The sequence below is a fragment of the Algoriphagus sp. 4150 genome (assembly GCF_031457395.1).
GTDB lineage: Bacteria > Bacteroidota > Bacteroidia > Cytophagales > Cyclobacteriaceae > Algoriphagus.
In genome coordinates this window covers 1-57,671 of the sequence record NZ_JAVDWS010000020.1, presented here as the reverse complement: position 1 = coordinate 57,671, position 57,671 = coordinate 1, and the positions used below count along the sequence as shown (strand labels likewise).

The window sequence follows — 57,671 nt, the reverse complement described above, 5'->3', positions numbered from 1 at the left end:
TAATATTTGACTTTTACGTCATATCCATCAAAAGAGGCTGTAACAACTTGCTTTATGGACAGCAAAAATACGATTTTGATGAAGGTCTGATGGCATTTATGTCACCCGGACAGGTATTGCGGGGTGAAGAAGGGGGGAGGCCGGACGGTCTCAGGGGTTGGATGCTTTTCGTCCATCCGGATTTATTGTGGAATACTCCTCTGGCTAAAAAAATCAAACAATACGATTTCTTTGGCTACACATCAAATGAGGCGCTTTTCCTTTCCGAAAAAGAGGAACTCATCATCAATGATATCATCGGAAATATCAAACAGGAATATGACTCAAATATTGACGGATTCAGTCAGGGGATCATCGTAGCACATCTGGAAACCTTGTTGAGCTATGCCGAGCGTTTTTACAACCGGCAGTTTATTACCAGAAAAAAAGCCAGCCATCAGCTACTTGACGAAATGGAGGCGTTGCTGATCAATTATTTCGATGGGGATGATCTGGTCTCGCAAGGGCTTCCTTCGGTACAATTCCTCGCTGAAAAGCTGAATGTATCGTCCAGTTATTTAAGCAGTTTGCTGAAATCTCTGACTGGACAGACAGCCCAGCAGCATATCCATGAGAAGCTGATCGAAAAAGCCAAAGAGAAACTGTCAACTTCCACTTTGACAGTCAGTGAAATAGCTTATGACCTGGGGTTTGAGCACCCCCAGTCGTTCAGCAAACTTTTCAAAGCGAAGACCAAGGTTTCCCCACTGGAATTCAGGCAGTCGTTCAACTGATATCAGATTTCCCAATCCCTTCCTTTTTACCACTCCTTCTAATTAGCAAAAGGCATGGCAAGGTCTCTAAATATTTCCACTGTAGAAGTTCTTCCGGCCTCTGGCGCAGCGAGATTTAGTTCAATGGCTCAATTCCTACGAAGACTTAAATATGGATCAGATATTTACTAAATGGGCTTATCTTCGAATTGGAGTATGTTCTTCGGGTCGAAGCTGAAAATGAAATGGACATAGAATCAACTATACCTATCCATCTGATTCATAATCTTATTCAAATTTCGGATTAGATAGCAAGAAGCTAAAGCAAAGTACATTCTGCTTGGCTATACGCCAAGGGAATTAAAGGAGAGAATTGCTTAGCTATAATATGCAAATGAAGGCTCTTTACTATTTCCTTGGAATTCCATTACTTCTACTATTAATTTCAAACTGTCAAATGAAGTTAAAAACTCACAACAGCGAATTAAAATTTGTAAAACCGGATTGGACGGGCAATAAATTGACCGGTGATGGCTTATACACAAATATATATGGAGATGACATCAAAAGTGTTGGTGAAGCCTTGCGTTGGATGAGTAGTGATAATCCACTTGCCAAACTCAAAAAAAACCAACAAACCCCACTTACATTTCAGCTTATAGAAAATATTTCAGACAAAAGCAGTAATGCGATCATCCCACTTGGCCATGCGTCATTTATTGTGGATATGAATGGAAAGCGCCTGTTGATTGACCCTGTGGTATCCTCAAACATGTTTTTGAAACGCTACACACAAGTTCCATTTGACTTATCGGAACTCACCAATGTGGATTACCTATTGCTTTCTCACAATCACCGTGACCACATAGATAAAAACAGCGTAAAGCAACTTACGAAACTTAATCCTGATGCTGTAATACTAACCGGATTGGAAATCGGAAAAATACTGAAGAGCTGGGGTATAAAGAATCAAGTTCAGGAAGCAGGTTGGTATCAACAATACAATACATCCGAAGCGCTGGCAATTGACTATTTACCTTCCCGGCATTGGTCTAGAAGATGGCTCAACGATACCAATATCCAACTTTGGGGCTCATTTATGATTCAGGACAAATCGACCGGCAAAACCATCTACTTTGCCGGTGACAGTGGCTATGGACAGCATTTTACGGATATAGGATCTGATTATGAAATAGATATTGCCATGATAGGAATAGGTGCCTACGAACCACAGTGGTTTATGCATCCGGCGCATACCGGTCCTACAGATGCTATTAAAGCATTTCACGACCTAAAGGCAAAACAATGGATTCCTATGCATTACGGTACTTTTGACCTGAGCGATGAGCCCATATTCTACCCCGAACAGATTTTGAGGGAACAGCACCAAGAAGCTTTAGAGCAAATTGTCTGGATGAATATTGGAAAGAGAATTGCATTTTAAAAAAAGCATCATCGATATTTTCAGTAAGAATGGCCAATGGTATTTTTCCAACTGGCAAATACCCTGAAAAATTAAACAAGTACCTTAACTCAATGAAAGAATTGATAAACTACCTATTGCAGTTTGGTGACCTGAACAAACAACAAGTAGATCTGCTTTCAAAAAAAGCCAAGGAATTTGAGCTTCGCAAAGGCGAATATTTTTCGGAAGCAGGAAAAATTGCCCAACAGGTCGGTTTCCTATTAGAAGGGGTTATCCGCTTTTGTTACTACAACAACAAGGGAGAGGAAATCACCAGCTACTTCATGGATGAGAACAATTTTTTTGTGGATTTAAACAGTTTCGACAACAAAATTCCATCGTCAGGATACGTTCAGACTGTTACGGACTGCAAGCTCATTGTATTTTCTCAACAGGACTGGCAAGAACTTTCAAACACCATTGATGGCTGGGATAAAATCGTTCAAAAAATCATCTCAAAAGCAATGCTCGAAAAGATTGATAAAATAAATCCTTTAATCTCAGAGGACGCTACAACCCGATATCTAACATTCCTAAAAAAGTACCCAACCCTTGCCAATCGTATTCCTCTGGCTTATCTGGCTTCCTACTTAGGTATTACGCAGCAATCATTGAGTAGAATACGGAAAAATATCCGCTAAATCGCTTTTTTACCAAATGGTAAATGATTTCATTTTTTATGCCGGCAACTTTGTGGCATACCATAAAAAATATGTATAAACTGAACATTGTAATGACCGGAGGCACCTCCGGTTTTGGAGCGGCCACTTCAACCGACTTAATTAATACGTTGGGGACAAACGTAATTTTAGGAAATAGAAACAGTCAAATAAAAGGGGCAAAGCACATTCCACTTAATTTAGAAAGTTTGGATAATGTTCGTCAGTTTGCTTCTGAAGTGGTTAAAAATATCAGAGACGAAAAAATTCAGGTGCTTATTTGCAATGCAGGTATGAACCACCCTGATATTAATTCAAGAACTGTTGATGGTTTTGAAACGACTTTCGCTGTAAATCATTTGGCACATTTTTACTTGTTAAGACTGTTGATTCCCTATTTGGATGCCAATGCCAAGATAATAATGACCACAAGTGGCACGCACGACCCAGAGGAAAATGCATTGTCTGCTCCGCCAAAACACGCCAATGCAATTTGGTTGGCATATCCCGAGCAAGACAAAACCTTGGACGAAAAGATGGCCATCAATGCACAAAGAGCTTACTCTTCTTCTAAATTGTGTACTATTCTTACCGTAAGGTACCTTGCTGCAACTGCTATGGCAGACCAAAACAATTGGCAATGTATTGCTTATGACCCGGGGGCAACGCCCGGAACCGGTTTACTTCAAAAAGGGACATTAGTTATGCGCTTGGCCTGGCAGGTTTTTACGATACCGTTTTTGAGAAAGCGAATACTTCCGAAATCAAATAGTATTAAAGACGCAGGTATAACATTAGCCCATTTAGTATGGGGGAAGGTAAAAGTACCCGCGGACAAGGTTTATGTGGCATTGCGGGCGGGCAAAATAACCTTTCCATCACCTTCTACATTGGCACAAAATAACATGTTGATGAAAGACCTTTGGGAGCAAAGTGAACAGCTTCTAAATGATGCCAAATTTAAATTGGTATAAGCCATCACTTTAATCCGTTGCAATAAATTACATCAAAGGTAAGCTTAACCTGGATTTTGAGGGAAGACGCATCCATTTATGACCCTTTCAACATATAACATTGGACTTTTCAACAAAGTACCTTTCTTGAATACGGGCGAACTTTGTATTTCAAGAAATGGATACAAATATGAAATCGAGCATGTCGAAGGCGACACACAATGGGATGATTAATCGCCTGGCGAGATTCTCCCGATCCGCCGCGGCGGACGGGACAGGCTATCCCGTTTCCTTCGTCACGGGACAGGTTATGACCATTAAAAATCAAAATGTAAACAGATGAAATCGAGCATGTTGAAGGAGACACACAACTTGTCCCGAACTTGCTTCGGGAGAGGGATGATTATAAACCCAGCGAGATTCCATCTGTCTTTTAAAAATCAAATTATAATCAGATGAAAAGAACAGTTTTGGTTACGGGTGCTTCCGCAGGAATTGGCAGGGCTACTGCCATTCTATTGGCAGAAAAAGGATATAATGTTTACGGTGCGGCACGTAGGTTGGAAAGAATGGATGATTTAAAAACATTCGGCATCAAACCTTTGGTTCTGGATCTTGCCGATGATGAAAGTATGGTGTCTGCAGTCAATCACATTATTAAAGAAGCAGGGAGTATAAGTATATTGATAAACAATGCCGGCTTTGGTTCCTATGGTGCTATTGAGGATGTAAATATGAATACCGCCCGGTATCAATTGGATGTCAATGTTATGGGGGCTATGCGTATGGCTCAGTTGGTTCTGCCCAAAATGAGGGAGCTCGGCCAGGGTAAAATCATCAATATTTCATCTGTAGGTGGCAAGGTAGCATTGCCTATGGGAGGATGGTATCATGCGAGTAAGTTTGCCCTGGAAGCCCTTAGTGATTGTATGCGGATGGAGGTAAAATCCTTTGGAATAGATGTTATTGTTGTGGAACCCGGTGCGACGAAATCGGAATGGGGCAATATTGCGTTTGAAAGTCTGATGAAAGTTTCGGGCAATACCCCCTACAAAGATCTGGCTTCCAAAGTGTATAATTCTTTCGAAAAAGTAGCAAAGAATGTTTCCGACCCTGAAACCATTGCGCAACTGATTCTAAAAGCCATTGCATCAAAACGACCCGATGCACGATATGTGGGTGGAAAATGGGATGCAAAATTACTGTTAGCTTTAAAAACGATTTTAACAGACAAAATGATGGATAAATTGATTATGGGTCAGGCAAAATAAAAGCTTATGGAAAGTCATCAAATTATACAACACAATATTTTGTACTCCTGTTCTTATCAAAAAGAGCAAAGTTCGGAGCAATTTTTACCGGAACATAGTCTGGGAATTACCTTATCCGGGGAAGCCGAGTATTTTACGAATGAAGGTTCCTATATAGTGAAACCGGGCACAATAGGCTTGATGCGCAGAAATCAACTGGTCAAAAAATACAAAAAACCTTCCCTTGGCGGGGAGCCATTTAAAATGATTGGGGTATTTTTTGACCAGAAAACACTGCGACAATACGCTGCTGAAAATGATATTGATGAACAACAACCTTATCAGGGAAGATCAGTTATCCAACTCACAGGAAACCCGGTAATCAAGGGTTTTTTTGATTCGCTAATCCCTTATGAAAGCCATCCGGAGAAGCTCTCTCTCAAAATGTGCGGACTAAAAACACGTGAAGCCCTTGAGCTTTTGTTGCAAATCGATCATTCCTTCAAAAACTTCTTGTTTGACTTCAGGGAACCCTATAAAATGGACCTGGAAAATTTTATGCAGCGGAATTATCAATACAATGTATCGATAGGCACTTTTGCCAAACTAACGGGGCGGAGCCTTTCCACATTCAAAAGGGAATTTGCAAAGATTTTTGATGCTACCCCGGAAAAATGGGTACAAAGGAAACGCTTGGAGATGGCCCATTATCTCATTGCACAAAAGAAAAAACGACCTATCGAAGTCTACCTGGAAGTCGGTTTTGAAAATCTTTCGCATTTTTCATTTGCTTTCAAAAAGCATTATGGTTTCGCCCCAAGTGAGGTGGGCGGTTGATTAAGTGCAAGTAGCCAATCCCATGCTCTGCGGTTTTCTCCTGCCGCCGTGAGTGTCGCCACTCACGGCGGCACTCACCCTTTTTTCCTCGTTGTACTGCTTCTCCGGAAGCCGGACTTTTATACCTTCATCATCATTCTGTAATAGGCAACTTCGATATTCATTATTCGATGTTCGATATTTTCCAACTTCCCAACTCAGTTTGGCGCAAGTCTTTCGACTTGTGCCTATGGTGTCTTCAGACTTGCCTGCCGTTAGGTAGGCTGCTTGGTATTAAATTCTTTTTCGTTGTCCTGCTTCTCCAGAAGCTGGACTGTCCCACTTCTTCATCATTCGATATTCGGTCTTACTCATTTTCTGCTCCTCCTCGGCATGGACTTCTATTTCCTCCCCATACCCCTGCGCCGAGGTAAATTAAATTTTCATCATCAAATCCGGGGGTTAACCCCCCGGCAATAACATCGTCCATGCCTATGGCATTTTTCAGTTCCTCTTCATTTGGGGCTCATTTACGATTCAGGACAAATCTACCGACAAAACCATCTACTTTGCCCGTGACAGCGGCTATGGACAGCATTTTACGGATATAGGATCCGATTATGAAATCACCCAACCCGCCAATTGAATACAAACAACCGACTTTTGGACACTTTCTGGTAGATAGACTGCCGCAACTTTGCACTATCAATTTAAATAGAGCAAAAAAATGAAAGTAAGCTTAATAACCGGTGCATCGGGTGGAATAGGGGAAGCCATTGCGCACAAATTTGCGGAAAGAAAACACAACCTTTTGCTGGTGGCCCGTAATGCGGATAAGCTAGGCACTCTTTGCAAACAGATGACTGAAAAGTATGGCATCAATGCCCAATTTATTGCTGCGGATTTGGCGAAATCAGGAACTGCTGAAAAGGTTTTTGCAGAAACGAAGCGTCGCGGGCTGGAAGTAGAAATGCTCATCAACAATGCGGGAATCGGTTCCGGGGGCGAATTCTCAGAATTGGCTCTGGAGCCGGAAATGGAGATGTTGCAGCTTAATATTTCATCCTTGGTGGCATTGACACATATGTTCCTGGGAGAGATGAAAAAACGTAACAACGGGACAATCATCAACGTGGCTTCTATGGCATCATTTATACCGATACCCTATATGGCCACCTATTCAGCCAGCAAGGTTTTTGTCCGCCACTTTACCCAGGCACTCACCCAGGAATGTAAACCATACAAGGTGCACGTGATGTTGCTTTGTCCCGGATTGACCAAAACCAATTTTAATCATGCAGCCGGAATGGATGGTGAAGTGGGACGAAGACTGAATGCGGAATATAGCAGTTCTACGCCTCTGCAAACCCCCGAACAAGTAGCTGAAGAGCTATTGACCGCATTGGATAAAAGAAAGCATTATATTGTATCAGGAAAAATGAACCGTATGGCAAGCCGCTTATCTGCGTTGTTTCCAAATGCTTTCTTAGCAAAAAGCTTTGCCAAGTCATACAGGAAAAAATAGCAGATACTTAAATAACTGTAGAAAAGTGAATTCAACGACCTCAACCATTCATCTCAAATCCATTGCTGATATGCACAAGATGGTGGGTATTTCCAAGCCGAAGCATCCACTGTTCAGCATTCTTCGTTTTGAGCATTTTCCGCAACCGGAACTAACCCAACGTACCAAATTGATCAGTGATTTTTACCAAATCGCCTTAAAGACAGAATGTCCCTGTAAAATGCAATATGGACAAACACCTTTTGATTTTGATGAAGGTATCATTTCCTGTTTCGCCCCCAAGCAAGTGAGCATTGTGGATAAAGATTTTGCATTTGCAAAAGCGGGTTGGATCATAAGTATACACCCAGATTTTTTGAGAGGCTATCCCTTAAGCAGTAAAATGAAAAGCTTTGGCTTTTTTGATTACGATGTCAATGAAGCTTTGATCCTTTCGGAAGATGAGCAACAATCCATAGAAATTATTTTTGGGCAAATTGAAAAGGAATATTTGTTGCCCATAGACAGGTTTAGTCAGGATGTAATTATTTCTGCACTGGATTTGTTGTTTACCCATTTTAGCCGCTATTATAACAGGCAGTTTGTAACCAGACAACCCCAAGGTAGTGAGCTATTGAACAGGGTAGAAAATATACTGAACGCCAGTTTCAGCGATGCTGGGGAACAAAAGTTGCCAACTCCTGCATATTTGGCTTCCCGGTTAAGTTTATCGCCCAAGTACCTGAGTGATTGCCTGAAGCAACTCACGGGGCAAACCACCCAGCAGATTATTCATGAAAAGCTGATAGAAAAAGCCAAAGAGATCCTGACAACCACAGAAATTTCTGTTAGTGAAATAGCCTATCAATTAGGCTTTGAGTATCCACAGAGTTTCAGCAAGTTGTTCAAGGCTAAAACTAAACAATCGCCATTGGAGTTTAGGGCTTCGTTTAACTAGTTACCTCCTTAAATCTGTGTGCATTAAATGGTGTAGCTTTGGGTATTCTTACCTGGAATTTCGGTGGGAGCATGACCATACATTTTTTTAAATGAGGTGGAGAAATGTGATAAACTCTCAAAGCCCAAATCAAGGTAAAAATCAGATGGCTTTTGATTTTTTTTATTCAGTAAAAGGTAAGCTTCCCGCAGCCTCATTTGCACCAGCCAATGACTTGGAGTGTTATCAAATATAGTTTTGAAATCTCTTTTGAAAGAAGATAAGCTACGTCCGGTAAGATAGGCAAAACGGGAAATACTTACATTAAACTTGAAATTTAGATTCATAAATTCTTCCAAATCTATTTTTCCGGGCTTTCTAAAATCAAATAAAATCCCGGCGAGTTCCGGCTGGATTTTAAGAAGGATGAGTAAAATTTCTTCATATTTTACCTCCTCGAACAATTCATCCAATTGCATCATACCTTTATAATAAGGCTTGATGGATTGAATGAAACTCTCTATCAACACTGATTTTGGGATCTGTATAAAAGCGTCTTTTGATAAAAAATGGGTTTGTTTAAACCGGTCTTTCTTCAAGAATTTTTGTAAAAAAAGTTCGTCAAAGCAAAAAAGGATTGGTTCAAATCCTTCTGTGCTATCCAGTAACTCATACTTTGCCAACCTGTTTTTTCTGGCAAGGCAGGCATCTCCTGCTCTGTACGTATAACTTTTGTTTCCATCAAAAACCCGAAAGCCACCTTTGGCAACATAGATAAACACATGGTCAGGAATAAACTGCTCTTTTAGAATATTTACGCTGGAATCTCCGGTTATTGCTCTCATATGATTGTTCTATTTTCAAATCCCATTTTTGAAGGGATGTCCTAAGTAAATTAACGCTAAAGGCATCAAAAGGAATGGAATTTCTATTAATGCAAATTTATAATTTCCAGCTTTCAAGGCTAATGACATCATTACTATCAGTAGCTCTGCCCGTAGAACATTTCCGATAAAGAATGTTGTGGGAAACAGGATTAAAACTGCAGCAAGTATAGAACAGACTCCCAACATAGTGCGAATGGTATCGGTAATTCCTAACGCAGTCATCATCTCAATATATTCCGCCGAAGGTTTCTGAAATACACGGGAACCGTGACTCACTCCAATGTAAAAGCTTACCAAAATCAATAAACCGCTGATTATTCTTGCTGCCATTTTATTGGTCTTTATGTATGAGGTTAAACTTTACCATTGAATCTACCGAGGACAAGATGGCATCTTCTTGAGACGAAACAGGTTTCCAGCCTAAGACGTTTTTGGCTTTGGCATTGCTTACATTTCGGTTCATTTTGGTCAAAAATAAACCTTCCTTTGCCTGTTCATTGAGTACGGCTGCGATGTTCAAAACCCAGTTGGGCAGTGTTCTTTTGGTGACTTTTTGTGCTACTTTGGGTCTTTCACTTCTCAACAATTCCGCAATCTTAGGTAACGAAATTTGTCCGTCAGCCGAAGCGATAAACCGTTGGCCATTGGCATTTGGGTTCTCCATGGCACGGATATGTAAATCGGCTACGTCTCTTACATCCACCACATTCAGTGGGATGTTGGGAATTGCTTTCAATGTGCCATTCAATAAATTTTCAAGCAGATGAAAACTTCCCGAAATATGAGCATCTAATGATGGACCTAAAATTGCAACCGGATTGATGGTGGCAAATTCAAGATTCCCCCCCTTGCTTTTGATGAAGTCCCAGGCCGCCATCTCTGCTAACGTTTTGGATTTTTCATAAACCGAAAGTCCTATGGCGTCGGGTTTTGTCCAGTCTTCTTCCGTGGTTTCCCTGCTTTTGTCCGTTTGGGTAAACCCTACCGCTCCAAAATTGGAGGTCATGACTACCCGCTTTACACCTGCCTCTTTTGCAAATTTTAGGATACGCAAAATACCTTCTACCGCAGGACGAATAGCTTCTTCTTCCTTTTTCGGTTTATCAAAAAACACCGGTGAAGCCACACTTAACACATAGCTGCAACCTTCCATAGCCCTGGCCCAATTCGTATCTTCTGTCAATTCTGCTTCCTCGTACGAAAGGCGTTCAAACGAAGCAATGTTATTGGTGCTTAAAGCTGATTTAACCTTAGCTATACTTTTTCGATTGCGAATGGTAGTCCTTACTTGATAGCCCCTTTCCAACAATTGCAAAATAATTCTCATGCCCACGAAGCCGGTTCCACCGGTAACTAATACTGTCCCTTTATTTTCCATCATTTGAAATTTTTAATTTTATTTCAGATACAAATTTCAGGGTTTTCAGGCAGGGTCAGTTTAGTGATAAGTCCAATTTTACTTTATTGAGAGGTCCAAAAAATAAAGGATACAAGGAGAGGGTAACAACGCTTGACTATGAAACGTTGGACCTGCCACATTTTGCCAAAGTGTAAATCATTATCCAAGATCCACCCTAAATAAACAGCCTGTCCCACCAATAACTATTTTTTTTGACTACGACAAGCTAAGTTTTGGCTAAATCTATCTTTTGATGTTGCTGCAACTTTGCATCAACAAAAAAACAGAAAAAATGCAAAACGAAATGAAAAATTGGACAGCAAATAATATTCCCCAAAGAAACGGGGGCTTGGCTGTAATTACAGGAAGTACAGAAGGTATTGGGTATGAAGATGCATTGGCATTATCATCAGCGGGATGGAATGTGATCATGATGGGACGCACCCCTCAAAAAGGGGCCGAGTCAATTGTCAGGATACATCAGATTAACCCCAAGGCAAAGGTGATGTTTGAAAAAATAGACCTTGCAGACCTGTCTTCAATCAAAGCCTTTGCTTTGGGAATGATTTCAAAAGGGCAAGCAATCAATCTTCTGATAAATAACGCCTGTGTAATGACTCCTCCAAAAAGGATCGAAACTGCTGATGGTTTTGAGTTACAGTTTGGCACAAACCATATCGGTCACTTTTCCTTGACAGCACAACTTCTTCCATTATTACGGAAAGCTCCTGATGCTCGTGTTGTTATTGTTCAAGCGTAGCGAATCGGGAGGGTAATGTAAATTATATCATCATTATACCATCGAGTCTTTTTTGCAACCCTACAATCAGGTTTTTTGTAGCTACTGTTCCAATGGGCAAACGTAAGGGAGGATTTTTTAATGTACTACATTCAATGACAGCCTTTGCAACATCAGCCACATCATCTAGCTCACCAAATCCGGCGTCTATAAATCTTCGAATTTCATTAACAGAGGTTTTTTGATAAGCTTCCATAGGTTCAGCAATACTTAGGTTGTTTCCAAATTGAGTATTGGTAGGGCCGGGTTCTGCAATGGTAAACCTGATATTGAATGCTGCTACATCTTGAGCTGTAGCTTCCACAAAACCTTCGATCCCCCACTTGGAAGCATGATAAAGGCTGAATCCCGGATAGGTAATCTGTCCGCCTTCGGAAGATACCTGAATAATATGTCCACCATCAGGTTGTTTTCTTAAAAAGGGGATTAAGGATTTTATCAGCATAATGGAACCCAATAAATTTACCTCTAGCTGTTTTCTGATAGTCGAACTGTCCAATTCCTCCACTGCTCCAAAAACACCAATACCTGCATTGCTTACTACAATATCAATTTGTCCTAATTTTTCATCAGCATCAGCGACAGCTTTTTCGATACTAGTCAGATCCGTTAATTCCAAATAACCCACATAAAGCCTTCCGGGGTAATTTTCAGCTAATTCATTTAACAGTTCCGGCTTTCTAAGTGTGGCAAAAACTGTATGTCCCGCCTCTAGAAGTTGCTCTGTTAAATTACGCCCGATACCGCTTGATGCTCCGGTAATAAACCATTTTTTATTCATAGTAGTTTGTGTTTATAGGGCAAATTTCGAACTAATGGTCTATTGGTAGTTAACGAAATAAAAAACAATGGTTATAAAAATCAAACTTTTCTGTACATGGATGGAGACATACCTTCGTGCTTTTTGAAAAAGCCGGAAAAGTGGGTAAGCTCCCGAAAACCTAAAAGATGGGAAATTTCCGAAATATCAAGATCGCTATGCTTTAAGAGTAGCCTCGCTTCCTGTAAAAATCGCTCTTGGATAAGCTGCTTTGTTGAGCTTCCCATGTTCCCCTTCAGAATACGGTTAAGATAGTTCGGATGTACAGACAATGCCTCCGCAAAATCAGAAGCTCTATTTAAAACGCGACCACGTGAGTTTATTGTCGTATTAAACTGCTGTTCAAGTAAATCCAGAAATGATTTGACAATACGTGTCGAAGTTTTATTATGTCTGTCTACATTCGTTTTTTGGGAAGATAACTTCGAAGCAAAATGAAGCAGTTCATATATTTTACTCCTGATCAGATCATACTTGTGCTCATCATTGCTATCACATGTATCTTCCATCTCATTAAAAATGCCATCTAAACGAAAAAACTGTTCTTCTTCCAATTCAAACACCTTTAATCCATCTTGTTGGAAAACGGAGTAGGCGTCCAAAGAACCGAAATTATGGAAGAAGTCAGTATTAAAAATACAGTAAACTCCGCTGTGTTCCCCATCATTAGGTATCCAGTTATATGGGCTCAAAGGATTAGCAAAAAAAATTGCATTTTTCCTGACTTTATAGGTTTCTTCAGCAAAATGAATGGTATAGGAGCCCCTGAGTAAATTGATCTTATAAAACGACCTTCGATTGTAAGGTATAGGTTGTAAGGCACAGGGATCTTTTTCTGTGATCCGTTCAATAGTAAAGTTGCCTAGACTTGATTTACTTTTAATTTCCGGTTTATCTAAAAAGTCATTTATACTAATAGTCTGCATTGCCTAAAATTAGATAAAAAACATATTGAACAGTTCTTATTGTCAATCTTTTTCTCGATTAATTGAAAACAAGATAAAAATTCCTTGTTCGATGTGATTGATGAAATTTATACTCCTTCCGAATATCCGGCTGACATTACAGACTATAACCTTGTTGTTTTTTCCAGACGGGATTGGGAAGATATTTCCGGGACTATTATTGGATGGGATGACATGATTCAAAAGATCATCACAAAACATCATAACGAAAAAATAACCAGAAGAAGTGAGCTTGTTTCGCAGGATGGAACTACCCGATACCTTGATTTCATTGAGAAATTTCCCGGTTTAATGAACCGGATACCGTTGTCATACATTGCTTCCTATTTGGGAATTACACAGAGTACCTTAAGCAGAATCAGAAACAACATCCGCTAATGTGCTTTTGCCTTAAGGCAAATGATTCCATTTTTCAATAAGCAAACTTTGGATTATTGATAATCTAAACGACGAAAAATGAATTCGAAGAATCACGAATACCCAAAGGACAGTAGTAATGCTGTGAGTAAATCAAGAAAACTAGGAAACAGGGGGTTGGAAGTATCTGCATTGGGCTATGGTTGTATGGGATTAAGCTTTCCTGGAGCACCTGAAAAAAGCGAATCGATTAAAATAATCCGATCAGCATACGAAAAAGGAATTACCTTTTTTGATTAAGCACCTAACACAAGAATTCCCTCATTTTGACTTCGTCAACAATAGCATTGAGGCCACTTCGGTAATCCGATCGGGTGGGCAAAGATAGGGCTATTGGTATCATTGCGGATAAGCAAAAGATTAAATATTACTGATTGCTATCGACATGCTTAACCGAACAACAGTGGATGCATTAAAGTCGCTTCAAATTTTTGACTACAACAACATGCGTTTTGGCTAAATCTATCTTTTGATGTTGCTGCAACTTTGCATCAACAAAAAAACAGAAAAAATGCAAAACGAAATGAAAAATTGGACAGCAAATAATATTCCCCAAAGAAACGGGGGCTTGGCTGTAATTACAGGAAGTACGGAAGGTATTGGGTATGAAGATGCATTGGCATTATCATCAGCGGGATGGAATGTGATCATGATGGGACGTAACCCTCAAAAAGGGGCCGAGTCAATCGCCAAGATATATCGGATTAACCCCAAGGCAAAAGTGATGTTTGAAAAAATAGACCTGGCAGATCTAGCTTCTATCAAAGCCTTTGCTTCGAAAATGATTTCGAAAGGGCAAGCCATCAATCTTCTGATAAATAACGCCGGAGTAATGACACCGCCAAAACGGCTCGAAACCGCCGATGGCTTTGAGTTGCAGTTTGGCACAAACCATATCGGTCACTTTGCCTTGACAGCACAACTTCTTCCATTATTACGGAAAGCCCCTGATGCTCGTGTGGTTACCGTTTCAAGTGTAGCGAATCGTGCAGGTAAAATCAATTTTGATGACCTTCAGTCAGTATCGACGTATTCTCCAATGAAAGCGTACGGTCAGGCAAAACTTGCGAATCTGATGTTTGCTTTAGAACTACAGCGACAGAGTGAAAAGCACGGTTGGGAAATAAGAAGTATGGCTGCCCATCCGGGCGTTTCGCGGACAAATCTGCTTATTACCGGTGCAGGGCGTTGGAGTGGACCGGGAATAGCGAGAACTTTTCTTCCGTTTTTGTTCCAACTACCTGCACAAGGAGCCTTGCCGACATTATATGCAGCCACATCTCCGGAGGCTAAGGGAGGTGCCTATTATGGACCAAACAAAATGAGCGAAACCCGCGGATTTCCTTCAATCGCAAAAATACCAACACAAGCGGAGGATATTGATGTTTCTTTAAAATTATGGGAGATATCTAAAAAGTTGGCAAAAGTTGAGTTTTAGTTTTACTGGTTTAGGCTCTGGCCGAAAGTAAACGAACATTTTCAAATGCCAATTTCTATAGTTGTATTAATGAAAAACAAAATAAAATTGATAAGTACTTTATCCATTGTTGTGGTTTTGCTTTCTTCCTGTAGTGCTGGTAAAACGGTGTACATCAGCAACAAAACTGGCAATACCATCACATTGCTGATAGATAGCTCTTACATAAACACAAACGCTGTTGCTTTTACTGACTCTTTGAATAGATTAAGAAAAGAGGATAAAAAAGTATTCGATTACGGCAAGGGCAAATGGACAAAGGATGAAAAAAGTAAGCTGGAGGAAGTATTTGAACATTCTAAATTTATAGATGGAGATACAAAACAATCATCATCTCACAAAAAAGGCCATGGTGGATGCCACTTCACCAACGCCATCAATTGAGAAGATTAAATAAACAAGTTCTTGTCTTCACGCTGAATCTCCGAGCTAACTCCGGTTTGGATACAACTTACAGTATTTTGGCAACAGCGAGCGGCTAAATTCTGCAGACCTTTGTTTTGTCACACTTAAAGTATAGAATAATGGCAAAAACAATTTTTATTACAGGAGCTTCTTCCGGTTTGGGTAAAGCAACGGCTCACGTATTTCAATCCAAAGGCTGGCATGTGATTGCTACGATGCGGAATCCTGAACAGGAACAAGAGCTATCTCAATTGCAAAACATCACCTTGTTGCCCCTGGATGTAACCAATGTGGAACAGATCAATAGCACAGTAGCCCAAGCTATTGCATTACATCGAATAGATGTGGTGTTCAATAATGCTGGCTATGGGTTGATGGGAGCGATGGAAGCCTTAACGGAAGAACAGATTGAACGGCAGATCAACACCAACCTGATGGGGGTACTCTGGGTGACCAAAGCCTTTATTCCCTATTTCAGAGAAAAGCAAGGAGGTTTGTTTATCAGTACTACTTCTATGGGTGGATTGCTGACCTTTCCACTGCATTCGATATACCATGCTGCCAAATTTGCTATAGAAGGCTGGTCGGAAAGTATGTCATTTGAATTAGGGCTGCATAACATCGGAATAAAAACCATTGCACCCGGAGCCATCGCTACTGATTTTACCGGAAGATCGCTGGCCAAAGCGAACCACCCAGAATACCAATCGCTGGAAGATAGGCTATTTTCCAATGTGGAGGCTATGATGGCCCAGGCTGCTAGCGCTGAACATATAGCAGGATTGGTTTATGAAGCTGCCACCGATGGTAAGGATCAGGTAAGGTATGTGGCAGGCCCAGACGCAAACGCCATCTACAATAGACGTCTGGCAATAGGGTCAGAAGCTTTTAGAAAAGAAATCAGAGACCAGTTTAAACAATAATGACTGTTGCGGTTCTTTGAAGAAAACCTTTGATCCACGAAGAATACAAATGGCAGCATAAAAGTATTTGAAATCAAAAATGAAGGTGATTGTTCATAACAGGCAGTTTACTTTATGATGAATATGCTACTAAAAATATCAGGCGTTATTTTGCTTATGGCGGGCTTAATCCTGGCGTATAAACCCGGGTTATTAAGTACCTATCCCTTACCAACAGATCCATATCAGGTGATAGAAAAGAGGGTCAGATGGGGATTTATGATTGGATTGGGACTGTTATTACTGTTCCATCACCCATGGACTCCCTGGGGATTGACAGTATCTGCTTTGCTGATCGCTTTAACCACCGGCATTATCATAGCCAGATTACTTGGAATGCTGTGGGATGGATTCTTTGCAAAGCAGATGTTATGGTTAGCCGTTGAATTAGGTGCTTTACTTATCTTCGGTTTTTTGTATTGGAAACTGAAACCGTAGAAAAAATATTGGGTATGCAAATAATAAACTCCATATCGCAGTTTCATCAATTATTATCGCTACCGGATCCGGTGCATCCGTTGTTGAGCGTTATTCATATTGAAAATGTTCAGTTTACCGATGCTCATGTCTGGAAACAGTTTTTTGTGGATTTTTACACGGTTTCCTTGAAAAGGGATGTGAAAGCGAAGATGAAATACGGCCAGCAATACTACGACTTTGATAGGGGAGTCATGAGTTTTACTGCCCCAAAGCAAATGCAGTCGCTGGAAGTGATCGATGCTCCTTCCAAAGAGCAGGTTTTCGGTAAGGGGTATGCCTTGTTATTTCACCGGGATTTACTAGGTACTCATCCTATCGTTTCCACTATCAAAAAGTACGGGTTCTTTTCCTATGGTATTAATGAGGCATTGCACTTGTCAGGAAAAGAGGAGGAAGACATTATCGACATTTTCAAAAGAATAGAGCAGGAATCCCAGAGAATAGACCAGCACACACAAAACATTATTCTTGCCCAAATAGACCTATTGCTCAACTATTGCAATCGCTACTACGGGAGACAATTTATGACCCGGAAAGCAGTCAATGATGATTTGCTGATGAAAATGGAGGAACTGTTAGCGGGTTACTTTGAAAACGGGGAAAGCTTACAAAAGGGGCTACCCACCGTCGAGTATCTGGCCAAAAAACTAAATCTGTCTCCCCATTACCTGAGCGATATGCTACGGTCGCTCACCGGGCAGAGTGCCCAGCAGCATATCCATGAAAAACTGATTGAAAAAGCGAAAGAATACCTAGCGACAACCGGTTTATCCGTGGCTGAAATTGCCTATCAATTGGGGTTTGAATACCCGCAATCATTTAATAAGCTATTCAAAGCCAAAACGGATTCCACACCACTGGAGTATAGAAAGACTTTCCATTAAGCACTGAAATTATGAAACTTGCTTATTGGACGAATTCTTTCCCTGATTTGGCTACAAATGCTCGGGATTAGGCTACGAATGCTAGGCAGGGTTGGCCGAACTTTGATTCATCAATTTTAACTAAAGAAATTATGCAATCACAAGAAAAAGGAACCCATGATTCATCATCTCCTGAAAGAAAACTCGTTGCCTTGGTCACCGGAGCCAACAAAGGGATAGGATTTCAGATCGCCAAAGCTCTTGCCGAAAAGGGATATATCGTGTATGTGGGTTCACGTAACCCGCAAAACGGACTGGAAGCAGTTAAAGAAATAGGGGCTGAAGCAAAGGAGATGCAGCTGGACGTGACCGACAAAAGAAGCATAACAGCGGCTGTGTCTAAAATCCAGGGAGACTTTGGCAGGCTTGATCTTTTGGTGAATAATGCCGCAATATCCAATACGGAACTCAGGGGGCGAAACCTTCTGGAGGCTCTTGCAGATCAACGGGCCAGTGTAGCTTCCCTTGATGAAGTTCGTGCCGTTTGGGAAACAAATGTTTTTGGAGTGCTTGCTGTTTCACAAGCATTTCTTCCTCTATTGAAATGTTCTGCCTCAGCCCGTATTGTAAATGTCTCGAGCGCATTGGGCTCACTTACGCTGAATATGGATACCTCTAACCCTCATCGCTATATGTTTGACATGGTTTATGGGGCATCCAAAACCGCACTCAATGCATTGACTGTGTCATTTGCTATTGAACTAGAGAACTTGGGCATAAAAGTAAATGCTGTCAGTCCAGGCTTCGCATCTACAGCGCTCAACAATTTTGAGGGAACTGTAAGCGTTGAAGAAGGCTCAAGTGAACCCATACGTGTAGCACTTGAGGAGGATGGGCCTTCAGGTATTTTCACGGGTCCAGACGGAGTTATTGTTCCCTGGTAAATAGGCATAAAAACCAATAGGGTTTCATCAACCTTATTGGTTTCATTAAACCCGGACTATGCATTAGGTTTCGTTATGAGGATAGTAAGTGCAATAAAATCAGGCTGTTTTCGACTTCACCATAGCACCGCTATGGTGAAGTCGAAAACAGAAACATAGTGACTGATTTTGAAGTAATTACTGGCCGTAATAGAATTGCTAATGCATATTTCGGGTTAAAATTCATAACATGAATAGGAAGAAGAAAGGTACTGTTTTCAAGTTTAGATCTATCTCCGAAATGCATCTGGCATTTGGCTTGCCAAAGCCGCTGCATCCATTGCTGAGTCTGACGCATTTTGATCATAATAATCCTTTCAATCCTGATAAGGTGGTCCTGTATGATGTCTTGGATTTTTATAAAATTGCTTTTGTAGAGCAGCAGGGAGGAAGACTTAGGTATGGAAGAAACTATTATGATTTCGAGGAAGGCAGCATGATGTTTTTGGCTCCTAATCAGTTGGTTGGAACTGCGGAATACCATGTTGAAACCTATTCCTATATACTACTGATTCATCCAGACTTTTTTCTAGGTTATCCTTTGGCAAAAAAAATAAAGCAATACGGCTATTTTTCTTATTCGGTAAGCGAAGCTTTGCATTTGTCGGATAAAGAAAAAGAAACCATTCTTGCTGTTTTTCGAATAATTGAGGATGAACTGAACAGTAGGATCGATGAGTTGAGTCAGGAAGTGGTGATCGCCCAGCTTGAGCTGCTGCTGAGTTATGCCAACCGTTTTTATAAGCGGCAATTTCTTACCCGAAAGGCCGTAAACAATGATCTGCTTCAAAAAACTGAAGCCATTCTGGATGATTATTTCAATACGCAGCAATCATTGCATCAGGGAATTCCCTCCGTACATTTTCTTTCCGGGGAGTTAAATATTTCAGCGGATTACCTAAGCGATTTGTTACGTTCGCTGATTGGGAAAAATGCCCAGCAGTTCATTCATTTTAAACTGATTGAAAAAGCAAAAGAGCGACTTTCTACCACCAGTTTCACGATCAGCGAAATCGCCTATGAGTTAGGTTTTGAACACCCGCAATCCTTTAGTAAACTTTTTAAGGCAAAGACCAAGATTTCACCTCTGGAATTTAGAAAATCGTTTGGCTGATTTCCTCCTAGCTATTCAGTACGTAGCTTGTTTACAGTAGAAAGCCAGGCTCTTTACTGGGCTAAGAACCAGCAACTTATTTTTGGCTAAATCAAAAGTCGTTTGCTTTAACGCAATCGTTCTGTAAGTTATTCATTCAAAAAACCAACTTGTCACCTTTGGAGTTTAGACAGTCATATAATTGAAAAGTAAAGTTGGTTGAACAATAGTTGTAAAGCATTGTATTCCAACTCCGGTAAATTTTGCCAAATGGCAAATGATGACCTAGTGACGATTTCTAATTTTATAAAATGGAAGAATTTATTGAATACTTATTACAATTTGGTAACCTGAACCAGCAACAAATAGGACTGATAAAAAAAAATGCGCAAGTCATCGAACTTCAAAAAGACCACTACTTCTGGGAAGCTGGCAAAAAGATCGACTTCGTTGGATTCACTACAAAAGGGATTTTGAGAGTTTACTATTACAATAATCAGGGTGAAGAAATTACCCGCTATTTTATTGAGGAACATCTTTTGATCCTTTATGGGCAGGATATTGACTCAACCTATGTTCCTTCAGAATACTTGCAAGCCATTGAAAAATCCGAACTGGTGACTTTCTCAAAAAAGCACTGGAAGGAAATTTCGGACACAATTATCGGATGGGATACTATAATTCAAAAGATTGTTGCCAGACAACATAGGGAGAAATTGGATAGAAGAAGCCAACTGGTTTCGCAGGATGCTACCACGCGTTACCTTGAGTTTATGGAAAAATTTCCAGACTTAGTGAACCGTATTCCCTTGTCCTATATTGCTTCCTACTTGGGAATTACACAGAGTACTTTAAGCAGAATCAGAAACAACATCCGCTGAGGCGCTTTTTGCCTTAAGGCAAATGATTCCATTTTTTGATGAACAACCTTTGTTTTATCATCATTTAAACATTAAGAAATGGAATCAAGAAAATTAGGAACGAAAGGATTAGAAGTGTCCACAATAGGTTATGGGTGTATGGGATTGAGCTTTCCCGGAGCACCTGAAAAAAGTGAATCAATCAAAGTGATTCGAGCGGCCTACGAAAATGGCATTACTTTTTTTGATACGGCACAATCTTACGGAGACAATGAAATATTGGTAGGTGAAGCACTTGAACCATTCCGTAAACAAGTTATTGTTGCTACTAAATTTGGGTTCAGAGAAGGAAATCCAAGGTTGGGATCAGACAGTCGGCCGGAGTCAATAAGGGCTGCTGCTGAAGCATCACTTAAGCGATTAAAAACAGATTACATAGATTTATTCTATCAACATAGAATGGATCCCAACGTACCGATGGAAGAGGTTGCGGGTACAGTGAAAGACTTGATCCAAGAAGGAAAAGTACACCACCTTGGGCTCTGTGAAGCCAATCCGGAGTCTATCCGACAAGCAAATACCGTTTTGCCTATTACGGCGCTACAGAGTGAATATTCTATGTTTTATCGGGAACCTGAAAAAGAAATTATTGCCACGTTGGAAGGACTGGGCATCGGCTTTGTGACTTTTAGTCCATTGGGCAAAGGCTTTTTAACGGGAGCAATAACGGCTGACACTAAATTCGATGAGACAGATGGTCGGAATTTCTCTCCTCGTTTTTCTGAAGAAAGCAGGAGAGCCAATCAGGTGTTGGTAGACTTGATTGTTTCTGTGGCACAGGATAAAGAAGTTACTCCGGCACAGGTTGCATTGGCTTGGCTTCTGGCCCATAAACCGTTTATTGTTCCTATTCCGGGAACGTCTAAAATCCATCGGTTGCAGGAGAATATTGCCGGTGCACAAATTTCTCTGTCAACTGATGAACTCATCAAGATAAATACAGCATTGGAAACAATCAAAATTGTAGGAGAGCGCTATCCAAAAGAGATTCAAAACAAAATCGGGAAATAATAAGTGACGAGAGCGTTAGGGAACCCCGGAAGTACACTAAATGGAAATATCAGAGCCTGCCCCATAGACCATATTGGGGCAGCTAACCTATATTTTTTTTATATATTACTTCACAGTAGTTATGTCCTTCCATGAGTAAGAGTTGCTTAAGTTTAATATTTATATACTTTTTTTAATAAAGTTTGAGTAATAAAATGGAAATATTGGATGCAATATTAAGTCTCCATAATAGCCTTTTTTCTTCATTTTGGAGTTAGCTAAGCCTTCTTTACAGGGTTATCAAAAAATGAATTCATTTTTTGATAAAGCTGATTTAATCGATAGCCAATAGTGAAAGTATAGTTTTAGTAAAATTTTGAGACTAAAATATTACTTATTCAAAACCTCTACTTCAAGATGACTGCTAAAAAAAGCATTTGGCAATGTGTGATAACTGCTTGTCTACTGTTTATTATCAATTTTTCTTTCGCCCAGCAAGCCAGGGTCGAAGGAAAAGTAATTGACGCAAACAGTGACCCCTTACCCGGGGTAACAGTTCTGGTAAAAAGTACGAATCGGGGAACGGTAACCGATATAGACGGGAACTATGCGATTCAAGCAGGTGAAGGGGAGACGTTGATCTTCTCCTTCGTCGGATTTGAGTCTCTTGAGCGGGTAGTAGGGAATTTAACTACGATTAATGTGACGCTCACAGAAGGTCTTGCTCTTAATGAAGTCGTAGTAACAGCACTTGGTGTAAAGCGGGAAATCAAAGCCTTGGGTTATTCAGTGCAGGCGGTAGATGGGGACAGATTTACGGAAGCCCGTGAGACAAACGTAATTAACTCTCTGAGCGGAAGAGTCGCGGGTGTTCAGGTTATCAACAGTTCGTCAGGCATTGGAGGATCCAGCCGGGTTACTATACGTGGGGAGTCCTCTTTGAATATCAATGGAAACCAACCCCTTTTCGTCGTAAACGGTGTCCCTATCTCCAACAGCATCGTGGGTTCTTCAGGATCTTCCAATCAGGAAGTGGATTACGGAAATGCCGCCGGTGAGATCAATCCTGACGACATTGAATCCATGACTGTGTTGAAAGGTCCGGCTGCGGCTGCACTTTATGGTTCCCGGGGAGCGAATGGTGTTATCCTGATCACTACTAAATCAGGGAAAAACAAAAAAGGATTGGGAATCACTGTCAATTCCAATACTACTTTTGACAATGCATTGAAACTTCCGGATTGGCAGAATACGTACGGTCAGGGTAATAATGGTCAATTTGGATTTGTAAACGGAGCAGGTTCAGGCATCGCTGATGGGGTGGATGAAAGCTGGGGGCCAAGACTGGATGCAGGCTTAATGATCCCCCAATTCGATTCTCCAAGAGATGTCAATGGCTTCAGAGGTGGCGATCTAAACGCTCCTGCAGGAAGTAGTATCATCGCCACACCATGGGTGTCCAGCCCGGATAATATCAATGACTTTTTCCGGACAGGAGTAACGCTTTCAAATAACGTGGCGTTTGCAGCTTCGAATGAGAATGCAAATATCCGCCTATCCTGGACCAATTTGGATCAAAAAGGAATTGTGCCTAACACAGATCTAAAGAGAAATACCATTTCCATGAATGGGGGGCTTAATCTTACGGATAAACTCACAGTGAACTCTACGGTCAACTTTCAGAGAACTGACAGCGGAAACAGACCAAATATCAGCTACGGTACTGAAAACCTGATGTACTTATGGATCTGGTATGGGCGACAGGTAAATACAGCAAACCTGAGGGATTACTGGATGCCGGGAAGAGAGGGTGAGCAGCAGTTTAACTACAACTACAACTACCACGATAATCCGTATTTCAATGTGTATGAAAACACCAACGGACAGGCTAAGGATAGAATCTTTGGTAACATCTCTGTAAACTACAAGTTTACGGACAAACTAAACTTGATGCTGAGAACAGGCTTGGATACCTACAATGAGCTAAGAGATCGAAAAAGAGCATTTAGTACGCAGCGTTTTCCTAAAGGAAACTATAGAGAGGATAACTTGTACTACTCTGAAATGAATTCTGATTTCCTGCTTACCTATTCTGAAAATACCATGGATGTATTTTCTTACAGCATAGCAGTAGGAGGTAACCAAAGGCATGTGGAAACTAGATCAGTCCAGACAGTAGCTCCCCAGTTGCTGATCCCCGGTATTTATAATTTCACCAATACAGCTGTAAATCTTGAAGTGAGTCATTTTACTACCGAACTGCGAAATAACTCGCTGTATGGTTTTGGTCAAATTGGTTACAAAAACATTCTGTTTCTAGATGTAACAGGCAGAAATGACTGGTCAAGTACATTGCCGGCATTTAGCCGTAGTTATTTCTACCCTTCTGTTACGTTGGGAGCTGTGATTTCCGATATGGTGCAGATGCCGAATTTTATATCATTTCTGAAAGCTAGATTGGCTTATGCAGAGGTAGGAAATGATACCGATCCATACAGCCTTTACAATGTATATGTCTCTCAGACTGCATGGGGGAATGATCAGACAAAATCTGATTCAAATACGCTCTCTAACGCAGAATTGAAGCCTGAAAGAACAGGTGCATATGAAGCGGGTCTTGATGTGCGGTTTTTTGAAGGAAGACTGGGTCTTGACTTCACCTACTTTGACAACAGAACCAGAAACCAGATTATTCCAATTGAACTGGATATAGCTACAGGATATGCCGCCAAAATGATCAATGCCGGTGAGATTCAAAACAAAGGAATTGAAATCATGATGAGCGCAAATCCAATCCGTACTAGCGCCGGGTTTAACTGGAACCTGATGGCAAACTTCACACGAAACAGAGGTAAAGTATTGGAATTGACAAAAGATCTTGACACTTACTCTCTTACAGGAAGAAATGGAGCCGATATCCAGGCAAGAGTAGGTGAGAGAATGGGTAACATCTACGGAAGAGGATTTGCCAGAGTGGAAGATGTAAATTCAGAGTATTTCGGCCAGATCATTCACAATTCCACAGGAACACCGCTTATGGATCCGGAATTGAAACTTCAGGGGAATTACAATCCGGATTGGATGCTTGGCTTGCAAAACAACTTCAGCTACAAAGGAATCAATCTGGGATTCTTGTTTGACTTCAGATATGGGGGGATAGTTGTGTCAAGAACCAAGACAATCGGAAGTACTTCCGGTCAGCTTGCAGAGACTCTTTACGGACGTGAAACGGGTTATGATCTAGAAGACAACGGTATCATCAGTGAGGGTGTGGTGGCAAATGCTGACGGCTCTTACAGTCCGAATACCTTTAAAACTACTTCTAGAAACTGGCACAACAGATACTACGAAAGAGATAATGTGGAAGCGGCTAAGTACGATGCTACTTTCTTGAAGCTAAGAGAGGTGACGCTGGGTTACACGATCCCTAGATCTATTTTGGGCAGATTGCCGTTTGAGGACGTGAAAATATCCTTGGTAGGCAGGAACTTGGCGCTTTGGACAGAGAATCCCCACTTCGACCCCGAGACGATGGCAATGGGTGGAGGTACGCTAATCCCCGGCGTGGAGGATATGGCTTTCCCTTCTAGCAGAAGCATGGGCTTTAATCTTAACCTGAAGTTTTAAGTATAGGCAGTTGATAGACTTTCTATGTCTTTGGATTTTAAAAAGAAAACTCTCAAAACAGAACATTATGAATTTCAATACAAAATATATAGCGGGAATCGGGTTGGCAACAGTGCTTTTTCTGAGTAGCTGCGACAAGGATTTCGATGAAATCAACACCAATCCGAACAGCCCTGAGACGGTTTCTTCAAGTTTGCTTTTACCGAACATCATCCGGAATACTACGAATGAAATTTCAGGAAAGGCTTGGGGTTACGGGAATGTAGTGATGCAGCAGACTGCCAAGATTCAGTTTACCAATGAAGACAGGTATAACTGGGGACCCGAAGGAAACCCATACAGTACGTTCTACAATTCCATTCGGGATTTGAACAATGTGATCGAGATCTCTACGGCAGCGGGGCAGAGTAATTACGTGGGAATTGCCCTCGTTTTAAGAGCTAGTCTTTATTCGTTTATGACGGATGCCTATGGGGATTTGCCTTATTCGGAGGCAACGAAAGCCAAGGAAGATGTGAATTACCCGGTTTTTGATACGCAGGAAGAGATCTATAATGGGATTCTTGCGGAGCTGGAGCAGGCGAATGCCTTGCTGGGATCAACGACAGAAAACGTAGAAGGAGATATTCTTTTCGATGGGAATGTGGTGAAATGGAAGAAGTATGCGAATTCACTTAGGCTACGAATCCTAATGAGACTTTCTGACCGGATGAATCCGGCGGCAGGCATGCAGGCGATTGTTTCTAACCCTACACAGTACCCGATCTTCACTTCCAATGACGATCAGGCGGCATTGCAGTACCTTCAGGATGTGCCAAACCAGCATGGGTTATATACAACCCGTTCCGGTTCATTTGATGAGTATAGGTTGAGTGAAAGAATGGAAAACGTTCTGAAAGATCTGGATGATCCAAGATTGTATGCCTATGCGCAGCCTACAAATGATTCCGGTGCGGGGGTTATCGGAACTAAGGACGATTATCAGGGAGTGCCAAACGGCTTGGCGGATGAAGAGGCTTTGGCTTATTCTCCTTCCGGTAATCCTGCTAAAGGCGGTTCTAATTTCATGTCCCGTGTGGGGTATCTATGGTCTTGTTCTGCATGTACCCCGCTGGCAAATCCAATCGGTGCCCAGGCGATCTTGATGAGTTATTCGGAACTTCAGTTTGTACTGGCGGAGGCTAGAGAAAGAGGATATATTAGTACAGGTACAGCTGAAGAATATTATAAAAATGGGATTGAATCTTCTTTTGCTTATTACAAAAGCCGCTATGAAATCATTAATCTACCTCAGATAGCAGATAAGTTGGTAGTGGGAGATGCTTATTTTGTACAGCAAAAAGTAGCTTACACCGGCTCTACTGAAGAGAAGCTGTCCAAAATCGGTACTCAAAAGTGGCTTGCCCTGTATTTCTCAGGAATGGAAGGCTGGTATGATTGGAGAAGAACCGATTACCCTAAAATCACTCCGGGGCCGGCAGCTTACATCGATACAGTTCCTGTCCGCTTCATGTATCCCAGTTCTGTGCAATCGCTCAATAAAGCGAACTACGAAAGTGCGATAGCGCGTCAGGGTCCGGATGCAATCACCACGCGGGTGTGGTGGGATATGGATTAAGCAGTACGGCAGAAAGCCCGAATTGATGCTGCTTCTCTTTTGAAGAAAAAGTCAGCGACAATAGACTAAGTGGCTTGATCAAAAAATGTTTAATTTAACTTAAATGTCACCCGCATTGTAGAATGGAGGGTGACATTTTTAAATCCATATTTTGTATTAGGGTAACAGGAACTCTAATGCAGGTCTTAAAATCCTTGAACAAATCCTGTTCAAAAAAAACAATTGTTTATGCGGCTCTCGCTTTCTGTTTTTTCCGGATAGATACGGTAAAAGAACAAGAGTACGAGACTGAAAATATCATCCTGATCACGCTGGATAGGTTGAGGTGGCAGGAGGTGTTCAAGTGAGCGGATTCCTTGCCGGTGGATGATACGGGGATGATCAAAGAACCGGGGGCTTTATTGGAAGACTTTTGGAATTCAGACCCACTTATAATGCGGGAGATGCTGTTGCAATTTCTGTGGAATACCATTGTCGAAGAAGGTCAAGTCTATGGCAGTCGCGCCTATGGAAACAAGGTTGACAACAGCATTAAAATGTGATTTTCCTATCCTGGATACAAGGAGGTGTTGAGTGGATTTGCTGATGATCAGCGTATCAGCAGCAATGATAAAATCAACAATCCCAATGTGACTTTTCTGGAGTTTCTGAACCGGAAACCTGAGTTTATGGGTAAAGTGATGGCTTTTGCTTCCTGGAATGTGTTTCCATGCATCGTGAATGAGGAACGAAGTGCCGGTAAATGCCGGTTTTATCCATTTCCGGCTGAAGCAGAGAGAATTGATGGAATTCATGAATTGCCAAAGAGTACTGCCACCAGCCCATCCCTTCTTTGGGGTGATACCTCTATTTCCACACCATCGGACATTTCGAGTGTACCGCCATTTCCTTTGCGATAGCGGTTGATATGGTTCAGATTTACCATAGAAGAGCGGTTCACGCGTAGGAAAGAGTCGTTTGTCAGTCTGCCCTCATATTCCTTCAATGTTTTGGACACGACTATCTTTTTGCCATCCGTCAGGTAAAATGTGCAATAATTGCTCATTGCTTCTATATGTATGATATTGGCTTTCATAACAAAATAGACCCCCTCAGCTGTAGAAATTGACAGTCGGTTACCTGTAAAATCATGTGCCGCATGTTTTGGTGTGGAAGCAGCCCTATCCTTGATACGTTTTTTTAGCCGGACGATCGCCTCTTCCAGCTCTTCATCCACGATCGGCTTTAGCAGGTAATCAACTGCACTTAGCCGCAAAGCCTCCAGGGTATACGAATCATAGGCTGTGGTAAAGATCACCTCGAAATTGAAACCGGCAAGCTTCTCCAGAAATTGGAATCCGTTCATCCCGGGCATCTCCACATCCAGAAACAGAACATCTGCATCAAGGGAACCGATCTCTTTCAGTGCTTTTATGGGATCGTTGAAGACTGCTTCCAACTGGATCTCATTTTTGTAATATTCCAGTTTGTAACTCAGCAGTTTGCTGCCACGGACTTCATCATCTAGAATTACTGCTTTGAGCATATCGGGGAAGTTAGGATTTCCAAACAATGGCGCGTGGACCCGGTGACCAAACAAATATAACCATCCTGCCATGTGATAGCAACTGCTATCAGGTTACTCTTCCGGCTTGCATCTTTCATCTGACGCTGTATGGCCAGGCTGAGCAGGGATTGTAAGGACATGCTCTGTACATGGATCCGACCCAAATCTATACCTTTTTCCAAGGTAAAACCAGATACCAGCTTTCTGCCAAATCGAAGTTCTTCCAGGGTAGCGTATAGTTTCAGTGAGAGCCATTCCTGCTGTAGTGTCACAACTGCTCTCGGCAAGGTTAGCACCGCCACCCGATGCCATGTGGCAAACTGCTGTATCAGTCGCTGGGCAGTAGGTGTGTCACCGCCCATTATGCATGATTCTATAGCGTTGAGCACATTGTAGATGAAGTGCGTATCAAACTGACCACTTAAGTTGCATTCTTCGGTATGGGCTGGGAGTGGGCTCATCTTATTTTTTTACAAATTACATAATATGGGACAGTGGAATCCCGGCCAATGTGTGAACAAATGCTTTGGATGAACAAACATGTATATACAATGAGCGAAGAAGGACTCCAAGTATTGACTGTCGGGTTTATATCCGTTAAATGAACTCTTGACATGCCCATGTCCAAAGCCCCTTCCGGAAACCTCATGAAGTGTGTTGACTTACTCTGGTTTCAGCTTTTTTCTTAACCTACTGTGATCATCCTACTTGTTCAAACTACCCATTCACTCGATGATCACACCCATTTACGCATTAAGGAAATTACGGTCCCATGCACCGCCTATTTTAGCTCCATAACCAAAAAATACAGAACCATGAAAACGGTAAAATTATCTTTAAGCGGACTGCTAGTATGTTTGATGTTCCTATCGGGCTGTGCTTCGAGTGAGGAGCCCATAATTCCTGAACCCGAAACTACTTTTAATCCGGAGGGCTACGTCATCATTGGGAAAATGAAGGATGTGATCGTCTTGGACGGAGGATTGGAAAAGCCTTTTGTGATGGAATTCAAAAGTGGGAATGTGGTGACCCTTTCCACGATAAACGGTCAAAGGGATGATACCTACCAAATGATAGGAGATAAGCTTATTTTAGACAGTTTTGGCTATTTTGTAGTGGAGGAGGAAGCGCTGGTGGATGAGGTGATTGTGGGAATCAACCTAGTCTCCTACAGCATGCAGAAGCTCTCCGAAGTAAACGAGTTATATACCGATACCTATACGGGGCAGTACCTCCGTACTGATAACAGTGTGCTTCATAACAGTTTTTTTTACGCCTTCAAAAACGACAACCAAGTAGATGCCGGATATCATATAGGGGAAGTGGTCCGTACAGAGAAATATGTCCCTGTGGCCAACCTCGCAGCATGGGTAGAGGCTGAAGGGTACAAGGAGTTCATGGTATTGATTGATGGAAAACTGGAAATTAACTACTTGGACAAAAACGGAGCCTTATTTCATGGCGTTTTGGACAGATACTTCGATGCATAATTAATAAGACGGAAACCAAACTGGCTAAAGGGTGGGTTGTCATCTTTATTTTTTATGAATATAGGCGTTCTTGCCCGTAAGGTGGCAACCCACTGATGTAGGGTTTGGATTATGCATTAGATTTCGTGATGAGAGATTTAATTGCAAGAAAATCAGGTTTTTTGGAGAAAGAGTTTGCCGCGGCAGATATGATGAAGGCGAAGACAGAAACATAGTAGCTGATTTTGAAGCAAATAGAACCCGAAATAGAATTGCTAATGTAACCCCTTATTTTGAGGATACTTCCTTCAGCAGGCAGTGGCTGTTCACCGTTGCCTAGTGGCAGACGTTATTGGTGTGACCTGCTGCGGAGGATTTTCCTGCCGGCAAGCTCCAAGAAAATAAGACTTTTGGCCACATTGAGAAGTATTGTTTTAAGGGAACCCCCAGGCTAAGTGATTGGTTTTGATTTTTTTACAGCAAAAGGTTATTGAAATTTGAAGAAATCCAGATTTTTAAACTAGTTTTTATAAATCTTTCAAGTAGCCCTATGAGATTATCCCGGATTATAAGCTGCCTGTTTCTTGGAGTTTTTTTATGCTGTTCTGTATCATTTGCACAGCAGTCGAAAATAGACTCTCTCGAAAACCTCCTAAACGCACATCCTGAAAAGGATGATCAACGGGCCGAACTCTTACATACACTGGGTTTTATACTTCATACCTCCCATCCGGAGCGAACGATAGAACTCACCGATGAGATCCTGAGCTTTTCGGACCGGATCACGAATAAGAAATACGTCTCAGGAGCCTACACCGTAAAAGCCGTTGCCCATATTGCCATGTCTAACTTGGAGGAAGCACGGACCTTGTCATTAAAGGCACTGGAGATTGACAGAAAATTTGGTCAACGGGAGGGAATAGCCTCCAATACCAGTAATCTGGGATTGATCGAATACCGACTCAACAACTATCCGAAGGCACTGGCAAACTTTCAGGAAGCCGCCCGGATTTTCAGTGAAACTTCTCATCCCAATGAGGTGATGATGTATGTAAACATGGCGTCCATCTATGCAGGAACCAAGAATTTTGTAAAAGCAGAGGAATATCTGGAAAAAGTGCTGCTTGTGGCACGGGAAAATGGAAACCGGAGAATGGAAGGATACGCCTTGCTAAACTTGGGAACCATGTATACCGAAAATAAAGACTATGCAAATGGAAGACATTATCTGGAAACAGCCCTGAAGCTAAGCCGGGAAATAAACGATGTGACTAACATAGCGAAAGCGTATGGGAATCTCGGAAGCAACTATGCCCGGGTAAATCAGTACGATACGGCAAATTACTTTTTATTAAAGGCACTGGAAGTCAATCATGAGCTAAAGAATAGCAAAAGCATAGCGGTGAACAAGTGTAATCTAGGTGAGAATTATATTGCACTTGGCAATTTACCTCAAGCTTATGCAGAACTTACTGAGAGTTTGGCTATCGGCAGACAGTTTGAACTGCTGGATGTACAACGCGATGCATCGGATAATCTCAGCAAGTACTTTGAACGGGCAGGCAGATATGACAGTGCACTGTTTTATCAAAAGGATTTCATCGCCTTGCGGGATAGCATCGAGAATGAATCCAATCAGAACCAGTTGACAAGACTGGAACTACAATATGATTTTGACTTGAAAGAACAGGAATACCTCCAGCAGCAGGCAATCAGCAGTTTACAAATCAGACAATTATGGCTTTATGGAATCCTGTTGCTGATGGTGATAATCGGTGTCGCGGGGTTCTTTCTGAATAGGTCGCGTGTGAGCTCGCTTCAGCTCAGAAATAAGATGCGTGAACAGGAACTCACCAGACAGGCAGAATCTCTTCTGCTCCAGCAGCAGGTGTCTGAAAGTGAGTTGAAGGCAATACGCTCACAGATGAACCCGCATTTTATATTCAATGTACTCAGCTCGATAGAATCCTATATTCTGGAAAATGAACCTAGAGCTGCAAGTAAGCTTGTGCAGAAGTTTGCCCGCCTTGCCCGCCTGATCCTGGAAAATTCTACCCAGTCACTGGTGGTGGCCGGTCGGGAGTGGCAAGCGGTGCAGCTATATGCCGAGCTGGAAGCAGAGCGTTTTGGGCATTCGTTTGACTTTCAGTTTGAGGTAGATCCTACACTCGATCTCTCCACGTTCATGCTTCCTCCCATGCTGATACAGCCTTTGGTGGAAAATGCAATTCATCATGGACTGAGGCAGGTAAGGGGATACCGTGGAAAACTGGCAGTACGCATGGAGTCTGCTATTGATCAGGTGGTTATTACCGTGAGCGATAACGGAATCGGTCGTGAAAATGCAAAGTCATTGAACGCTAAAGTCGAATACAAGGAAAAGTCCACAGGAATGACGGCAATAAGGGAAAGACTCGATATTCTTTCGGTAGATTATGCTGTAGTAAAACCCAATCTCATCTATGAAGATTTAAGTTTGGATGGGCAACTGGGTACTACGGCCATTCTCAATCTTCCTCTCATCCCATTTCAACAGCAGGAACCGCTAGAGGCTTAAATCGTAATAACATCACTACTGTCTTCTTATCGCCTTAGCGACGCTTAGGTTTCCCTCATTTTCTCCGGCTGTGGCACTAATGGAGTATTCATATAACCTGTCCTGCTGAACAGCCTCGTCCAAATACACGTTGCTTGCAAGGGTGGTTGCAATCTTTTCAAACCGCTCTTGACCGGTAGATTTTCGATAGATCACATACTGGATTGCAGGATCTTCCAGCACTTCTGGCCAACTTATTTCTATGCCTTTCGTCATATTCCTAAGATATAATTCCCGGGGTGGAAGGAGTGTGCCTGCTATATCATAGTCTATTGAAGAGATTGGCGAAAGGATGCTTTGGTTGCCCCAGGAATCTACTGATGTAACTGCATATTCGTAGGAAGAGCTGGGAGAAGCGGTAGAATCGGTATAGAATGGGAGTCTCAGCATCGAAGTGTTAAGGATTCGGTAGTTCTCCTCTCCTTCAATTCTCCTGTAGAGAAAGTATCCCTCTACTATGTTATCACGCTGTAGTACATCTTCCCACTGAAGGACTACACCATCGACCGTACGCCGGGACTGGATCCCGCCCACCGGAGTCAGAATAACGGGCTGGGTTATCGTGACAGATGCCAAGGCAGAGGTGTCACTTACATTCTGGCTAAGATCGACGACTTGTACCGCATAGTGGAGTTGCCCTGAAAAACCCGGCGCAAAAAGGCTGTCAACGAATACGGTATCCTGAATGGGTTGGGAGATTACACCGAGGTTGGCAGCAGAAGTTCCCCGCAGGACATAGTATCCAAAGAGATTGAGCTCATCCCCTTGCTGCCAACTGACACGGATTCCTTCCGGTGTCACGGAAGCCTGTATATTCTGTGGAGTGACGGGCAGAGGGTCGGTATCAGACATGCTTTTATGCCCATTGGCTTCAGCATACACCAGCGGGTCACTTCCTGGAAGATTATAAATCAACGGTCTTACCTTGTAATAATAGGAAGATGCAGGGATAACGGCTCCATCCAGATAGGAGATTTCGGTGGATGCAATCGTATCCACTACCACATAATCTGCACCTAGCTCCCGCGATTTTAAGATTTGGATTGCATTATATACCGCTTGTCGCGGGAGCGGATCCCAAGTAAGCAGAAGTCCTCCGGTAGTGTCTGCCACCTGTAAATTGGAAATGCCCTCAAGCTGTGAGATATCCACTGAAAGTGTATACAGTGTGTCGGAAGCAGGCCCCATGTTACCCGCAAAATCCTCCACTCTTAGATAGTAAGCCAAATGGGAACCGCTGGGGATTTCCTCGTTGAAATGTACTCTGCTGCTATCCGAGAGATCATCCTGCATCACATAGAGTTGCTTTACTGGGTCAAACTCGCCAGAGACACCCGTTCGTCTGTAAATAGTCGCAAATAGGGGCAATTCGCTGTACTGTTCTTGCCGGGAATACCAGTTAATGGAGGCAGCACTGTCTGATACCAGAAAGTTTTCCACCAAAAAGCGCATATCTGGAAGGGGAAGTTTTGATTCGACCTCAACTATAGTGCTCTGCGTGGATTCTCCCGAACCACTGATGTAGTCTACGCGATAGTGGGAAGATACTGTAGGTTCCCGGTCCCTATCGGTGTACATCATTCCAAAAACTTCCATGATCTCAGGCGCGAGCAGTGCCATTCCCAGTATGTCCGGAGTACTCTGGAGCAATACGGAATAGGCTTCCTTTACCGAGTTTACATTCAACTGATCCAGCAGCAAAGAGGTGAATTCATCCCCGAGTTTTTTTTCAAGCTCGGCGGCAGAAGCAGGAAACTGTGTGCTTCCGATTTTTTTGAACTCCGTGCTGTTTCCATCTGCCCGGAATATATCCAGTCGCTCCCCGGGTTTCAGGAATTGCTCAAGTTGAGCTGGATTATGTTCAAAAGCGATAGCCTGGACGAGTAGAACGGTGCGCTCAGGACCGGGAATAATATGAGGAGAATGATGAATCTGTTGAGCAATTGCAGAACCGGTCATAAAGAGGATTCCGGCCAATGAGATTATCAATCGATTTAAAAACCAGTGCATAATTATCTTGATTTAATTAAAAACAGCTATTTCCTGAATTACTACTTCCCAAACCTACACCGAAGCTATTGCCTCCCCGTGTACTGACTGCTATAGATGCATGAGCCCCAACACAGACCCTTCCTCCTATAAAGCAAAGGCGGTTGCAATTACATTTTTTTCCTACATGCCCCTCAAATGATCCTGCAGCTTTTCCGTTTAGAAACCATCCCTGGGCGTTCCCATATCCGCCCGTGAAAGCATAGCAGGCGCTGAACCCTGCCCCGATACAACCCGGCCCGATGCATCCTTCCGCTCCGGCGCTCAATCCTCCGGCCACTCTCATCCGGTAATCATTGCCCGAGAAGTTCAACAATAGCATAACATCCGAATAGGTATGGAACCAAGCTTTTCCACTTACAATGTATAGGTCGATGGATTTCGCATTCTCCTTTCGTACACCGATTTCGGTTTTACCGTGCAGGTATACCCCAGAGAATTTGTAATCATCCCCACGGGCATACAGGTCACTATCCAAATACCTGAAATAAGCGGAAATGTCGTCCTCCCGGTACTTTGGGTCCCAAATATTGACCCCCATGGCGTATTCTCCGTAGCTGTTGAAGAAGCCCAAAACATTGACCTGCGTGTTGGCACCCAGAAATACATAGGATTCGTTCGGATCCCATTTGATGCGGAGTAAGCCATTGATTTTGGCAGAGGCTACCCCTTTGATGGGTTCGATGTCCGCATTTATTCCTATGGAGAAGAATTTGCCCGGTACATTCAGTTCTACCCTTGCCTTGGCCAACTCGAAGGCACTGGCGACTTTCACTCCCACCTCCCCGACGATGACCGGCCCATCCGTGACCGTAAGACTGATTGGTTCTAAGTTGACTAAAGTACTCAGCCCTGTGATCGAAGCTCCCCCGGAAATATTGATCTTAAATTTCCCGTTACCGGTGTTGTATTGGAAACCTCCTCCGACGCGGTTTATTTCCACTATCCCTACAGGAATGATAATGCCTGATTTAAAATCCGCGCCAATATCAATTCCGTTGGCCAGTTTGTAATAATGGAAATTGACCTCAGCATTGATGGGTGTTCCCGGCACTCCCAGTGAGCCTCCACCTTCGAATCCGTTGTTTTTGATCCCTACCCGTACCCCGACTTTCATGATTGGAAGGGCGAGTTCTCCACCGATGACCCCTACATCGTACTCGGAGCCTCCGCTGGATTTGGCCTTGAACCGTATATCTGCCACTTCAAATTTAAGCCCCTTGAAGTTGACGTTGAACTCTCCCTGCACACTGATAAACGGAGCCTGTCCGGAAAGCGAGCTAACAGTTAGGTTTTTGATGTTGAATTTGGCAAAGGAAAGATCGGCACTGTAATTAACCGGGGACTGCAGCAAGAACCTGCCATCGGTCTGAACCTGGAAGGATGGAATCTTGATTTCCTTGGTGATCAGTTGGTCAAACTTCATACTGGCACTCCCCGACAAGCTATATACTTGCGTATTGCCCACCCGTCCAAAGCTGAGCGGATTACCTGCTGTGGTCAGCTTGACGATGTTATAGACATTAAGCCCGGCATCAGGAAAACTAAACTGGCCGCCATAGATGGCATCTTTACCGAGGCTGAGATTGGCAAATTCAATCTGGGATTCGCCCGATTGAGGAATGCTTACTTTCAGTTGTCCGCCCAGCTTGAACCCATTTTCACTGAAGATTACATTGGCAAGGGCAGCTTCCCAGCCGCCGATCTTGATGGCAGGAAGATCGGTGTTTTTGACTCGAACTGATTGGATCCGTAGTTCCCTGCTTATCGTGAACGTTTCTACGACCAGCTCAGCTGAAGATACCGGGCCAAGTGCCGGGGTATTCAGGATACCTGCCAGTCGAAGTTCGCCGGTAGTGATCGCTGACTTGGCCAAATCCAGATTCAATCCAAAACCATACAGGTTCATGGACACCGTATTGCCTTGCCCACTTGCAAACCGAACGGTAGCCTCGGGGGCTCCTGTAACACCGCCTTCACGGAATACTTCTAGGTTGGCAGGCCCTGTGCTATTTTCCAAAGCAATGAATAAGGGATCTTGTGGGGAGAAATTGAAGCCCCGGCTTCCTTGGATTTGGTTGACTGCAAGCTCCACTTTTCCACTTATACTTCCTTTACCTTCCCCATTTCGCATCACTCTTAGCTGTTGGTCGCCTTTAAGTATTACAGGTAGGTAGCCGAAGAGTTTCAGGGGCAGGTTGGAAATATCCGTGATTACTTCTCCATTTGCAGGCAAGGCATTCCCCTCAGCATCAAAAGTTACCTTGACATTGGCAAAAGGAATAGTGTGGGAACTAGACTCTCCAAACAGGGTAGGGGCAGCTTGCATGTTTACAAATCTTCCGTTCCATTTTTGTCCATTTCCATCGACTACTGCCTTATCCAGTTCAATGTCAAAGCCCAGCAAGGTGGAAATGTTTTTCCCTCCTCCGTCTTCCAGCATAAAATTCAGTTCTACTCCGCCGGACGGTGGTAAAATGCGGTTTTCATTTTTACTGAGGTATCCTGATTTTGCAGCACGGATTACCTGCTCTCCGGCGGGAAGAACCAGTTCATAGGCTCCTGTTGGTCCAGAGGTAGTAAAGAGGTATTCCTTGCCCTCCACGGAGATTCGTGTATCGGCCAGTTTCTCCCCGCCGCTGCTGACCTGCCCATGGACACGTACGCCTTTTTCCAGTGATAAGGTTACTTCGGTTACTTCTCCTGTTTCCAGAATATTGATAGCAGCCTGTAAGGTGACATAACCCATACCGGATGGAGGCGTGACAGTCACCGTAGCCTGCCCTCCAAAGCCTTCGTATAGCCATTGGCCTTGCTGGTCGGTGGACTGGATTGTGTCAAATAGGGCTATTTTGGCCTCTGGAATCCTCAGATCACTGCCTTTCTCCACTACGGTAAACCTTACCTTACCGATCCTTGGAAGTAATGGACCAATGTCACCTAAATCATGGGTTTTAGTGGAGGCATATGCTGCATGATTTAAATGAAATGTGGTATTGATCTGGGAAGAAAACAGGGTGCTTAAAGATATCGGTAGAGAATATGAAGTTTGGTCCTCTGTAAAGCCGGCATCAGAAGGTCCTCTGTAGGTGTCTCCTGGAGATTGCATGGTGTTAAGACTGAGCCCCAAGGCACCTATTTTTACACTGCCGGCATTTCCGAAAAGGGCAGGAGAAAATGTACTCCCTGCCTGAACAGCCTTTTGCACGGTAGGGGTGGACTGCATACTCTTTACCCAGCTATCGGGGTTGGATAAGTTCATGACGTCTGTTCCTGTGGTTACATTCTGTTGTTTGGCTAGGAGTTTTGTTGATTTTTTACCCTTAACCGCACCGGAGGATTCGCTTTCTTTTCCAAGCTCGACAGGGATCTCCATCAGGATGTAACCTTCCTTCTCCACTACCAAGGTATGTTTGCCTTTGTAAAAACTAGTCTGGAAGAGTCCTTCTTCTCCGCTTTCAAAATAGTTGGATCCTCCCTTGAAATGTAGCCGGGCATAAGGAACACCCGTTTCTTTCAAGTCGATTACACGGCCTACAATATTGAATACCTCAGGAACGACTGAAAAGGATCGGGTTTCTGAGCTGCCTTTCACCGCAGTGAAGGATTGCTCTTTACCGGGTGTCACTTCCATATCCCTATAATTATAAGGGAGACTGACCAGCTTGAGGGTATAGCTGGCACCTTCTTTAAGTATCGGAAGGTTACCGATGAGGTATTGTCCTGTACTGTCAGTTTTTACGGTATATAGGCCATACTTACTTTTCAGCTGCTGTTCACTCATCAGCTCATCTGATACGGTGATAGTGGCATAGCTGAATGAAGCCGAGGCAGTGGAGGCGCCGGTTTGTACAGCAGAAGTGATAGCTACGGGTTTTGCAATTCCATTGGAAGATAAAGCAGCTGCACTGCTAATGGGGTTCACTGGGGAAGTGGATGCAAAACTTACCTGCCCGATGTTCGGGTTAGTCATAAGGGCGGCTACATTGGCTACCTCGGCTTGTACATTTAGTCCATTGGCCAGGGTTGTAACACCTCCTGTATTTTCTGCTAACACGTCCTCCTTATTGTATTCGACCGTAAGGACAGCCCCGGGAATTGGAACGAGGTTTTCACCCGCCTGAAGAATTACTTCCCCATTTACAGAAGGTCTGGTTAGTCGGCTCTCGTAGCCGGGTTTGACCACGAGTATGCGTGAGGAAGAGGCTTTTGTATCCGAAACCCTCAGTTGCGTACTTTTTTTAATCAGATTGCCGGAGAGTCCTTCGATTTCTATATAAAGGCTACCTTGATAAAATAGTCGTGCCATGGCAAATTCCACAGACTTGATAGGGTTGCCTCCTGCCTGGATACTATCCACTGCGACCAATCGATACCTACGCCCAGCCAACAGAATTTCCGGTTTATTGGCAGCATCAGGCATTCCCTCATGCCTGAGATAGGGATACTTGTCCAGCTCACTTGACTCCCGATATACCCGGATACGCATTCCCGGATTACTGCTAAGATTGGGTTCAGATGTCTCGATAGTCAATTTTGGCTGAAATCGGTAAGTTTTGGCAAGAAGTGTAAATGAGCCCAGGTCAATCGCGAGATCTTCAAGCCTTTGGATAGGAAGCTCGTATTCAAAGGGTTCAAATCCCGGCGCATTTACTGATACCACAAGTTTTTCATAGGGGTTTTTGCCCTCGTATTCAGGATGGAGCAGTTGCAGGGTAAAGTTGCCTCCGGCATCTGTCCTAGCCGTTGCCAAAACCGTAGAAATCGGATCTGTTTCTTTACCGGTAGTCTGATTGGCCCGTTGATCCTGAATTATCTTGGACGTTCCGGTACTTGTGGCTTGGCTGACCGGTGTATTGGCGGAGACCTTCGTGCCTAGTTTAGAGATACTTTCAGAGGTACGGAGGCCACCAAATTGGATCTCTTTCTGCAGGGTATTGGGGGTTTTGTTTGGGTTGCTTGGCTGATTTGTTATTTTGGGAGGAGCTCCTTGGGATTTGATTCCACGGATGGTTACTGTGACATCTGCCAAAGGATGGCGTTGGCTTCCTGTATCCAGACTGATTGTTTCATAATTGTAAGCAAGGGAATTCGAAGCGCTAGAGCTGATAATATCCGTCGCAGCTAACGCAGTAGCTGAAACATTGGAAGCAAGGATACCACTGGCGACAGTCAGTGAACTGGCCATACTGAGTGTAGGGTCTGCCTGGCCCAATGCCGTAGGTTTCGAGGCTTGGAGTTTATTATGGCCAAGATAATAGTTGACAGGAGTGGCATTTAAAGAGGCCTGTGAAATCATTGTCGTTGATTTCATTCCCGCTACGATACTATTAGTCTGCGCCCCCACGGCGCTGCTGCCTGGTGATGCAGCGGAGGTTTGTGTGGCATTATGGATTACAGGGCCTTTCTTGAAGTTTTCTTCGGATGATTTGAATGCCCAGGAAAGTTTCCCCGAAACAGTATGCGTAGCATATTCCAGCGGGGTTTGGCTTTCGGCAATTACGGGGGACGTACCAGTCCCTCCGGTCTGGCTTCCATTTTGGCCATAGGTAAACTGAATTACCTCACTCATTCCCCGATTGCGGAAACTGGAAGTGCCGAACGGATCAATCGCCTGTACCATAAGGGCATATTGTCTGCCTACCGTAAGTTGCGGATACTGTGGGCCGTAAAGAAGCGTGTTGCCGTAAATTGTCTCTTCAAAGAATGCAGGCGTGGTAGCGGACTGCATTGCATCATTGGGATTGCGTGGGGCAATCATCTCCACCATTTTTACCAGATACTGGGTATTCGGAGCGGCTCCGGGAGGAGTACTCCATAGGATGGGAAAAGACTGAACCCCTGCGGTTGCAGGCAGCTCCTGCTCACTGAAAGGCTGCAGGATGGTCGGCGGTTCCAAGCTCCGTAATAACAGTTGGCTGCACCCCATCCGTTCATCACTCAGTGGTTCCAATGTCGTATAGTCTAGTGCCTGAACACATATTTCATAGATACCCTCAGGCAAACCTGCCCGGTTTAAAAAGTCATCCTTGGAGACACCCTCAAATATGATCTGGTTTATATCGAATAAAAACCGGATATCATTCCCATTGAGCTGTACAGGCTGACGTGGGGGCAGAAGAATGGGCTGGGGACTTTTGTAGCCCGCCCTCAATCGTGCACTCACACCGTTTTCCCCTGTGATCCATCCTGTCAACTGGATTTGCAGAGGGTCATTTCCTGTATTGATCAATGTGACGGATAAAAGTTCTGGCCTGGAAGCATAATCCACGGCGCGACTCTGATAAGGAGGGATGATCTGTACATTTACCTGTACTTGACCCTGGATGGCAGTGGTGTGCCAGAAACAGATGAAAAATGGAACCAAGAGCCATAACTGTCTTTTTATTGCGTTCATAATCTAAAGTTTATCTTATAGGCCAATTCTGCGCGTGTCTCTGTGAATGATGGATTTGCCCCCGTGACAACACTTCCGGGATTGTTGCTAGTCAGGAAAAATGAAGACCTGAAGGAGTGAGCCCCATTGATTTGATAGTTGATGTTCAGGGTACCATTGAGTATGGTGCTTTTCCCTGCTTCCGTGATTCCTTGCATCAGGCTGGTATTGATCCCAGTCTGAAGTTTCTGCTTTAGGAACCTATAATTACCGCCTAAAGTGATTCCACGATAGGAGTTTTCTGTGCCTGCGGCTTCCAAATCAGTATAGCTGAGGCTTGAGGATAGACTCAGCATCTTTTCCGGGATACTTAGATTGTAGCTGATTAGGTATTGACTTGTGGTGATGTCTCGGTTAATAGCCTCTTGCTCGAAGTAACTGTTGAAGTCTTTCATGCCGCTCCTGCTGGCCGAAATGAGGATCATATGGGTCATCTGCTTACCGATGATGGTATAGCGGGGCATTATATTGAGTGTCTGGGTAGTCTGCACGATTTTTAGCGAATCCGCAAACCGGAGCGTATTGGGCTTCTGGTTATTGGAAAAATTGCTGTAGTTGATGTCTATTCCCAGCCGCTTGGTGATTTCCGCTCCCATGATTCCCGAACCGATGATCCGATGGGTAGTGGATTCTTTTTGCCCCAGCACATTATCGTTTTGGATTCCTATACTGGTATTTAAGCGGAGTCTTCCACTGGGGAGGACAAAACTGGGATTGATGGTGATGTTTTGTAGATCATTGGCAAAGAAGTAGGCGCCCATGGTTCTGAAATTTGGTTCAATCCGGCGATAGTTCAGTTTGATCCCAAAGTATTTGTTTTTATATCCCAAAGCCGTGTTCAGCGCGAAATACAACTCACTGCTTCCGTTTAGATTGAGCATTCTTGCCAAGCGGCTAAGTTGCGGATTGGAAATCGAGTCGATCGGTATTGGTGAATTGATATCATGAGTGTACACACTGGCAGCCCCGTCGCTTTCCAACACAAGTTTGTCGAAGAAGGTGAATCGCATGCTATAGCCCATCACTGTATTGGAAGCGGCGAGTACTTTTATTCCATCAGGCAATTCCATCTCCGGTTTGGCGGTAGAATCATCCTTGGCGTGCAGGAAATTGAGGTCAAAATGGTTGGCATCGGTACCAAACCCTATTTTTCCTGCCATTCCTCTTCTGCTGAATGAGAATGGCACCAAAGCCTGAAGTGTGGTGTCAATGACTGTAGCACGGTTTAGCCTTCCGTACATAAATCCCGCACGCAGCTTGCCAGGGTTGATCTCAACCCCACCGCCTAACATGGTGTGGCCTGCAAGTGTAAACGGGGAGAAAGTCACATTCCGATAACCGGCGTGTACGGTAATCCACTTATAGGTAGGACTCATGCCAAATTGGTTGAATGGCTGCCGGAAATTCCTTTCGTCCTTACTCAGCATAAAACTTATCGGTATGCTTATTCCGTAAAAACTCAATGTGGGACTTCCACTCAGAATGTAGGTGAATGGCTCCCGTCGGTTTGGAATGCCATTTACATTATAGTATATGCCCCGGAGTTCCAGTCCTCCATCAAGACCAAATGGCTTTTGGTCTTTAAGGTTTTCCAGGTCTTGTGCCTGTAGTGTATTGCCCAAAAACAAGCATAAAAAGCAGAATACCGGGATTGTTATCCAGTTGGTGATTTTAGCTGTTGGGCAGGAAAAACATGCTTTTGACATATGCCGTTTTGGTTAGTATTTTGACTGGAAGAGCTAGCGGGGATAGCTTATCGGATTGTTGAAATAAATAATCCTTATCACATCCTTTTTAGGGAATGAGTGAATGCACGTTTCCAATGAGCCAAACCTGCAGTTGGACTAGGAAAGCCTGATGAAATCGAGCCTGCCAAAGGCAGACAGATATGATCCCGTACCTACGGGATCACATGAAGGGATGATTATTCTTTATGCGGGATTCTCTCGAGAATCAGGATAGGTTCTGGCTTTTGAAAAAAAATCATAAATACATGAAATCGACACGATTAAAATCATCATTAAAACAAACAGGGCTCCGCCGGCTGGCAGATTAATCGTCAAAGATTCCATCTGACCACTAATAGCAAATTATAAACAGATGAAATCGAGCATGTCTAAGGCGACACACAACTTGTCCCGAACTTGCTTCGGGAGAGGGATGATTATAAACCATGCGACCTGCCTTCCGTAGGCAGGGATTCCATCCCGTTTCCTTCGTCACGGGACAGGCTATCCGACCATTAAGAATCAAATTATAAACAGATGAAATCGAGCATGTCTAAGGCGACACACAGAGGGATGATTATTCAACGTGCGAGATTCCATATGACCATTGAAAATCAAATTATAAACAGATGAAATCGAGCATGACTAAAAAGTCACACACCGGGATGATTATAGATCTTGCGAGATTCCATCTGACCATAAAAAATCAATTATAAACAGATGAAATCGAGCATGACCCAAGAGTCACACACTGGAATGATTATAATGCATGCGAGATTCCATCTGACCATTAAAAATCAAAATATAAACAGATGAAAAAAAAATCTCACTTTATCGCTGATTTTTGCTAGGAAAGTCTAAATTATATTGCCCAATTACAACCTGAGTAGATAAAAGCTATTCCACCACGTACGACACTGTTTCTACCTCTGACAACCTGAAATACCCCAATGCGTATTCGCCCCCATCGGTCTGATTGACGATGTTTCCCCGGATATTGGCGGGTGGTGTACTGAAGGGACCTCCACTCGATGCTTCTTCCAACAAGGTCATGTAATGGAAAAAACGCCGGGATATGCTCTTGAAGCTAAAGACTATCTCAATGCCGGGCTCCAGGTTTTCATCCAAATAATCGACCCGGGCTTGGTTGCCCTGGGACAATTCGTCGCTGATGAGTGTACGCGCAGGGGCTGTCAGAAAGGACGCATTGGCTTCGGAAAGGTAAAAATTGTCCACCTCCGGATCGTCTTGGTAATATAATGTAAGCCGAATCCACTCCTCTCCAAAAAAGGTGATATTTTCCTGTTCAACAGCAGAAATTGCGGGTGTATCCATAAGTTTCTCGGTAGCGGTATAGGTTTGTCCGTTACTGACAATGGCGAGGCGGTAATCTTCCCCGAGTACCGGCACAAAATGGTCGCAGTCATACCGGCCTGCTTCGGAAGTTTCCGAAAAATGGAATTCCTCCCCGGCACTGTTGGTAATCAATATCACAGCTCCCGATACGGGAGGGACCTCGGAAGCATAATAATCTGTGGTGGTACTCAACCGGATGGTCTGTTGGCTGCCGTCCGTGCCTTTTACCCAGGCTATATTGGCATCGATGACCAGACGCGGCTCCGCAGTCTCCAAACCTATATCGATCACATCTTCGCAGGAAGTGAAGAATACAGCTAAAATCATCAAGTAGCTTATACGCTTATATAAGTTCATGTTCATCAGAATTTAAAATTATACGAAATACCGGGCACTATACCGAATATGGAAAGACGGACTGCTTCATTGTTCCCGGTATCCCCGTTCATCCGGAAATTGATGGATGCCGCGTTTTTGCGGCTATACACATTGTAAAGGCTGAAAACCCACTCCCCCTGCCAGTTTCTTTGTTTTTTCGGTTTGGGGATGTAGGTGGCGGAGAAATCCAGGTGGTGGTAAGCCGGCAGTCTGCTGTCGTTACGGGATCCGTAGTTGGGTATGCTGATGCCGTCAAACTCGTACTGCCCATTAGGGAAATTAACAGGTCGTCCGGTCTGGAAAGTGAAGTTTGTTCCCAATGTCCATGCATCGTCCAGCTGATAGCTCCCGGTGACAGATATGTCATGCAGCTTGTCATAGGACGATAGGTACCAATCCCCGTTGGCAATTCCGGGTTCATCCGGTGTACGGCCCGGAGTACGCTGCTCTGCTCTGGAGAGCGTATAGGCTACCCAGCCGGTAAGCCGTCCGGTGTTTTTCTTCAATAGCACTTCCAGTCCGTAGGCACGTGCTTCACCATTGAGGATCACCTGTTCAATGGTATTGTTGGCAATAAGATTGGCTCCATCGATGTAGTCAATCCGGTTTTGGACAGTTTTATGAAACACTTCGGTTTCCAGCGAATAATCACCGCCTCTGAAATTCTTAAAGTATCCCAGTGCCACTTGGTCCAGTAGCTGGGGATCTATAAACGGCCCGCTTGGTGTCCACAAGTTAATCGGTATAGGTGCCTGGGTATTGGCCAGAAGGTGGATGTATTGGGCCATCCGGTTGTAGCTTGCCTTGATGGACATATCCTCATTAAAAGCATAAGAAATCCCTAGACGAGGTTCTAAGTTATCAAAGCTGTTGATTGTTTCGCCACTTCGGTAATGGGTGGATCCTGTGGGCATCCCTCCTTCGTACAGCTGGAAATCCGTATTGAACACCACGGCGAGGCCGTTTTCGTACTGTTTGATCTCCTCGCTGCCCATCCTGTAAAACTGGCTATAACGCACCCCATAGCGCACCGACAGTTTTTCGGAAAGTTGGTGTTCGGCATCGATGTACAGAGAAGGCTCCAGAGCATATTTTTTGTCCAGCTGGGTGGAGTTAAAGCTGGAAGTTTCACCCTTGGCAATTAAGGTACCTGGATTGAATTCGTAAAAAACAGCGTGGATTCCGTAGTTCAGTTTGAAATTATCTGAAAAATAATGGTTGAAATCGTATTTCAGCCCGTAGTTCGTCACTGAGTTATTCCAATTAAATTCTGCTGCATTCAGGTCAAGAGTGAATGAGTACATGCTGTAAATTGCAGAGAGGTTCGAAATAAGCCTGTCCGAAAAACGCTGTTGCAAGCGCATACTGGCCATCGTGTTGCCGTACCTGATTGCAAACTCTCCTCCTATGTCCAAAACGTCCCTTCCTTGGTATCCCGAAAAATAAAGGGTCTTGTTGGCTCCTAACTTATAGTTCAATTTACTGTTGATGTCGTAAAAATAGCCTGCATTGTCCTTGAGATCCTCCGATAGTTTTAAAAACAGGTGGGCATATGAACCTCTTCCGGCAAGCATAAAGGAACCCCTATCCTTTTTTAGCGGACCTTCAGCCATCAACCTGCTGGAAATAAGCCCTATGCCCCCGTTCATGTGAAAATTCCGGTCATCACCGGTTTTCTGATGTACATCCAGCACTGAGGACACCCTGCCGCCGTATCCAGCGGGGATTCCCCCCTTGTACAGCTCCAAGCCGCTCAGGGCGTCGGAGTTGAAAATTGAAAAGAATCCAAACAGGTGCGAATCACCGAACACAGGGACACCGTCCAAAAGGATAAGGTTTTGGTCGGCGGCACCGCCGCGGACATTGAAGCCGGAAGAAGCTTCCCCGGCGTTGGTCACCCCCGGGAGTTGCAGGATGGATTTCAGCAGGTCGGGTTCGCCCAGCACTACAGGCATCCGTTTCATTTCGGCTACCGAAAGCCTGTTCATACTCATCTGCGGGGCTTTGATTTCGGTACCGTTTTTCATGGTAGTCACCACTACCTCTTCCAGCTCCTCACCATCAATGGCAAGTTCATAGGTTTCATGTATATCCCGGGTGAGGCTTAGGACTACTTCCCTGTCGGAAAACCCGATATAGCTAGTTCGTACCGTATAGTCCCCTCTGGGGAGTGTCATGGAAAATGCTCCGTCATCATCGGTCACCGTACCGCTCTGTCTTTCTCTTATATAGATGTTTGCCCCCATCAGTGGCTGGCTGTCCGCATCATGTACCACACCGCTGTAGGTGTAGGTTTGGCTCGGGGATACCTGTGGTTTTCCGGCGGGACCTGTTTTTGGCCGTACGGCAATATTCTTACCATTCAGAACAAAATGATACGGAAGTTTGTCATTCAGGGTCGTAAGCACCGCCACTATGTCTGCATTTTTTATAGTCAGATCTGTACCTATCGGCTTTGAGCGGACAAGTCCCTCATCATGGGCAAATTTGTAATCGCTTTGGTTTTCTACCTGTTGGAATATGTCCCGAAGTGTGGGGTTTTTTAAATCCATGGAGATTTCCTGTGAAAAACCTTTCGATACTATGAATATAAAAAGGGTTACAAAGAAGGGAGACTTCATGTGTTTATAATTTGATTTTTAATGGCCACAACTTGTCCCGTGACGAAGGAAACGGGATAGCCTGTCCCGTCCGCCGCGGCGGATCGGGAGAATCTCGCTGGATTTATAATCATCCCTCTCCCGAAGCAAGTTCGGGACAAGTTGTGTGTCGCTGGCGTCATGCTCGATTTCATCTAATTGCTGTCTTGTTTTTGTTTATGCGTTTATTCTGATAATGTAATCTGCCTGAGGTTATCATCCAGTTGTATTTTCAATCCGTATATAGTGGCAATGGTGCCGATGATGTCCCTTAACCCGTCACTCTTGCTCACCCGCAGCGTAACGGTTTTTGCTAAAAGGCTTTCATTGGCAGCAACGCTGTAACCATAGGTATCCAGAATATATGCCATGACATTGTTCAGCGCAGTGTTTTCGAAGTCTCTATAGGTAGTAAAAACGGTCACATCCACCTCATTGCCGGTATAGATAAATTGTTCGCCGGGTACCAACTCCCACCTGTCTGTCCGGCCTTCCACTTCCATTTCTACACTGCCTTCATAGAGCTGTATGATTACATCTTTTTCCGGTAGTGCCTGAATATGGAACGAAGTCCCCAATACCTTAGTCCTAGTCTCCCTGCCCTCTACTGTAAACGGGGAGCCCTCGTCTCGGACTACGTCAAAAAAAGCCTCGCCCAACAGTTTGACCGATCGGTTTTCTACAAAATTTTCAGCATAATGCAGTGTGCTTTCGGGCTGCAACCTTACCGTAGTACTGTCCGGAAGATAGAGGATCTTTACCCTATCGTCCGTATTTTGCACCGTAACGTACTTGTTTTCATCACCAAAAGGGTGGGTGTCAAGATTAATAACAGTAAACATCAACAGTATAAGTACCGCTGCGGCTGCGGCCGAAACCGCATACCACCGTCTGTACAGTGGGATGTCCCTAGTCTTAAATGCCTTCTCCGAAAAGCGTTCCCAAGAGGCCTCCATTTCTTTTGCAGGCATGCGGGGGTACTCTTGCTTCCAAAAGACCTTCAGGTAATCCGTTATTCTTTTTTTGTCCATTATTTCAATGTTAGAGAGGTGTTTTTTTACTAAAAACCTCCTGATTTTGATTAATCGGTAAATGTCCCGTCGGGATCACCGTTGGCCCCAACCCTTAAAATCTTGTTGTAGTCTTCCAAATCAAAATCAGATGATGCAGTTGGCCCACTGTAGCACTTCAAAAACTCCCAGCTCTGACGTTAGTCCATTACATCAGTTGTGAAAACTTCTACGCGCATAGATTCGCTTTCTAAAACAAAGTTTGGACAGACACTACATTGGGTATGACAATCGGAAAAAATAAAGTTCCCAATGGAAAGGGGTGTTTTTTTTAGAAAAAATTATAACCAATTGAACATCAGCGTAATTAAAATTTCAAGGGTTGCTGTACTTCTTAGATTTTCTTTGAGGGATTTGCTGGCCAGATAAATATGGTTGGCAATGGTTTTTTGCGAGAGGTTCGTCATTTCTTCAATCTCGTCGTAGGAATAGCCGTCTATTTTATGAAGTGTAAAAATTTCTTTTTGTTTTTGGGGGAGTCTGTCCAAAAGCGTATTCAAAACTTGTCGTTTTTCCGCTAGATGGGCTATATCCTCACTTTCTTCTTCTTCGTGGAGAATATAAAGAAAATCAGATGGATCAAATGAGCTGTTTTTCTTTTCTCTCTTGACATGATTGAGGATGATATTCCTGCATATCACGAACAATTGCTTGTCCAGCAGCACTTCCTCATTTAACAGTGCCCTTTTTTCATAGAGCTTCAAAAAGGTTTCGTGCACAAAATCTTCCGGAGACAGCAACCTGAAACTGAATTTTCTCCCTATCCCCATTAATTTGGCGTAGTACTGCATATATACAGCCTTGTACGTGGCTTGGTTTCCCTCTTTTAATTGTCTGACCGTGGTTTTGTTGATTTGCATGCGATGGATTTTCAGCATCAAATTATTCTTAGATGAGCGGGGTTAGCCCATCAGAGGCTGTTTGCCGAATGGGAATTCAGAGAAAAGTAAAAATATCCGAAACAAAGATATGTAATTGTCCTAAAATTTGCAGTGCAGGCTGGCTACAATTTTTTCCGGGCGACAGCTCGCTTCGGGTAGACCGTCACACTCTTTGTCATGGGCAAAATGGAATAGCCACTGCTTGCTTTTTTTTCAATATCGATTGACTTCGTGTCAGTCCAAAGCAGGATACTTTAACAGGCCAATTTTTGAACCAAACTGTCATTATTATTTTGAAAATTGGACTGTGGTGTAAAATCGCTAATTTAAATGTATAGGGGATTCCCGCTGGAACTGTGATATTTGCATGGCCCCGATTCAGACCTCATTCCAATAATTTGCTAATTTTGAAATTAACTTATCCACCCCGGTAATAATTGTCCTAATTGAAGATCACCCGACCTTTTATGAAATCGAGCATGTCGTAAACGACACACTGGCATGATTATAAACGCTGCGACCTGCCTGCTGCAGGCAGGGATTCCATCCCGTTTCCTTCGTCACGGGACAAGTTATGACCATTGAAAAACAATTATAATCATATGAAACTGAAGAAAGTAATAGAGAATGCCCTGAACATGCTGGAGAAAGCTGACAATGGTATAGTGCTCATGAATATGTATAATGAAGTGGTTCATCCTGCCGATGCGGCTTTCAGAGGTGAGACGGTCCATCCCTACAATGCCAAGGCCTTTATAGAAGAGTCCCTGAGCCAGAATGGGCTGGACCTTAAGGATAAAGATCTAAGAATGAAACTGCTGAAGCTGATCCTGATTCTGGAGGAAACTGAGGCCAACAAGAGCAGAAAGAAAAAGCTGGATGATGTGCTAGCCGGATATGATATGGAAAGTTTTGGGAAAATTGTTTAGCCGGCAGCCCATGCAAGAAGCTATCGGGATGGCCTTACAATAAGCGGTATTTATTTTTTAAATTCCTCTTCCAAAAATTCAAACACCTTGTCAAAGTGGTTTAAGGGTTCTACATGACCTCCTTTAAAAGCAAGGTGTTGATACCGGTGCTTAAACTTATGCTTGGCCAGGCGGATGATCAGCTGTTCTGACATATGGGTAGCAGGCCATTGCTCATCTTGTGTTCCTGAGAGGAGTAGGATAGGGCCATTGATGTTTTCCACTTCTATTTCAGCAGGATGTACGGCATTTTTATCCTTCAACATCAAGGTAAAAGCTTCATACAAATTTCCCTTTAATGCCGGAACAAGAGTAGTTAACGGCGCAGGTACATAAGGGATTTCCCGGTTGTTGTACTGCCAGGAAGAGGTGTTAGCCGCAAGGGTATGTGCAGGAAAAGAGACATGGGAGGTGGAGAGTGCTATAACCCCTTTGAAATGAGAATACCGGCTTGCAAGATTTAATACCAACTCGCCACCTTTGCTTGCGCCCATTAAAATAAGGCGGCTGGTGTCCACCTGCGGATGGCGCTTTGCAATTTGCAGGACTGAATCTGAAATAGCATTAAGTGAAATACGGTCCAGTGTGTTTGGGGACTGTCCGGAATTGAAATACCCTATGGCCAATACAGCAAAACCTCTGGCTAGAAATTCGTCCCGCTTTTCCTTTAGGTAGTTACGCTCCCAGTCATTTCCCCCCGAGCCACCGCCAAATGCTACGATCAATGGCTGACTTGCGCTATCGCTCAAATACAAGTGAGTGTCTATCTTACCATAATTTTCAGACAGTGAGGGCGTACTCCAACCCAGATAGAAAAGAATTAAGCCAATTGCTAACAAAGCAGCCCCTATACCGATACCAGTCTTTTTCATCTGTTTATATTTTGATTTTTAATGGTCAGATAGCCTGTCCCATCCGCCGCGGCGGATCGGGAGAATCTCGCCAAGCGAATAATCATCCCTCTCCCGAAGCAAGTTCGGGACAAGTTGTGTGTCGTCTTCGATATGCTCGATTTCATAATTATAATTGTGTTTATTCAGCATTCCATTTCCCCAAACCCAACCTGGCTTTACAATCCTGCCGGAGACAGTTCCGGGGTGATTTTAGCACATAAAACCGACAAGAGTGATATTTAAATCATTATTTTCACCCGACATTTTCCCGACATTTAATCAGATACTGCTATAGCAAAGATTTCGCAATGATCTGGTCTTTAAAGCGGTGCTTTATTTATGCTTCTGCATATCTTTATGGTGAAGAAGATTGATCCAATTATATGATAGCAGACTCACTGGCCAGACAGTTTTTGGTAATGCACAGGCATTTTTTACGGATATCGGCGATAGAGGATGAGCTGGGTATAAGCGGAAAGTCTCTTTATAAATGGATGATAGGCAAGAGGGCGCTACCCGATCGATGGGAACAGCCGTTATACGATTACCTATATCCCATGCTGGATCCCGGGAATGAAATCCATCTAAAGACCTATTGGATTGACAGAGTGGTGGTTCTGGAGGAGCATCATTTACTGCCCCGGTATCAGCATATCAAGCCGGAGCTGTTGAGAAGGTTTCATTTCTCCGCGCAGTATACCGCGGGTGCCGATGTGGTTTACTTCAGGTATTCCAACAAAAAGCAGCGAGAAAGTAATATTTCCATCTATTCGGTCTATATCAAGAGTTCATGGTAGAAAAGTGAAAATGGAGGAGTAGAAATAAATAGGATTATCAGGCCAAGTGATAAACGACCACAATGACAGACAGGTTTGCAATGCAAGCGAGTATGGGGTTTAAAAGCAACACATTACAAACCTTTTGGTTTAACTAATAATTATATTTTCCGATAGTAAGGATACTTTATACTCTTTGGGTGCAGATTCCAGCAGTTATTTGGTATAGGTTCGGTCTTGTGGGCTTTGGTATCTTTCATAAATAGAGCTAAAAGATGAGTAAATAAGTAGCTTAAATGGAAGGCAATTTTTTTTAAACCGGTTCCAAATGTGTGTGTATATCAACTAAGTTATTGATAAAAAATATTTTTACGCCGCTTGTAACATTTCGGGTCTTTTCTACTCCAAGAAATAAAAGCCGAAATCATGAAAAAACTTAGTTGCTATTTATTGTTGTCTTTCTTGTTTGTTTCAATTTCCCAAGGCCAAACTGCATTCAGGATAGAGCGGAAAGGAACCGGTAAACCCATCCTTTTTCTCCCCGGATTTGGAAGTTCAGGACAGGTTTGGGATCAGGTAATCTCTAAATTTCCGGAACATGAATCCATTACGTTGACCTATGCCGGATTTGACGGAGTGCCCCCTATTGGTTTGCCTTGGTATTGCCGGATCAGCGATGAACTCATCAATTATGTGAAAGAAAATAACATAAAAGGACTCACGGTAGTAGGGCACAGTATGGGCGGAAACTTGGCAGTAGAACTTGTCAAGGCAATTCCCGATAGAATTGATCATTTGGTGCTGGTGGATGCCTTGCCTTGTATGAGAGAGGTAATGATGCCGGGAGTTCCTGCTCAGGCTTTATCCTATGACAGTCCGTATAATGACCAACTATTGAAAATGAGTGCCTCTGATTTTGAATCTTATGCAAGCCAAATGGCACAAGGTATGGCTTCAGGTGCGAAGGATCAGGTGCAGCTAAAGGATTGGTTGCTTGCTGCGGATCGTAAAATAGTTGTATATGGATATACGGACCTACTCAAGTTGGATCTCAGGGAAGGAATGGAAAGCATTGTAACTCCTGTATTACTATTGGTGGCAGATCAGCCTTTTGGAGATCAGGGGTTGGAAACTATGAAAATTCAGTATAATGGGCTGAAAAACAAAGAATTTAAGATGGCCAAAAACAGCAGGCATTTTATGATGATGGATCAACCTGAATGGTTGGCGCAAGAACTTCAGCGTTTTATTGAGCAGTGAGAGAATCAAAAAAAGAGCTGTTTTCCCGACTCTATGGGCAATATTATGCCATGGTATTTCAGCTTGCCCTAGGTTTTGTCAAAGGAGATCGGGATCAGGCGGATGATCTCAGCCAAGAGGTGTTTATCCAAGTCTGGAACCATCTGGATGGATTCAGATACCAATCCTCCCACAAAACCTGGATTTACAGAATCACGGTGAATTGCTGCCTGGGATTTCTGAAGAAATCAAAGCGTGGAGCTTTTCTCCGGGATCCTTCTCCTGGTCCACTTGATCAGATAGGGGAAGAGCAGGAAAATAGTCATCGTATCCTGGATGAATTATATAGGGCTATGGGGCAATTGGATGATCTTGACAGGCTGATTGTCACTATGATGCTCGAGGAGTTGCCTTATGAAGAGATTTCTGAGGTGCTGGGTGTTTCCCCATCCAATTTGAGAGTGAAGATCCACCGGGTCAAAAAGAAACTTAAAAAACTGATGAATCATGAATGAACTTCCCAAAAACATACTGGATAGCTGGAAATCTGCACAGGGATCCATTGAACCTAAAACAGTTGCGACCGGGCAATTGATTGAAAAAGCCAATAGAATAAAAAAGAAAAGTTTAAAGCTTCAATGGGGTAATCTCATCCTTTTGGGTGTTTCCTTAATTGGGATAACTGTCTGTTGGCGACTGTTTTTTCCTTTTCAGGAAATATTGAGTCAGGTAGGAGTGGCGTTGATGTTGGGAAGCTTGTTGCTGCGTGTTCTCGGAGAGGCTTATTCTGTGATTTCCTTTGGTGAATGTAAGTTTACGGGCAGCGCATCCCGGAAACTTCAGCAAGATGAAAAGTACCTAGGCCTAAGGACAAAAATAAACGGTGTTCTTACCTATTCTTGCCTCACTGTTTATAGTCTGGGGTTTTTGATGCTATCTCCTGAATTTTCACTGTATATCCCCTTGTTGTATATGTGGCTGATTTATGGATCTTACCTGCTTATGGTCTTGATTTGGGTGCTGATCATCCGGAAAAATGTAAAACAGGAAACCAATGACTTGATTAAAGTAGTTGAATTAAGGAGAGAACTTTGCAAAGAATCTTGAATTCCCCCAATTCAAAATATGCTTTCTTGAACATATCCTTTTAGTTATTTAGAACAACCAGCCAATTTCTTAACCGCGGATTATGCATTAGGTTTCGTCATAGCCTGTCCCGATTTTAATCGGGAAGGCCATTAATTGCAATAAAATCAGACTGTTTGGAGAGTGAGTCCGCCGCTGCGGATACGGTGAACTCGAAAACAGCAATATAATGGATAATGGCTGATTTTGAAGCAATTAATGGCTGCAATAGAATTGCTAGTACATATTCGGGTTAACCTGTAAACCATCTGGAGCAGAGTCAATCGCTCCCGAGAGCGAAGCGATTCGGGAGAGGGGTGAGGTAGAATTGCCGAAATCCTTGATTTGGTATTAGCAGACGCCCTGAACCCTGTGGACAATGGTGATACAGACGCAATAGGGTAGTGGAATGCTGTAAACACAAGTTTAGCGGTAACCCCTTTCGGACAAAGAAGGCAAATCTTCCGGACAAGAAATTTGCGGTTTAGCAAAAAAGCCTAGCTGAAGGATTTTTACCTTTACGAAAAAAACATGGACTCGATATTCAAATACTTTGACACATTTAGTAAACTCAGCCATGAAAGCAGAGAACTAATAGCAATGCATTTAGAATTCGAGACCGTAAGAAAAAATGACTATCTATGGAGAGTTGGTCAGAGAAACGGAAACATCTATTTTATCAAGTCCGGCGTGGCACGGCTATTCTTTTATAATGAACAAGGTGAAGAAACCACGGTTCATTTCGTTAGTCAAAATAAGTTTGTTGCAGATTTGGAAAGCCTGACTATGAATACACCTTCCTCAGTTTCCTGTGCGGCAACCATAGATACTGAGGTGATTGTTTTAACATCATCGGTACTTGGGAAGTTAAGCAAGGAAGTATTTGAATGGAACGAATTGATGAGGAAGATAACAGAGAAAACCCTGTTCGATAAAATTAAAACAAGGGACAAGATTTTTCAGGGTGAATCAAGACAAAGATACCTGTCATTTTTAGAGCATTTTCCATCCGTTGCAAATCATGTTCAGGCCAGTCACATAGCTTCCTATCTTGGCATTTCTCAATTTACATTAAGCCACATCAAGGGAGAGTTGAACAAAATTGATTTTTTGCGGAATAGCAAAAATTAGTTTTCACCGAAGGCGGTTCTTTGTATCCTAATTAAAACAAAAAGGATATGAAGCATTTATTAAAATCGCCCGCCACTTACACCGTTGGCATTGCGCTACTATTCATCACCACAATTTCCCTTGCCCAAAATACAGGCAATGAAATCATTGGCACATGGTGGAATCAGGAAAAAGAAGCGCAGATTGAAATCTACCAAAGCGGTAATACGTACGCAGGCAAAATTGTCTGGCTGAAAGAACCCGACGACCCGGAAACCGGTACCCCTAAATTGGACAAGAAAAACCCCAACACAAAATTGCGTTCAAGACCACTGCTGGGTTCCGACTTGCTATACGGTTTCACTTTTGATAAAAATGAAAAGGAATGGGTGGACGGGACTATCTATGATGGTAGAGAAGGAAAAACCTATAAATGCTACATCGCTCTAAACACGGATGGGACATTGAAAGTAAGGGGCTACATGGGAGCTTCCTGGATGGGATTGGGAAAAACAAACACTTGGACACGCAAAAACGAATTGACGCAATGAAAAAAGTATTTGTAACAGGAGGTTCGGGTTTCGTAGGACAAAATCTGATCTCAATGCTCATGGAACAAGGCTATCAAGTGAAAGCATTGGCACGTTCGCCACAGGCCATTCAAAAAGTAGAGCAGTTGGGTGCAATTGCAGTGAAGGGTGACTTGAACGATCCAACGGCTTTGGCAAATGGAGTAAAGGACTGTGCAACAGTTTTTCATTTGGCCGCTTCGGTTGACTTTTTCGCATCAGAAAAAGAACTCAAAAAATTACATGTTGACGCAACGCAACTGTTGTTGTCAACTGCAAAAAAATCAGGCGTTCGCAAATTTATCTATTTAGGTGCAGCATCGGTGATTATGAACGGAAAACCAATTGTAAATGCTGATGAATCCTTTATTTCCGACAACATTATTGACGGTTATTCAAAAACAAAACTACAAGCAGAAAATTTAGTGTTAAAAGCCAACACAGAGGTGTTTCAAACTTATTCGCTTAGGCCTCCAATGATTTGGGGCAAAGGCGACCCAAATACTTTGGCCGGGGTCATTGAGGCTGTCAAGAAAGGAAACATGCAATTCATTGACGGTGGCAAACACCGTTTTGTAACCTGTCATGTAGTCAATGTTTGCCACGCATTAATCTTAGCCGACAAATCCGAACACAGTGGCAAAGCTTATTTTCTTACGGATGGTGAACAACCGGTTTTTAAAGACTTTATCAAAAAGTATGTGGGTACGCAAGGTGTAACCGTTCCTGACAAAGCCGTTTCATTAGCAATGGCCAAGCGAGTTGCTTCGGTAATGGAATTTGTTTGGAAGAGTTTTCGGCTAAAAGGCCATCCACCACTTTACAAAGGACTGATAAACGCGCTAGGTTTAGAATTCATCACCATCGACAATAGGGCGAAACAAGAACTTGGATATAAACCTCTTATGACTATAGCACAAGGATTGGAAGCCATGAAGTAAAACGGGAAAGGAAGAGAAGGGCCTACCGCCAACAGCACCTACCCAAAAGTGGCGGTTCAGTGGTTAAACCTAAAGGCGGTAGGCAGGCATGATCTCGTAGCTACGGAAACACACACTGGGATGATTATAATGCATGCGAGATTCCATAGCCTGCCCCGACTATTCGGGGTGGCCACTGAAAATCAAATTCTTTTCACATGAAAAGAACCACTACCCACAATCCAGTAGAAGGCCTCGCCAACTGTTAAGTTGACGAGGTTTGCCTACTCCTCGGTGTACAAGTCTCACTCCACCGTATCCCGATTCTCGGGACAGGCAGCCCAGGGCTTGTATACTGCGACACATTGAAGCTCAGGTCTTGTTTTTGAGTAATTTCAATTTCCAACAAAAATATCCAACGCCCGCTTGACGGGACAGCCGAAATCCTTAATTTGGTATCAGCAGAACCCCAGAGACCTGTGGACAATGGGAATATAGATGCAATAGGGTAGCGGGAATGCTGTAACCACAAGTGTTGCCGGCAAAGAGTGGAATTACAACAGACGCAGATTTTAGCTTTTACCGACTGAAACTCTATCAAAACACCTATAAGTGATTATTCCATGACAAATGTTGTAACGGGCAAGAAAAAAGCAATACTAAAAGTCACCATCTACTGATCTTTGTTCTATATTTTATTCATCGCGGCTACTTCTCAATCTGGTGCTATTTTTTCGAAACATGTACACAGGTTTACTTCTCCTATACTAGGAACTATTATTGTTTTATATGATTATCCGCTACTTTGCCAGTAGGGTTGAATTCCCGCAATTATCAGTCGGTCAAAGAGTCTTTCCCCAAAATATCTACGGTTGAGCTTGTA

General features: G+C 43.2%; 48 protein-coding genes (1 of these 48 running past the window's edge). 32 read left to right on the top strand and 16 right to left on the bottom strand.

Annotated features, from left to right (window positions below; translation table 11 throughout):
- From J2X69_RS20095 to J2X69_RS20060, 8 genes are all read left to right on the top strand, one after another.
- Positions 1 to 773, top strand: partial view of a helix-turn-helix transcriptional regulator gene (locus J2X69_RS20095; RefSeq protein ID WP_310107368.1) — the 3' portion only. 136 nt of this gene lie to the left of the window's left edge; only the last 773 of its 909 coding nucleotides appear in the window; its start codon lies beyond the left edge, outside the window; the stop codon is at positions 771 to 773.
- 436 nt (positions 774 to 1,209) lie between these two features.
- Positions 1,210 to 2,196, top strand: coding sequence for an MBL fold metallo-hydrolase (locus J2X69_RS20090; RefSeq protein ID WP_310107365.1), 987 nt, complete (start codon positions 1,210 to 1,212; stop codon positions 2,194 to 2,196).
- A gap of 92 nt (positions 2,197 to 2,288) precedes the next feature.
- Entirely contained in the window at positions 2,289 to 2,858 is a 570-nt protein-coding gene (locus J2X69_RS20085; protein ID WP_310107362.1) for a Crp/Fnr family transcriptional regulator, read from the top strand.
- Between the two features lie 23 nt (positions 2,859 to 2,881).
- Complete coding sequence (locus J2X69_RS20080) at positions 2,882 to 3,850, top strand: SDR family NAD(P)-dependent oxidoreductase (RefSeq protein ID WP_310107358.1); 969 nt, start codon at positions 2,882 to 2,884, stop codon at positions 3,848 to 3,850.
- A 434-nt stretch (positions 3,851 to 4,284) separates the two neighbouring features.
- Positions 4,285 to 5,100, top strand: coding sequence for an oxidoreductase (locus tag J2X69_RS20075; RefSeq protein WP_310107356.1), 816 nt, complete (start codon positions 4,285 to 4,287; stop codon positions 5,098 to 5,100).
- A 6-nt stretch (positions 5,101 to 5,106) separates the two neighbouring features.
- On the top strand, positions 5,107 to 5,916 hold the full coding sequence (locus J2X69_RS20070; protein ID WP_310107354.1) for an AraC family transcriptional regulator: 810 nt from the start codon (positions 5,107 to 5,109) through the stop codon (positions 5,914 to 5,916).
- Between the two features lie 706 nt (positions 5,917 to 6,622).
- Positions 6,623 to 7,420, top strand: a complete 798-nt coding sequence (locus tag J2X69_RS20065; RefSeq protein ID WP_310107352.1) for an SDR family oxidoreductase — start codon at positions 6,623 to 6,625, stop codon at positions 7,418 to 7,420.
- A gap of 25 nt (positions 7,421 to 7,445) precedes the next feature.
- Positions 7,446 to 8,357: a helix-turn-helix domain-containing protein gene (locus J2X69_RS20060; protein ID WP_310107349.1), complete on the top strand. Its 912-nt coding sequence runs from the start codon at positions 7,446 to 7,448 to the stop codon at positions 8,355 to 8,357.
- Between the two features lie 23 nt (positions 8,358 to 8,380).
- Here J2X69_RS20060 and J2X69_RS20055 read toward each other — a convergent pair whose 3' ends face one another.
- The 3 genes from J2X69_RS20055 to J2X69_RS20045 are packed head-to-tail and all read right to left on the bottom strand — an operon-like array spanning position 8,381 to position 10,604.
- A complete protein-coding gene (locus J2X69_RS20055) occupies positions 8,381 to 9,181 on the bottom strand; it encodes an AraC family transcriptional regulator (RefSeq protein WP_310107348.1) in 801 nt (266 codons plus the stop codon).
- Between the two features lie 15 nt (positions 9,182 to 9,196).
- Positions 9,197 to 9,553 (bottom strand): DoxX family protein, encoded by a 357-nt coding sequence (locus J2X69_RS20050; RefSeq protein WP_310107345.1) that lies wholly within the window; start codon positions 9,551 to 9,553, stop codon positions 9,197 to 9,199.
- Position 9,554: 1 nt separating this feature from the next.
- Positions 9,555 to 10,604, bottom strand: coding sequence for an aldehyde reductase (locus J2X69_RS20045; RefSeq protein ID WP_310107344.1), 1,050 nt, complete (start codon positions 10,602 to 10,604; stop codon positions 9,555 to 9,557).
- A gap of 271 nt (positions 10,605 to 10,875) precedes the next feature.
- On the opposite strand from J2X69_RS20045, the gene J2X69_RS20040 reads away from it, so the two are divergent.
- Positions 10,876 to 11,382, top strand: coding sequence for an SDR family NAD(P)-dependent oxidoreductase (locus J2X69_RS20040; protein WP_310107343.1), 507 nt, complete (start codon positions 10,876 to 10,878; stop codon positions 11,380 to 11,382).
- 22 nt (positions 11,383 to 11,404) lie between these two features.
- Here the strand turns inward: J2X69_RS20040 and J2X69_RS20035 are convergent, their stop codons facing one another.
- On the bottom strand, positions 11,405 to 12,202 hold the full coding sequence (locus tag J2X69_RS20035; protein ID WP_310107340.1) for an SDR family oxidoreductase: 798 nt from the start codon (positions 12,200 to 12,202) through the stop codon (positions 11,405 to 11,407).
- Positions 12,203 to 12,282: 80 nt separating this feature from the next.
- Positions 12,283 to 13,167 (bottom strand): helix-turn-helix domain-containing protein, encoded by an 885-nt coding sequence (locus J2X69_RS20030; protein ID WP_310107338.1) that lies wholly within the window; start codon positions 13,165 to 13,167, stop codon positions 12,283 to 12,285.
- 93 nt (positions 13,168 to 13,260) lie between these two features.
- Here J2X69_RS20030 and J2X69_RS20025 point away from each other — a divergent pair, with 93 nt between their 5' ends.
- From J2X69_RS20025 to J2X69_RS19965, 13 genes are all read left to right on the top strand, one after another.
- Positions 13,261 to 13,584 carry a hypothetical protein gene (locus J2X69_RS20025; RefSeq protein ID WP_310107337.1) on the top strand — a complete coding sequence of 108 codons (324 nt, stop codon included), beginning with the start codon at positions 13,261 to 13,263 and terminating at the stop codon, positions 13,582 to 13,584.
- A gap of 78 nt (positions 13,585 to 13,662) precedes the next feature.
- On the top strand, positions 13,663 to 13,863 hold the full coding sequence (locus J2X69_RS20020) for a hypothetical protein (RefSeq protein WP_310107335.1): 201 nt from the start codon (positions 13,663 to 13,665) through the stop codon (positions 13,861 to 13,863).
- 283 nt (positions 13,864 to 14,146) lie between these two features.
- The gene (locus J2X69_RS20015) at positions 14,147 to 15,061 is read left to right on the top strand and encodes an SDR family oxidoreductase (RefSeq protein WP_310107333.1); all 915 of its coding nucleotides are present in this window, start codon (positions 14,147 to 14,149) and stop codon (positions 15,059 to 15,061) included.
- A gap of 69 nt (positions 15,062 to 15,130) precedes the next feature.
- A complete protein-coding gene (locus tag J2X69_RS20010) occupies positions 15,131 to 15,484 on the top strand; it encodes a hypothetical protein (RefSeq protein ID WP_310107330.1) in 354 nt (117 codons plus the stop codon).
- A 140-nt stretch (positions 15,485 to 15,624) separates the two neighbouring features.
- Positions 15,625 to 16,428 carry an SDR family oxidoreductase gene (locus J2X69_RS20005; RefSeq protein ID WP_310107328.1) on the top strand — a complete coding sequence of 268 codons (804 nt, stop codon included), beginning with the start codon at positions 15,625 to 15,627 and terminating at the stop codon, positions 16,426 to 16,428.
- A 114-nt stretch (positions 16,429 to 16,542) separates the two neighbouring features.
- Positions 16,543 to 16,905 (top strand): hypothetical protein, encoded by a 363-nt coding sequence (locus J2X69_RS20000; RefSeq protein ID WP_310107326.1) that lies wholly within the window; start codon positions 16,543 to 16,545, stop codon positions 16,903 to 16,905.
- Positions 16,906 to 16,919: 14 nt separating this feature from the next.
- Complete coding sequence (locus J2X69_RS19995; RefSeq protein WP_310107324.1) at positions 16,920 to 17,831, top strand: helix-turn-helix domain-containing protein; 912 nt, start codon at positions 16,920 to 16,922, stop codon at positions 17,829 to 17,831.
- A gap of 131 nt (positions 17,832 to 17,962) precedes the next feature.
- A complete protein-coding gene (locus tag J2X69_RS19990) occupies positions 17,963 to 18,754 on the top strand; it encodes an SDR family NAD(P)-dependent oxidoreductase (RefSeq protein WP_310107323.1) in 792 nt (263 codons plus the stop codon).
- 229 nt (positions 18,755 to 18,983) lie between these two features.
- On the top strand, positions 18,984 to 19,907 hold the full coding sequence (locus tag J2X69_RS19985; protein ID WP_310107321.1) for a helix-turn-helix transcriptional regulator: 924 nt from the start codon (positions 18,984 to 18,986) through the stop codon (positions 19,905 to 19,907).
- A gap of 290 nt (positions 19,908 to 20,197) precedes the next feature.
- Entirely contained in the window at positions 20,198 to 20,767 is a 570-nt protein-coding gene (locus tag J2X69_RS19980) for a Crp/Fnr family transcriptional regulator (RefSeq protein ID WP_310107318.1), read from the top strand.
- Positions 20,768 to 20,845: 78 nt separating this feature from the next.
- Positions 20,846 to 21,817 carry an aldo/keto reductase gene (locus tag J2X69_RS19975; protein ID WP_310107316.1) on the top strand — a complete coding sequence of 324 codons (972 nt, stop codon included), beginning with the start codon at positions 20,846 to 20,848 and terminating at the stop codon, positions 21,815 to 21,817.
- 396 nt (positions 21,818 to 22,213) lie between these two features.
- Positions 22,214 to 25,423: a SusC/RagA family TonB-linked outer membrane protein gene (locus J2X69_RS19970; protein ID WP_310107315.1), complete on the top strand. Its 3,210-nt coding sequence runs from the start codon at positions 22,214 to 22,216 to the stop codon at positions 25,421 to 25,423.
- Positions 25,424 to 25,490: 67 nt separating this feature from the next.
- A complete protein-coding gene (locus J2X69_RS19965; protein WP_310107313.1) occupies positions 25,491 to 27,041 on the top strand; it encodes a SusD/RagB family nutrient-binding outer membrane lipoprotein in 1,551 nt (516 codons plus the stop codon).
- A gap of 419 nt (positions 27,042 to 27,460) precedes the next feature.
- On the opposite strand, the gene J2X69_RS19960 is transcribed toward J2X69_RS19965, so the two are convergent.
- The 3 genes from J2X69_RS19960 to J2X69_RS19950 are packed head-to-tail and all read right to left on the bottom strand — an operon-like array spanning position 27,461 to position 29,048.
- The gene (locus J2X69_RS19960; RefSeq protein WP_310107311.1) at positions 27,461 to 27,835 is read right to left on the bottom strand and encodes a hypothetical protein; all 375 of its coding nucleotides are present in this window, start codon (positions 27,833 to 27,835) and stop codon (positions 27,461 to 27,463) included.
- Positions 27,832 to 28,566 (bottom strand): LytTR family DNA-binding domain-containing protein, encoded by a 735-nt coding sequence (locus J2X69_RS19955; RefSeq protein ID WP_310107310.1) that lies wholly within the window; start codon positions 28,564 to 28,566, stop codon positions 27,832 to 27,834. Before J2X69_RS19955 ends, J2X69_RS19960 begins: the two co-directional genes overlap by 4 nt.
- Positions 28,551 to 29,048 carry a histidine kinase gene (locus J2X69_RS19950; protein WP_310107309.1) on the bottom strand — a complete coding sequence of 166 codons (498 nt, stop codon included), beginning with the start codon at positions 29,046 to 29,048 and terminating at the stop codon, positions 28,551 to 28,553. The genes J2X69_RS19955 and J2X69_RS19950 overlap by 16 nt, the downstream gene beginning before the upstream one ends.
- A gap of 354 nt (positions 29,049 to 29,402) precedes the next feature.
- Here J2X69_RS19950 and J2X69_RS19945 point away from each other — a divergent pair, with 354 nt between their 5' ends.
- Together J2X69_RS19945 and J2X69_RS19940 are read left to right on the top strand one after the other, a co-directional pair.
- Positions 29,403 to 30,077: a hypothetical protein gene (locus tag J2X69_RS19945; protein WP_310107307.1), complete on the top strand. Its 675-nt coding sequence runs from the start codon at positions 29,403 to 29,405 to the stop codon at positions 30,075 to 30,077.
- Positions 30,078 to 30,606: 529 nt separating this feature from the next.
- Complete coding sequence (locus J2X69_RS19940) at positions 30,607 to 32,613, top strand: tetratricopeptide repeat protein (protein ID WP_310107305.1); 2,007 nt, start codon at positions 30,607 to 30,609, stop codon at positions 32,611 to 32,613.
- Between the two features lie 15 nt (positions 32,614 to 32,628).
- On the opposite strand, the gene J2X69_RS19935 is transcribed toward J2X69_RS19940, so the two are convergent.
- From J2X69_RS19935 to J2X69_RS19905, 7 genes are all read right to left on the bottom strand, one after another.
- Positions 32,629 to 34,662: a hypothetical protein gene (locus J2X69_RS19935; protein WP_310107303.1), complete on the bottom strand. Its 2,034-nt coding sequence runs from the start codon at positions 34,660 to 34,662 to the stop codon at positions 32,629 to 32,631.
- A 16-nt stretch (positions 34,663 to 34,678) separates the two neighbouring features.
- Entirely contained in the window at positions 34,679 to 41,098 is a 6,420-nt protein-coding gene (locus J2X69_RS19930) for a hypothetical protein (protein WP_310107299.1), read from the bottom strand.
- Complete coding sequence (locus tag J2X69_RS19925) at positions 41,095 to 42,843, bottom strand: hypothetical protein (protein WP_310107297.1); 1,749 nt, start codon at positions 42,841 to 42,843, stop codon at positions 41,095 to 41,097. Before J2X69_RS19925 ends, J2X69_RS19930 begins: the two co-directional genes overlap by 4 nt.
- 918 nt (positions 42,844 to 43,761) lie before the next feature.
- Complete coding sequence (locus J2X69_RS19920; RefSeq protein WP_310107295.1) at positions 43,762 to 44,577, bottom strand: DUF4249 domain-containing protein; 816 nt, start codon at positions 44,575 to 44,577, stop codon at positions 43,762 to 43,764.
- Between the two features lie 5 nt (positions 44,578 to 44,582).
- On the bottom strand, positions 44,583 to 47,219 hold the full coding sequence (locus J2X69_RS19915) for a TonB-dependent receptor (RefSeq protein ID WP_310107293.1): 2,637 nt from the start codon (positions 47,217 to 47,219) through the stop codon (positions 44,583 to 44,585).
- Positions 47,220 to 47,422: 203 nt separating this feature from the next.
- On the bottom strand, positions 47,423 to 48,268 hold the full coding sequence (locus tag J2X69_RS19910) for a FecR domain-containing protein (protein WP_310107291.1): 846 nt from the start codon (positions 48,266 to 48,268) through the stop codon (positions 47,423 to 47,425).
- Positions 48,269 to 48,588: 320 nt separating this feature from the next.
- Positions 48,589 to 49,167 (bottom strand): sigma-70 family RNA polymerase sigma factor, encoded by a 579-nt coding sequence (locus J2X69_RS19905; protein ID WP_310107288.1) that lies wholly within the window; start codon positions 49,165 to 49,167, stop codon positions 48,589 to 48,591.
- A gap of 623 nt (positions 49,168 to 49,790) precedes the next feature.
- Here J2X69_RS19905 and J2X69_RS19900 point away from each other — a divergent pair.
- Entirely contained in the window at positions 49,791 to 50,117 is a 327-nt protein-coding gene (locus J2X69_RS19900) for a hypothetical protein (RefSeq protein WP_310107286.1), read from the top strand.
- A gap of 50 nt (positions 50,118 to 50,167) precedes the next feature.
- Here the strand turns inward: J2X69_RS19900 and J2X69_RS19895 are convergent, their stop codons facing one another.
- A complete protein-coding gene (locus J2X69_RS19895) occupies positions 50,168 to 51,028 on the bottom strand; it encodes an acyl-CoA thioester hydrolase/BAAT C-terminal domain-containing protein (protein WP_310107285.1) in 861 nt (286 codons plus the stop codon).
- Positions 51,029 to 51,432: 404 nt separating this feature from the next.
- Between J2X69_RS19895 and J2X69_RS19890 the strand changes: the two genes are divergently transcribed.
- The 7 genes from J2X69_RS19890 to J2X69_RS19860 all read left to right on the top strand — a co-directional run bounded on the left by J2X69_RS19890 (position 51,433) and on the right by J2X69_RS19860 (position 56,809).
- On the top strand, positions 51,433 to 51,846 hold the full coding sequence (locus J2X69_RS19890; protein WP_310107283.1) for a hypothetical protein: 414 nt from the start codon (positions 51,433 to 51,435) through the stop codon (positions 51,844 to 51,846).
- Positions 51,847 to 52,251: 405 nt separating this feature from the next.
- Positions 52,252 to 53,085 (top strand): alpha/beta hydrolase, encoded by an 834-nt coding sequence (locus J2X69_RS19885; protein ID WP_310107281.1) that lies wholly within the window; start codon positions 52,252 to 52,254, stop codon positions 53,083 to 53,085.
- The gene (locus J2X69_RS19880) at positions 53,082 to 53,579 is read left to right on the top strand and encodes a sigma-70 family RNA polymerase sigma factor (protein ID WP_310107280.1); all 498 of its coding nucleotides are present in this window, start codon (positions 53,082 to 53,084) and stop codon (positions 53,577 to 53,579) included. Before J2X69_RS19885 ends, J2X69_RS19880 begins: the two co-directional genes overlap by 4 nt.
- Positions 53,572 to 54,171, top strand: a complete 600-nt coding sequence (locus J2X69_RS19875; protein ID WP_310107278.1) for a hypothetical protein — start codon at positions 53,572 to 53,574, stop codon at positions 54,169 to 54,171. The genes J2X69_RS19880 and J2X69_RS19875 overlap by 8 nt, the downstream gene beginning before the upstream one ends.
- A gap of 549 nt (positions 54,172 to 54,720) precedes the next feature.
- Complete coding sequence (locus J2X69_RS19870) at positions 54,721 to 55,320, top strand: Crp/Fnr family transcriptional regulator (protein ID WP_310107276.1); 600 nt, start codon at positions 54,721 to 54,723, stop codon at positions 55,318 to 55,320.
- A 47-nt stretch (positions 55,321 to 55,367) separates the two neighbouring features.
- A complete protein-coding gene (locus J2X69_RS19865) occupies positions 55,368 to 55,850 on the top strand; it encodes a DUF2147 domain-containing protein (RefSeq protein WP_310107274.1) in 483 nt (160 codons plus the stop codon).
- Positions 55,847 to 56,809, top strand: coding sequence for an NAD-dependent epimerase/dehydratase family protein (locus J2X69_RS19860; RefSeq protein WP_310107272.1), 963 nt, complete (start codon positions 55,847 to 55,849; stop codon positions 56,807 to 56,809). Before J2X69_RS19865 ends, J2X69_RS19860 begins: the two co-directional genes overlap by 4 nt.
- Positions 56,810 to 57,671: the final 862 nt, after the last annotated feature.

What these genes read in the sequence shown, in the direction of transcription:
- J2X69_RS19905 (WP_310107288.1), bottom strand. Translation starts at nt 49,167, where the DNA reads ATGCAAATCAACAAAACCACGGTCAGACAATTAAAAGAGGGAAACCAA.
- J2X69_RS19930 (WP_310107299.1), bottom strand. Translation starts at nt 41,098, where the DNA reads ATGAACGCAATAAAAAGACAGTTATGGCTCTTGGTTCCATTTTTCATC.
- J2X69_RS20000 (WP_310107326.1), top strand. Translation starts at nt 16,543, where the DNA reads ATGATGAATATGCTACTAAAAATATCAGGCGTTATTTTGCTTATGGCG.
- J2X69_RS19980 (WP_310107318.1), top strand. Translation starts at nt 20,198, where the DNA reads ATGGAAGAATTTATTGAATACTTATTACAATTTGGTAACCTGAACCAG.
- J2X69_RS19975 (WP_310107316.1), top strand. Translation starts at nt 20,846, where the DNA reads ATGGAATCAAGAAAATTAGGAACGAAAGGATTAGAAGTGTCCACAATA.
- J2X69_RS19985 (WP_310107321.1), top strand. Translation starts at nt 18,984, where the DNA reads ATGAATAGGAAGAAGAAAGGTACTGTTTTCAAGTTTAGATCTATCTCC.
- J2X69_RS19935 (WP_310107303.1), bottom strand. Translation starts at nt 34,662, where the DNA reads ATGCACTGGTTTTTAAATCGATTGATAATCTCATTGGCCGGAATCCTC.
- J2X69_RS20015 (WP_310107333.1), top strand. Translation starts at nt 14,147, where the DNA reads ATGAAAAATTGGACAGCAAATAATATTCCCCAAAGAAACGGGGGCTTG.
- J2X69_RS19860 (WP_310107272.1), top strand. Translation starts at nt 55,847, where the DNA reads ATGAAAAAAGTATTTGTAACAGGAGGTTCGGGTTTCGTAGGACAAAAT.
- J2X69_RS19895 (WP_310107285.1), bottom strand. Translation starts at nt 51,028, where the DNA reads ATGAAAAAGACTGGTATCGGTATAGGGGCTGCTTTGTTAGCAATTGGC.
- J2X69_RS20070 (WP_310107354.1), top strand. Translation starts at nt 5,107, where the DNA reads ATGGAAAGTCATCAAATTATACAACACAATATTTTGTACTCCTGTTCT.
- J2X69_RS19955 (WP_310107310.1), bottom strand. Translation starts at nt 28,566, where the DNA reads ATGCTCAAAGCAGTAATTCTAGATGATGAAGTCCGTGGCAGCAAACTG.
- J2X69_RS19960 (WP_310107311.1), bottom strand. Translation starts at nt 27,835, where the DNA reads ATGAATTCCATCAATTCTCTCTGCTTCAGCCGGAAATGGATAAAACCG.
- J2X69_RS19965 (WP_310107313.1), top strand. Translation starts at nt 25,491, where the DNA reads ATGAATTTCAATACAAAATATATAGCGGGAATCGGGTTGGCAACAGTG.
- J2X69_RS19950 (WP_310107309.1), bottom strand. Translation starts at nt 29,048, where the DNA reads ATGAGCCCACTCCCAGCCCATACCGAAGAATGCAACTTAAGTGGTCAG.
- J2X69_RS19910 (WP_310107291.1), bottom strand. Translation starts at nt 48,268, where the DNA reads ATGGACAAAAAAAGAATAACGGATTACCTGAAGGTCTTTTGGAAGCAA.
- J2X69_RS20085 (WP_310107362.1), top strand. Translation starts at nt 2,289, where the DNA reads ATGAAAGAATTGATAAACTACCTATTGCAGTTTGGTGACCTGAACAAA.
- J2X69_RS20035 (WP_310107340.1), bottom strand. Translation starts at nt 12,202, where the DNA reads ATGAATAAAAAATGGTTTATTACCGGAGCATCAAGCGGTATCGGGCGT.
- J2X69_RS20045 (WP_310107344.1), bottom strand. Translation starts at nt 10,604, where the DNA reads ATGATGGAAAATAAAGGGACAGTATTAGTTACCGGTGGAACCGGCTTC.
- J2X69_RS20010 (WP_310107330.1), top strand. Translation starts at nt 15,131, where the DNA reads ATGAAAAACAAAATAAAATTGATAAGTACTTTATCCATTGTTGTGGTT.
- J2X69_RS19920 (WP_310107295.1), bottom strand. Translation starts at nt 44,577, where the DNA reads ATGAACTTATATAAGCGTATAAGCTACTTGATGATTTTAGCTGTATTC.
- J2X69_RS20075 (WP_310107356.1), top strand. Translation starts at nt 4,285, where the DNA reads ATGAAAAGAACAGTTTTGGTTACGGGTGCTTCCGCAGGAATTGGCAGG.
- J2X69_RS19925 (WP_310107297.1), bottom strand. Translation starts at nt 42,843, where the DNA reads ATGTCAAAAGCATGTTTTTCCTGCCCAACAGCTAAAATCACCAACTGG.
- J2X69_RS19890 (WP_310107283.1), top strand. Translation starts at nt 51,433, where the DNA reads ATGATAGCAGACTCACTGGCCAGACAGTTTTTGGTAATGCACAGGCAT.
- J2X69_RS19970 (WP_310107315.1), top strand. Translation starts at nt 22,214, where the DNA reads ATGACTGCTAAAAAAAGCATTTGGCAATGTGTGATAACTGCTTGTCTA.
- J2X69_RS20080 (WP_310107358.1), top strand. Translation starts at nt 2,882, where the DNA reads ATGATTTCATTTTTTATGCCGGCAACTTTGTGGCATACCATAAAAAAT.
- J2X69_RS19945 (WP_310107307.1), top strand. Translation starts at nt 29,403, where the DNA reads ATGAAAACGGTAAAATTATCTTTAAGCGGACTGCTAGTATGTTTGATG.
- J2X69_RS19865 (WP_310107274.1), top strand. Translation starts at nt 55,368, where the DNA reads ATGAAGCATTTATTAAAATCGCCCGCCACTTACACCGTTGGCATTGCG.
- J2X69_RS19940 (WP_310107305.1), top strand. Translation starts at nt 30,607, where the DNA reads ATGAGATTATCCCGGATTATAAGCTGCCTGTTTCTTGGAGTTTTTTTA.
- J2X69_RS19900 (WP_310107286.1), top strand. Translation starts at nt 49,791, where the DNA reads ATGAAACTGAAGAAAGTAATAGAGAATGCCCTGAACATGCTGGAGAAA.
- J2X69_RS19875 (WP_310107278.1), top strand. Translation starts at nt 53,572, where the DNA reads ATGAATGAACTTCCCAAAAACATACTGGATAGCTGGAAATCTGCACAG.
- J2X69_RS19915 (WP_310107293.1), bottom strand. Translation starts at nt 47,219, where the DNA reads ATGAAGTCTCCCTTCTTTGTAACCCTTTTTATATTCATAGTATCGAAA.
- J2X69_RS20030 (WP_310107338.1), bottom strand. Translation starts at nt 13,167, where the DNA reads ATGCAGACTATTAGTATAAATGACTTTTTAGATAAACCGGAAATTAAA.
- J2X69_RS20050 (WP_310107345.1), bottom strand. Translation starts at nt 9,553, where the DNA reads ATGGCAGCAAGAATAATCAGCGGTTTATTGATTTTGGTAAGCTTTTAC.
- J2X69_RS20055 (WP_310107348.1), bottom strand. Translation starts at nt 9,181, where the DNA reads ATGAGAGCAATAACCGGAGATTCCAGCGTAAATATTCTAAAAGAGCAG.
- J2X69_RS20040 (WP_310107343.1), top strand. Translation starts at nt 10,876, where the DNA reads ATGTTGCTGCAACTTTGCATCAACAAAAAAACAGAAAAAATGCAAAAC.
- J2X69_RS19885 (WP_310107281.1), top strand. Translation starts at nt 52,252, where the DNA reads ATGAAAAAACTTAGTTGCTATTTATTGTTGTCTTTCTTGTTTGTTTCA.
- J2X69_RS20020 (WP_310107335.1), top strand. Translation starts at nt 13,663, where the DNA reads ATGAATTCGAAGAATCACGAATACCCAAAGGACAGTAGTAATGCTGTG.
- J2X69_RS19990 (WP_310107323.1), top strand. Translation starts at nt 17,963, where the DNA reads ATGCAATCACAAGAAAAAGGAACCCATGATTCATCATCTCCTGAAAGA.
- J2X69_RS20065 (WP_310107352.1), top strand. Translation starts at nt 6,623, where the DNA reads ATGAAAGTAAGCTTAATAACCGGTGCATCGGGTGGAATAGGGGAAGCC.
- J2X69_RS19995 (WP_310107324.1), top strand. Translation starts at nt 16,920, where the DNA reads ATGCAAATAATAAACTCCATATCGCAGTTTCATCAATTATTATCGCTA.
- J2X69_RS19870 (WP_310107276.1), top strand. Translation starts at nt 54,721, where the DNA reads ATGGACTCGATATTCAAATACTTTGACACATTTAGTAAACTCAGCCAT.
- J2X69_RS20005 (WP_310107328.1), top strand. Translation starts at nt 15,625, where the DNA reads ATGGCAAAAACAATTTTTATTACAGGAGCTTCTTCCGGTTTGGGTAAA.
- J2X69_RS20090 (WP_310107365.1), top strand. Translation starts at nt 1,210, where the DNA reads ATGAAGTTAAAAACTCACAACAGCGAATTAAAATTTGTAAAACCGGAT.